Origin of the sequence: Streptococcus sp. HMSC078H03 (assembly GCF_001808655.1) — a bacterium.
GTDB lineage: Bacteria > Bacillota > Bacilli > Lactobacillales > Streptococcaceae > Streptococcus > Streptococcus salivarius_G.
In genome coordinates this window covers 255,898-300,031 of record NZ_KV794113.1, presented here as the reverse complement: position 1 = coordinate 300,031, position 44,134 = coordinate 255,898, and the positions used below count along the sequence as shown (strand labels likewise).

Genomic DNA, 44,134 nt, shown 5'->3' with positions numbered 1-44,134 from the left:
CCTCATGCGTTGGTTCGAATCCAGCTACCCCAGTAAAAGGTATCGGGTGCATTGGCACCGTCTATGTTAACCATTGTCTTTGCGGGTACCTTTAAAAATATATTGTTATCAAGGGTCAGAATTGGCTGGCTCTTGTTGGAGGATCTTTTTAGAATGAACGAATTTGAAGAATTGCTAAACAGTGTTAGCGAAGTTAACACAGGTGACGTTGTAACAGCTGAAGTTATCTCAGTAGATAATGATCAAGCAAATGTTGTTATCGAAGGAACTGGTATCGAAGGTGTTTTGACACGTCGTGAATTGACAAACGACCGTGACGCAAACGTTGCAGACCTTGTTAAAGTTGGTGAAACACTTGAAGTGCTTGTTCTTCGTCAAGTTGTTGGTAAAGATACTGATACTGTAACTTACCTTGTATCTAAAAAACGCTTGGAAGCTCGCAAAGCTTGGGATAAACTTGTTGGTCGTGAAGAAGAAGTTGTTACTGTTAAAGGAACACGCGCTGTTAAAGGCGGACTTTCTGTTGAATTTGAAGGTCTTCGTGGATTTATTCCAGCTTCAATGATCGATACTCGTTTTGTTCGTAACACTGAACAATTTGTAGGTCAAGAATTTGACGCTAAAATTAAAGAAGTTGATCCAGCTGAAAACCGTTTCATCCTTTCACGTCGTGAAGTTGTTGAAGCAGAAGCTGCAGAAGCTCGTAAAGAAGTCTTCTCTAAACTTGAAGTTGGTTCAATCGTAACTGGTAAAGTTGCTCGTTTGACAAGCTTCGGTGCTTTCATCGACCTTGGTGGTGTTGACGGACTTGTTCACGTGACTGAATTGTCTCACGAACGTAACGTTTCACCTAAATCAGTTGTATCTGTAGGTGATGAAGTTGAAGTTAAAGTTCTTGCTATCGACGAAGAAGCAGGACGTGTATCACTTTCACTTAAAGCAACAACACCTGGACCATGGGATGGCGTTGAACAAAAACTTGCTGCTGGTGATGTTATCGAAGGTAAAGTTAAACGTTTGACTGACTTCGGTGCTTTCGTTGAAGTATTGCCAGGTATCGATGGACTTGTTCACATCTCACAAATTTCACACAAACGTGTTGAAAATCCAAAAGATGTTCTTTCAGTAGGTCAAGACGTTACTGTTAAAGTTCTTGAAGTAAACGCTGATGCAGAACGTGTATCACTTTCAATCAAAGCTCTTGAAGAACGTCCAGCTAACGCTGAAGGCGAAAACAACGAAAAACGTCAATCACGTCCACGTCGTCCAAAACGTCAAGAAAAACGTGACTACGAACTTCCAGAAACTCAATCTGGATTCTCAATGGCGGATCTTTTCGGAGATATCGAATTGTAAGATAAAAAAAGAGGCATGGAAACATGTCTTTTTTTCTATTTTAGAGTATGCTATAATAGTATACTGTTAGCACCCTTAGTGTAATGGATATCACGTAAGATTCCGGTTCTTGAGATAGGGGTTCGATTCCCTTAGGGTGCAAAAAGAAAAACGTTGAAAGATTTTTTCTCTCAACGTTTTTTAGTCGGTAAGTTTTAGTGAAAGTATTTCATAAAATCTTTTAGCCTTGAAAAGGAAAAAAGCAAACATATAGAAGAAAAGCTATTAGCTTATCCTAAAACCAAAGTAAGCTACTTTATTAGCATCCCCATAGTTGATTTATTGGGGAGACAGTTTGGCTAATCTTTTGCAATTTATTAAAAAATTTGCTATAATACTCAATATCTCATATTGGGGTCGTTACGGATTCGACAGGCATTATGAGGCATATTCTGCGACTCGTGTGGCGACGTAAACGCTCAGTTAAATATAACTGCAAAAAATACTAATTCTTACGCTGTAGCAGCCTAAACACCTGCTCGCGTGACTTCTAGCAGATTGCTTATGTTTGTTTAGAGGTTTTATTGATTTATAAGCTACGTTTGACCATTGCCTAGCTGGTTGAAAAGAGATTTATAGGCTCGCAGATAGAAGGCTTGAGTTATGTGTCGTCTATCTGTTAAATGAAAGACATAACCTATGGTTGTAGACGAATATGTTGGCAGGTGTTTGGACGTGGGTTCGACTCCCACCGGCTCCATAAAAACCAGAGGCGTCAGCCTTTTATTTGTATATATAGGAATTTATTATGAAAAAACTTTTGTCTTTGACCGTTTTAGGTCTCTCACTTTTTACTCTAGCTGCTTGTGGAAAATCTTCGTCTAAGACAGAGACGAAGGGATCTTTGGATAATGAAGCCTCTAAGATTTTAACCGTTAAGCATGGGAATGTTCGCCAGAACTTTGATAAGATTACCATGGCAAATGCTTCTCAGGAATTTTCAGGAGGCTCAAATCTTGATAGCTTGAAGGGTTGGTTTGGTGAACCTTCATCAACGAGTCAGGAGCAGGCAGGAGATGCTAAGCTTGATGTTTATAATTGGCAGTATGACAATGTTGTTGTTACAGCGAAACTCTTTAACAATAGCACTGTGGTTAAGTCAATTTCAAACTTTTCTTACGTCCGTGATCCTAAAATCACACTGAAGATGTACGAAAATCTCAAAAATGGAACTAGCTATGACGATGCTGTCAAAACGCTTGGTACACCTGATGTTTATTCGATTGCAGTCTCTTCAGATGCAACAATGACACAAGCGCTTTGGTCTTCGAACCTTGTTGCTAAGAAGGGTGAAACAGGTAGCCTTACCCTTAACTTTAAAAATGGTGCCTTGGAAAACAAGTCACAAGCAAATTTGATTAATAAGTAATCGCAGTAAAAGATGCCTTTCTAAATCAATGAAGGCATTTTTTTGTTATAATAAAAGGAGCGATTAAAATTATGGAGATGTAATGACCAAAAAAAGACTATTTTTTATAGGGATAGCCGGTTTAATACTGGTATTCTTATGGCCTCTTTTAAATAACTTCATCCCCTTAATCAAGGAATGGACCAACGCTAAGCATGATCAAGCCTTTTTAAGAGAAGTTTTTAAGCAGGCTAATTTCCAAAATGCACTGATCCTTCTTAGTCTCATGATTCTGTCATCGGCTATTCCTGGAGTTTCAAGTTCTATTTTTTGTATTTTTGTTGGGCTACTCTATGGCCCTTTGCTTGCGATTCCGATGAATATTATTGGTAATACTTTTGGGAATTTGACTAGTTTTGAAATTCTGAGAAGACTTGAAAAGCCAGAGAAGTCCAAACGCATGGAGAAACTTCTAAACTATATTGAGAACTTTAAGCATCGCTTTATTGGGATTTCACTGGCCTTCTCTATTCCATTTATACCATCAGCTCTGGTCAATTATGCTTGTGTTCAAATGAATTTACCCACAAGGACGAGGATTTTGGCGACACTTATTGGAGTGACGCCAGTATCGATTGTTTATGCAGTTAGTGGAGATTTGTTGCTTAATATCCGTCCAATCCGAATGCCATTAGTGGCAGTACTTGCCATCTTGCTTTTTATCTCACTCGTCATTTACTTTATCCATTTTAGGAAGGAAAAAAATGAGCTTCATTCAAGTAACTAAAGAAGAATTTAACACACATGCTCAACAAGTGTCTGAGCGTTCTTTTATGCAAACTGAGGAAATGGCTAAGCTTCTTGAAAAACGTGGATTTAGCATTAGCTATGTCGCTTGGAAAGAAGGAGACCAGCTAGAAGTCTCAGCAATTGTCTACAGCATGCCTATGACTGGTGGGCTTCGTATGGAGGTGAATTGTGGACCGATTCACTCAAATACAGCTCATCTAAGCGACTTTTACCAAGGTTTGAAGGATTATGCTAAGGAAAATGGTGCTCTTGAACTATTAATCAAACCTTATGATACTTATCAAACTTTTGATAGTAATGGTGAACCAACTAGTGATGAGCAGAAGCAATTGATTAGTCAATTGACTGATTTAGGCTATAGCTTTGATGGTTTACAGACAGGCTATCCTGGTGGTGAACCTGACTGGCACTATGTGAAGGATTTATCAGGGATTGAAGAAAAAGATCTCATCAAATCTTTTAGTAAAAAGGGAAAACCTCTGGTTAAAAAAGCCAAAACGTTCGGGATTAAATTAAAAAAACTGAAACGTGATGAGTTATCCATTTTTAAAGAAATCACTTCAGCGACCTCTGATCGTCGTGAGTATAGTGATAAATCGTTGGATTATTATCAAGACTTTTATGATGCTTTTGGTGACAATGCTGATTTTATGGTTGCTACCCTGAATTTTCAAGATTACTATGACCATTTGGAAAGTGATCAAGCTAAATTGGGGGCTAGAATTGTTAAACTCCAGGCTGATTTAGAGGCTAATCCAAAGTCTGAGAAAAAGCAAAACCAATTGAGAGAACTATCAAGTCAGTTTGAGACTTTTGATGTTCGTAAGGGAGAGGCAACTGCCTTTATCGATAAGTATGGTCAGGAAGACATTGTTCTGGCTGGAAGTCTTTTCGTCTATACCCCTCAAGAAGCTGTTTATCTCTTTAGTGGATCTTATCCTGAGTTTAATAAGTTTTATGCGCCAGCGCTCTTGCAAGAGTATGTGATGACACAAGCTATCAAACGTGGTATTACTTTCTATAATTTCCTTGGGATTATGGGGATTTTTGATGGTTCAGATGGAGTTTTGCGATTTAAACAAAACTTTAATGGTTACATTGTTCGCAAGATGGGAACCTTCCGCTATTATCCACAACCGCTTAAATACAAAGCGATTCAAGGAGTTAAGAAACTGCTTGGACGTTCTTAAATTTTAGAGGACTTCGATTTGAGTCCTCTTTCATTATAAGTCTCTATATGGGCTTGGACCATTGTAAAGAGAGATTAGAAATTAAGGAGGTAAGTTGATGAAACTTGCACTATTGGGTACAGGAATGATTGTGACAGAGGTTCTTCCTGTGTTAACTACTATTGAAGGAATTGAGCTTAAAGCTATCATGTCGACACCACGATCACTTGACAAAGCTAAAGCTTTAGCTAAGCAATATGGTTTGGCTCAGGCGACTAGTGATTATGAGGAGATTTTGTCCAATCCAGAAGTTGATACGATTTATGTGGGAACGCCCAACCATACCCATTATAACTATGCTAAGAAAGCACTTTTGGCCGGCAAGCATGTTATCTGTGAGAAACCCTTCACCTTACATTTGGAAGAGTTTGAAGAGCTAGCTAAGCTTGCTCAAGAAAAAGAGCTTCTCTTGATGGAGGCTATTACCAATCAATATTTGGCTAATTTTACAGCGATTAAGGAAGCCTTGTCTGATATTGGGGATGTTAAGATTGTGAATATCAATTATTCCCAATATTCATCACGTTATGATGCCTTCAAGCGAGGAGAGATTGCTCCTGCCTTCAATCCTGAAATGGGTGGGGGAGCACTTAGAGATCTTAATATTTACAATATCCATCTTCTAGTTGGCCTTTTTGGAAAGCCTCATCGTGTGGAATATCTACCTAATGTGGAGCGAGGAGTAGATACGTCAGGAATTCTAGTTTTGGACTATGGTAACTTTAAGGCTGTTGCCATTGGAGCTAAAGACTGTAGTGCAGAGATTCGTTCAACTATTCAAGGGGATAAGGGAGCTATTACCATTTTTGGTGCAACCAACACTCTCCCTGAGATTGGCGTCACCCTCAATGGTCAGAAAGAGAGAGTCGTCAATCTCAATAGTCTACAACATCGTATGCATGATGAATTTGTGGCTTTTGAAAAGATGGTGGCGACCAAGGATTTTGACAGTGTTGCCAAGCAGTTGGAACATAGTCGTCAGGTTATGGAAGTTCTGGATCAAGCTTCGAAAGCTTTGTAACATACAAAAAAACAAGCAGTGGTATTAGCCATTGCTTGTTTTGTCTTATACAGTTGTTGGGAATGAGATCTCAATCAATTTGTCAGTGTGTACTGTTCTGAGTTTGTCCATCAAAACGATATCCTTGTCGATTTTTCGTTTGAGGAAGAATTCACGGATAACTTCTAATTCATTGTCTTTAACAGCACGGTGTTTATTTGAAATCAAGAGTTCATAATGCTTAGGTGCTTGTGTAAAGACAACATCAGTATTCCCAGCAGAGTAGGTCTCTACGAGAAAGGCATCCGTGTTGTCAAGTTGGTTTTGAACAAGTTCTTGGTGTGTACGGGTCGTATTAATGAGTTTCATAGTTTCCTCCTAGGATTTGCCAGTTGTTGTGTTAGTTTCTTTCCATTGTTCGATTCCCCATTTATGACTGCCACGTTTAAGTTTAGCAATGGCTTCGTCAATTGGAAACCAGGCCAGGTTATTGAAATCTTCGAGAGGTTTGCCAATTTTTGAAAAATCTACAACTTCATAAATATAGGCTGGATTGTAATAGTAAGTGTCACGGTGGCTTGAATAGAAGTATTCATCAGCCTGGCCATAGTACTGGCCTAAAGTGGCTGTAAACCCAAGTTCTTCAATTAACTCGCGTTCTAATGCGCTATAGTGATCCTCGCCTGCTTCGATTTCTCCACCTGGGAGAAACCAAGCCCCGTTAGGAGCCTGGACTAAAATAATCTTTGTCTTGTCTTGGTTAGGAATCACAGCATAAACACCGTAACGTGTTTGATAATGAGCTCCCTCAACCTTGTCACCAAATGTTGGATTCATGAGTTGCTCCTTACGTTTATTTGCCTATATTATACTAAAATTTTGCTCATTTTCCTATTGATTTAGGCAGAATTAGGGATAAATTTGAAAATAGGAAATGAAACGATAAAGAAACCAAGTCATTGCGACTTGGTTTCTTTATTTAATCAGTTTCTTTTGCTGTCTCAGCTTTCTGAGCAGTTTTTTCAGCTTTTTTAGCAGACTTAATGGTGATGTGGCCTTTTGAAGTCATGACAGCCTTGAGATCTTTTTCATTTGGATTTTCAAGGTAGAAGTCAGTAATAGCGTCTTCAATATGATCTTGGATGGTACGACGTAGTGGTCGAGCCCCCATCTTAGGATCGTAACCGAGGTCAACCAATTTTTCCTTAACTTTCTCAGTTACACTGAGGTGGATACCGTTATTAGCCAAGCGTTGGTTGACATTATCAAGCATGAGGTCAACGATAGTAAGGAGATTTTCCTTGCTAAGGGCAGAGAATTCGATAATACCATCAAATCGGTTCATGAATTCAGGGCTGAAGAAATCTCCAAGCTGGTTAAGAACAGAATTGGTACGATTTTCACGGGCAGCTCCAAAGCCAACGCTAGCTTCAACTTTACCTGTACCAGCATTTGAAGTCATGATGATGATGGTATCCTTGAAACTTACAGTTCGCCCTTGACCATCAGTCAAGCGACCGTCGTCAAGAACTTGGAGGAACATGTGAAGAACGTCTGGGTGAGCTTTTTCAACCTCATCCAGAAGAATGAGTGAATATGGATTACGGCGGACTTTTTCAGTTAACTGACCAGCTTCGTCGTAACCGACATATCCCGGAGGGGCACCGACCAATTTAGCGACAGCATGTTTTTCCATGTATTCTGACATGTCGAAACGAATCATACTGTCAGCTGAACCAAAGAGTTCAATAGCCAATTGTTTAGAGAGTTCAGTTTTACCGACTCCTGTAGGACCTACGAAGAGGAAGCTACCAATTGGGCGATTTGGTGCACCCAATCCAACACGATTACGACGGATGGCTTTGGCAATCTTATCAACTGCGGCATCTTGTCCAATAACATGTGATTTAAGATCATCAGCAAGACTAAGAAGTTGTGATTGTTCTTTTTCTTTCAAATCACCGACAGGAATATTGGTTTTTTGTTCCACAATGGCTTCGATATGTTTTTCTGTGATGACAGGCATATCTTGGTCTTTGATGGTTTGTTTCTGCATTTCCTTGTATTTGGCAATTTGATCACGGAAATAGGCAGCCTTTTCAAAGTCCTCGTCACGAGTAGCTTGAGCCTTGAGGTTTTCAGCCTCAATCAAACGTTTGTCGATATCTTTAGGATCAACAAAATTGAGGGTCAAGTTCATCTTAGAACCTGCTTCATCGAGAAGGTCGATGGCCTTGTCTGGCAAGAAGCGGTCTTGAATGTAGCGGTTGGACAATTCTGCAGCTGCAGTAATAGCTTCGTCTGTATATTTGACATGGTGGTAGTCTTGATATTTGGGTTGAATCCCACGCAAAATAGTGATGGTTTCCTCAACCGTTGGTTCGTCAACCTTAACTGGTTGCATACGACGCTCTAGGGCAGCATCTTTTTCGATGATGCGGTATTCGTTGAGTGTTGTTGCTCCGACCAGTTGAAGTTCTCCACGAGCAAGGGCAGGTTTTAGGATGTTTCCAGCATCCATATTGCCATCACCAGCATTACCAGCTCCCACAATTTCATGGATTTCATCAATAAATAGGATAACATCCTGACGTTGACGAATTTCTTCCATGAGTTTTTGCATGCGTTCTTCAAATTGGCCACGGATACCAGTTCCTTGAACCAGGCTGACCACATCAAGACGGATAACTTGTTTGCCTTGGAGTTTTTGTGGCACGCCACCGTCAACGATTTTTTGAGCTAGGCCTTCAACGACAGCAGTCTTACCGACACCGGGTTCGCCTATGAGGACGGGATTGTTCTTAGTACGGCGGTTAAGAATTTCGATGACACGAATGATTTCCTCGTCACGACCAATAACAGGATCAATGTCTCCACGACGAGCGATGTCAGTGATGTTAATGCCGAACTCTTCAAGAAGACCTTGTGGCTGTTGAGGAGCTTGTTGGCGTGGTCCTCCTGGACGGCCTGGTCCTTGTGTATTACCACCGTTTCCTCGGTTACCACCTTCTTGTGTTGGAGGTGTGTTGGGAAGATTGCCGTTAGAAGAACGGAAGTTATTTAGGTCGCTGAAGAAATCGTCGAAGAAGTTTGAACCTCCTGTTTGATTGAATTGATTGAGGGGGTTCTCTGGGTCAGATTTCATGATTTTATAACAATTTTGACAGAGGTCAACTTGTTGCTGATTACCATTTACATTGGTATATAAATGAATACTAGCTTCATTAAGGTTACAGTTTTGACAGAGCATATCAGTACCTCTTTTCTATCTGAATTGGGAAAGACCTTTATTGAAAAGAATCTTGGTCAAAAAAGGTCAAATCTATGACTCCATTATAGCATGCGGAAGGTAGATTGCAAGTAAAAAGCATCTAGATTTGGCACTCTCTTAACAAGAGTGCTAATATTGAATTTTAATTCAAAATCACTTGTCTAAAATGTATAAATATTATATAATGATTTTATATTATTCAGAACGAAAGAGAGATGCCTATGACAAAAGCTAAATCATTTTTGAAAGAAATCGACTTTACCAAGCAGGAACTTGAGGAGTTAATCGATCTATCTATAAAATTTAAACAGCTAAAGAAGGAAAGAATTCCGCATAAATATTTAGATGGCTTAAATATTGCCTTGATTTTTGAAAAAACATCCACAAGAACTCGCTCAGCTTTTACAGTGGCTGGTCAGGATCTAGGGATGAATGTGACCTACCTTGGTGCTGGAGACATTCAGTTAGGTAAAAAGGAATCTGTAGTTGATACAGCCAAGGTGCTTGGTTCTATGTTTGATGGAATCGAATACCGTGGTTTTAAGCAAGAAGATGTCGAAGATTTGGCTAAGTACTCAGGAGTTCCGGTCTGGAATGGTTTGACGGATACCTGGCATCCAACGCAAATGATTGCGGATTTCATGACTTTGAAGGAGCGTTTTGGTAGTTTGGAAGGTTTGACCATCGCCTATATTGGAGATGGTAGAAATAATATGGCCAACTCACTTTTGGTCACTTCGGCTATTTTAGGCGTTAATGTCAAGATTATTGCCCCAGAGGTGCTGCAACCCGAAGATGAGATTGTAGCCCTAGCTCAGAAACATAATAATGGTGCCGATTTAACCATTACAGATGATATTTCAGAGGTCAAGGGAGTGGATATGCTTTATACGGATGTCTGGGTATCTATGGGTGAAGAAGTAGACTTTAAATCTCGTATTGATTTACTCCTGCCTTATCAAATTAATGCAGACCTACTTGCCAAGACGGAAAATCCAGATATCATCGTTATGCACTGTCTCCCAGCTTTTCATGATCTCAATACCCAAATTGGGCAAGAAATCTATGACAAATATGGTTTGGCAGAATTAGAAATCACCGATCAAGTCTTCCAAAAATACAGCGATATCATCTTCCAAGAAGCTGAGAATCGTATGCATTCTATCAAGGCCATTATGTACAATTCCTTGAAAAATATCTAAAATTCCCCCATTTTTCCCATAAGTGTGATAAAATAAGTAAGAAATACACAATTAATAGGAGAAATAACATGGAATCACATTTGGTGAGAATCATTAACCGTCTTGAAATGATGGCGGCTGATGGTGGTAATTTGAAACGTAATTTTGAACGTGAAGGAGTGGTTGTTGCCGAAGTATCATTTAGCAACGATCCTGAAAATGGTCCAGTTTTCACATTGCGTGATGTTGAAGCACGTGAATCTTATTCATTTGATAGCATCGACTTGATTGCAATGGAAATCTACGATTTGCTTTACTAATAAATTATTTTGGAACTTTACAAGGTTCCAAAAATCAGAATGCCTGAAACTATCGAGTTTCAGGCATTTTTATCAGGATGAAAGCATGGGGTGATGCTTGTATGGCTTGTCAAAACAGGCAGTGTTTCAACTCATTGGCAAAGTTTTTGGCGTGGTGTCATCTTGGAAATACATGAGGTGTATTGCTTAAGAGTTTTGCTAGCTAGGTCTATAACTTAGTTTTTATACTGAAATATCGCATTTATAAGAAAATACTTTATTATTATACAGTCTTCTGATATAATATTGAAGAATATTAGTAAGGAGTATCTAGATGAATTTTTCATTTCTACCACAGTTTTGGTCTTACTTTAACTATGGTGTCTTAGTAACAATTATGATTTCGGTCTGCGTGGTCTTCTTCGGAACCATCCTTGGGGTTTTGGTATCCTTGGCCAAGCGTTCTGGAATCAAACCTTTGGAGTGGTTGGTAAGCCTTTATGTTTGGGTTTTCCGTGGGACTCCTATGGTTGTACAGATTATGATTGCTTTTAACCTCATCCACATGAATCTTCCAACTGTTCAGTTTGGCATTTTGAACCTTGATTTGTCACGTATCGTTCCAGGTATTATCGTCCTTTCTTTGAACAGTGGTGCTTATATTTCTGAGAGTGTGCGTGCAGGTATCGAGTCTATTCCTAAAGGTCAGGTTGAAGCTGCCTACTCACTTGGTATCCGTCCATGGAATACCATGCGTTATGTGGTCTTGCCTCAAGCTATTAAAAATATCTTGCCTGCCTTGGGTAACGAGTTTGTTACTATTATCAAGGATAGTTCGCTCTTGCAAACCATCGGAGTTATGGAATTGTGGAATGGTGCACAAACTGTTGCAACAACAACCTACTTGACCTTGACACCGCTCTTGTTCGCAGCCTTCTATTATTTGATTGTGACAACGGCTATGACGGCACTCTTGAAACAAATGGAAAAACGACTTGGGGAGGGACGTAAATAATGGCAGAAACAATTATTGAGATTAAAAATCTTCACAAGTATTTTGGTAAGAACGAAGTTCTCAAAGGGATTGATCTAGATATTAAAAAGGGTGAGGTAGTGGTTATCATCGGTCCTTCAGGATCAGGAAAATCTACCTTCCTACGCTCAATGAACTTGCTTGAGAAACCTACAAAAGGTGTTATTTCCTTTGAAGGTGTGGATATTACAGATAAAAATAACGACATTTTCAAAATGCGTGAGAAGATGGGAATGGTTTTCCAACAGTTCAACCTCTTCCCTAATATGACAGTTAAAGAAAATATCACCTTGTCGCCAATTAAGACTAAGGGTGTTTCTAAAGCTGATGCAGAAGCAAAGGCTATGGAACTTTTAGAAAAGGTTGGCTTGAAAGATAAGGCAGATGCCTACCCAACAAGTCTATCAGGTGGTCAGCAACAACGTATTGCGATTGCACGTGGTTTGGCTATGGATCCAGATGTTCTCTTGTTTGACGAACCAACATCAGCCCTTGACCCAGAAATGGTTGGTGAAGTTCTTGCAGTTATGCAGGACCTTGCTAAATCAGGGATGACAATGGCAATCGTTACCCACGAAATGGGCTTTGCTTATGAAGTGGCTGATCGTGTTATCTTTATGGATGGCGGTGTTATTGTCGAAGAAGGCACACCACAAGAGATTTTCGACAATACTAAGGAAGATCGTACCAAGGATTTCTTGAGTAAAGTTTTGTAAGATATTCATTAAGTATGTATACATTGTTTGTGAAGGCTGGAACTTTTCCGGCCTTTTCTTTTTGTGTTCTGCTTTTCTAGAATCATTCTTGTTTAGGATAATATTGCGGAAAAGATGGATAAATATGCTATAATGATGCCATATCAAAAATAATAAAGTAGGTCAAGAAATATGCTCATATATGATGCGGCCTTAAAAACGCCTTACCGGATTCTTGGCATTAACCTCCCTAAGGATAGTCTTTTGCACTTATCTAACCTAGGGTTGGCTGCCGGTGAAACGATTGAGGTGGTAACTAAGACCAAAAACAGTGCTATTATTATCGTTAAAGGGAGTCGCTTAGCCTTTGATGCTTCGATTCTAGATAAGATTGATTTGGCACCTGCGGAGGAAAATCAGGAAAAGATACCTCTTTCTGAATTACCGGTTGGACGTTCGGCTATCGTTACTGATATTTTTTCAGCAAATGAAACCAAACGACGTCTTATGGATATGGGAATTACAAAGCGTACTCGGGTGTTGTTGCGTAAGGTAGCCCCTTTGGGAGATCCTCTAGAAATTAGTTTGAGAGGGTACGAATTAACCCTACGCAAGTCGGAAGCGCAAATGATTAGTGTGGTCATGCTGGATGAGGGAGAGGAAAAATGACAGAAATTGCATTAATAGGTAATCCTAATAGTGGTAAAACCAGTTTATTCAACCTGATAACAGGGAACAATCAGCGTGTTGGTAACTGGCCGGGTGTTACTGTAGAACGAAAAAGTGGTCTGGTTAAAAAGAATAAGGATTTAGAAATCCAGGATTTACCAGGAATTTACTCAATGTCACCCTATAGTCCTGAAGAAAAGGTAGCGCGTGACTATTTGTTGAGCCAAAGGGCCGACAGCATTTTAAATGTAGTCGATGCGACAAATTTGGAGCGTAATCTTTATCTGACAACGCAGTTGATTGAGACAGGTATTCCAGTCACTTTAGCGCTTAACATGAGTGATGTTTTAGAGGCTCAGGGAAAACAGATTAATGTTGATAAATTATCTTACCATCTAGGCGTCCCAGTAGTAGCTACTAGTGCTCTCAAGCAAACTGGTATTGATCAGGTTGTGAAGAAGGCGGCACATACGACAACCTCTACAGTTGCTGACATTGCTTTTCCAATTTATGACGATAAATTAGAAGCTGCCATCTCACAAATTTTGGAAGTCTTGGGAAATTCGGTGCCGCAAAGGTCTGCGCGTTTTTACGCCATTAAACTCTTTGAACACGATGCTTTAGTTGAGGCTGAGCTAGACTTGTCCCCATTCCAACGAAAAGAAATCAAAGACATCATTCGAATCACTGAGGAAGTTTTCACCGAAGATGCGGAGTCAATTGTCATTAATGAGCGTTATGCCTTTATCGAACGAGTTTGTCAGATGGCTCAAAGTCATACAGAAGATTTTGCCCTGACCTTGTCGGATAAGATTGATAGGATTGTCACCAACCGTATTTTGGCCTTGCCAATTTTCGCAGTGGTTATGTATTTGGTTTATTTCTTATCTATTCAGACTGTTGGAACCATGTGGACAGACTGGGCTAACGATGTGCTTTTTGGTAAGTATGTTCCAGATTTGGTAACGTCTGGTCTTGACTATCTTCAAGTTCAGGACTGGCTTAAGTCTTTGATTGTTGATGGGATTGTCGCTGGGATTGGGACAGTACTAGGATTCCTACCTCAAATATTTGTGCTCTTTATCTGTTTGGGTGTGCTTGAGGACATTGGATATATGAGTCGTATTGCCTTTGTTATGGACCGTATTTTCCGACGTTTTGGTCTTTCTGGGAAATCCTTTATTCCTATGTTGATTTCTACAGGTTGTGGGGTTCCAGCGGTTATGTCTAGTCGAACCATTGAAAATGAAAGGGACCGTCGCATTACCATTATGACGGCAACCTTCATGCCTTGTTCGGCCAAGTTGGAAATTATTGCCTTGATTGCTGGAGCTTTCTTCCCTAGTAATTCTTTAGTAGCACCAAGTACCTATTTTATTGGGATGGCTGCTATTATCCTATCGGGTATTGCCCTCAAAAAGACGAGTTTTTTAGGTGGTTTAACCAGTCCGTTTATTATGGAATTGCCTGCCTATCACTGGCCTAAAGCCATGTCGGTCTTGCGTTATGCTTTTGGTAAGGCTTTGAGTTTTGTCAAACGTGCGGGAACCATCATTTTCAGTTTGACGGTTCTTATCTGGTTTATGTCTCACTACAACTTTACCCTACATACTGTAGATACAGAAGTTAGCATTTTGGCGACTTTAGGGAAGGGCTTGTCTTGGATTTTTGATCCACTTGGATTTGGGAATTGGAAGGCAACAGTTGCGGCTCTTACAGGTTTAGCTGCCAAGGAAACCGTTGTTGCCACCTTTGGTATTCTCTATCATAATAGCAGTGAGGCGGGTCTGGCTGAGGCTCTACGAGGAGATTATTCTTCCTTAGCTGCCTATTCCTTCTTGATTTTTAACTTGCTTTGTGCGCCATGTTTTGCGGCTATTGGAGCTATTAAGCGTGAAATGGCCAATCTTAAATGGACGGTTGGGGCTATCGGTTTCCAAACAGGTCTAGCTTATTGTGTGAGTTTAATCCTTTACCAGTTTGGTCAAGTCATCCTGTACGGTAAGTCAATGACAATTTGGACTTTTGTTGCTTTCTTACTTTTAGTAACGATGATTTACTTTGTTGTTCGTAAACCACGTCAGATTAAGGATCAAATCATTAGCTTGGATAATCTTCAAGAAGCTCATATTTAGGTTTAGGAGGAATTGTTATGTCTACCTTTATCATTGCTTTTATTATTTTTGCTTCAGCTGGTCTTGGCATCCGTCACTATATCAAAGGCAAAGGATCTTGTGGCGATTGCGAGTGTTCTTGTCCGGTTAAGGAAGAAATGCATAAGGCTAATCGCTAATAGAATAATATATAGAAAAATGGTCTCTTATTCATTTAAGAGACCATTTTCTTACGATTGTAAGAAATGTATAAAGGTATCTAGGTTGGAAGTGTGATATTATAAGATAGATAAATAATCTAAATTTTTAACAAAAAAGGGAGATGTATAAGGAATGGTTTTGAACAAAGAGATTGTCCTAATTCATGGGACCTGGTGTGATGGCAATGTTTGGGGAGAATTTGCGACAGGTCTACGTCAAATGGGATATAAGGTTCATACACCTAGCTTTCGTTACCATGACCTACCTTATCAAGAGTGTCTAGCTAAGGTTGGGACTGTTACCCTGCAGGACTATCGAGATGATTTAGTGGCCTTGATTGAAAGTCTTGACCAACCACCACTTATTTTGGGACACTCTTTAGGTTGTCTGGTGGCTCAAATGGTTGCTGAAAAGACAGAAGTAGCTGGTATGATTCTCATGGGACCAGCTCCGACAGCAGATATTTTTGCCTTTTATCCAACCATGTTAGCTTGTTTTGGCAAACACTTTTTACGCTGGGGATTTTGGAAAAAAGCCATGCCTCCGTATAAAAAGGAGTTTTTCAAGTATTGCATGAATGAACAAGAGGAATCTTTGAAAGAGGAAGTTTTTGCTGATCTGGTTCCTGAATCAGGAAAAGTTTATACTCAGATGGCTCTTCATTGGTTTGATAAGACAAAAGCAGCTTACGTTGACTTTAGTCGGATTTCATGTCCTGTTCTCGTTATTTCAGGAACCAAGGATAAGATGACTCATCCTATTATTGCCAGAAGAACGGCTAAGAACTATCGTGATTCCGTTCTCGTTTCCTTAACGGGTGCAGATCACATGTATGAAAGTGGCAAATTCCAGCAGAAGACCTTGAAGGTTATTAAGGGCTGGAGTCAGCAAAATGGTTTTGTGGACTAGTCACGAAAGCATAATCAGAAAAAAGTTGGAAGGTGCTTCCGGCTTTTTTAGTTTCGTATTTAAGATGTCTTTTTGAAAATTTAGAAAATTTAGTCACAAAGAGCTCTCACTATGGTATAATTGAAAAAAAGTATGTATTGGAGAACACCCATGGCGATAATAATGGATGGTAAGGCCCTAGCTGCTAAAATGCAGGATCAATTGCAAGAAAAGGTAGCACGTCTTAAAGAAAATGAATGGATTGTGCCTGGACTAGTGGTAATCATGGTTGGTGATAACCCTGCCAGTCAGGTTTATGTGCGTAATAAGGAACGTGCTGCTAAAAAAGCTGGCTTCCATAGCCAGACGATCAATCTTTCTGAGAGTATTAGTGAGGAAGAATTGATTGAAGTTATTGAACAATATAATCAGGATCCCCTCTTCCATGGTATTTTGGTTCAATTACCATTGCCAAATCATATTAATGAAATGCGTATTCTTTTGGCTATTGATCCTAAAAAAGATGTTGATGGTTTCCATCCTATGAATACTGGTAATCTTTGGAATGGTCGCCGTCAAATGGTACCTTGTACACCTGCTGGGATTATGGAAATCCTTCGTGAGTACAATGTTGAATTGGAAGGTAAGACAGCAGTTATTATCGGACGTAGTAACATTGTTGGTAAACCTATGGCTCAGCTTCTTCTGGAAAAAAATGCTACGGTTACTTTGACTCACTCACGAACACCACATCTGGCTAAGGTTTGTAGCAAGGCTGATGTCTTGATTGTGGCTATTGGACGTGCAAAATTTGTAACAGAAGACTATGTCAAAGAGGGTGCTGTTGTCATTGATGTGGGAATCAACCGTGATGAAGAAGGCAAACTTTGTGGTGACGTTGATTTTGATCAAGTGAAAGATAAGGTTGGCATGATCACGCCTGTTCCAGGTGGTGTAGGCCCTATGACCATTACCATGCTTATGGAACAGACCTATCAAGCTGCTCTTCGTAGTGCGAAAGGATAGTTTATGAAAGTTGATGATGATTTAGCTAGGCAAGTGATAAAACCTCGCTTGAGAGAGTCCCATAAGGGTTCTTACGGTCGAGTGCTTTTAGTTGGTGGGCTTTACCCTTATGGTGGTGCCATCATTATGGCTGCCATAGCTTGTGTCAATAGTGGGGCAGGCCTGGTCACAGTGGCTACGGATCGTGACAATATCACAGCCCTTCATGCCCATCTCCCTGAAGCCATGGCTTTTGACCTTAGAGAGACTGAAAGATTTCTTGATAATCTTAGGGCAGCTGATGTGGTATTAATCGGTTCTGGCCTAGGTGAGGATGGTGTAGCTAGACAAGCTATGGATTTGGTTCTAGCAAATATTAGGGCAGATCAGAACTTGGTTGTTGATGGCTCAGCTCTCAATCTTTTGGCTAAGAAAAATAAGAAGGACTTACCAGATTGTCACCTTACTCTCACCCCGCATCAAAAAGAATGGGAACGCTTGTCTGGTTTAAGGATTCCGGAGCAGACAGTTTCAAACACTCAGAAAGCCCTGAGAGAGTTCCAAGCTGGGACAATCCTAGTTGCCAAGAGTCACAAGACCGCTGTCTATCAAGGTGAAAAAGTAGCTCATTTAGAAGTTGGTGGACCCTATCAAGCTACAGGAGGCATGGGAGATACCCTGGCTGGTATGATTACTGGTTTTCTGGCCCAATTCGCTTCAATTGACTCCTATAAAGTAGTTACAGTTGCTGTCTGGCTTCACTCAGCTATCGCAGATGATCTGGCTAAAAATGCCTATGTGGTTTTACCGACTCATATCAGTAAAGCCATTCCTAGTTGGATGAAAAAGTTGTCATTATAATCTAAAAAAACATGTCTTATATTGAGGCAAGTTTTTTTAGATTTCGACATTTTTTTAAGTTTGCTAAAGCTTATTTGTGATAAAATAAAAGAGAATTTTTATGAGAACATAGAGGAAAAAAAGTGACATCATTTTCGAAAAAAATCAGTCAAAAATGGGTAAAACGGCGCCAAAAACGAAAAGAAAAACGAGCGAATAAACCTAGAAAGCCAGTAAACATCTCCCGTCGTGTTTACTTGCTTTTTGGTGTAGTCTTTGTCCTTTTTTTGTTGCTTTTTGCACGTTTGACCTATATGCAGGTTTATAACAAATCGTTTTATACGAAGAAATTAGAGGATAATTCTAAGTATACAGTTAGGATTGCAAGCGAACGTGGGCAAATCTTTGATGCTAAAGGGGTTGCCCTCACGACCAACCAGAGTAAGGATGTTATCACCTTCACACGTAGCAATTTGGTGTCATCAGATACGATGAAGAAGGTCGCTGAAAAGTTGGCGACCATGGTGACTCTGACGGAAACGAAGGTAACAGCACGTCAAAAACGCGATTTCTATCTTGCGGATTCTGCCACTTATAAGCGTGTTGTTAATGATCTTCCAAACGACAAGAAAACAGATAAATTTGGTAATAAATTAGCTGAAGCTACTATTTACAACAATGCTGTTGATGCAGTTCCTGATGAAGCAGTGGATTACTCAGAGGATGAGCTTAAGATTGTCTACATTTACTCACAGATGAATGCTGTGTCTAATTTCTCAACAGTCACATTGAAAACAGGAGACTTGACACCTGAACAAATTGCGATTGTAGCAGCTAAACAGAAGGAACTCAATGGTATTACGGTTGCTAAGGATTGGGAACGTCATACGGTTGATTCAGCCTTGTCACCTCTCATCGGGAAAGTATCAAGCTCAGAAGCAGGTTTGCCACAAGAAGATGCCAAGGAATACCTCAAAAAAGGGTATGCACTTAATGACCGGGTAGGAACGTCCTATCTAGAAAAAGAATATGAAGAGAAACTACAAGGAAAACATACTGTTCGTGAGATTACAGTAGACAAGGAAGGCGAAGTTGCTAGTGATAAAATCACTCAAAAGGGCAGCAAGGGGAACAATCTGCAGTTGACCATCGACCTTGATTTCCAAAAAGGAGTTGAAGACATCCTAGGTCAACAGCTTTCTTCAGAGATTTCAGAGAATAAAGCAACCTATTCTGAAGGAATGTATGCAGTGGTTATGAATGCTGACACTGGTGCTGTACTTGCTATGGCAGGGCAAAAACACGAGCAAGGAGCACAAGATTTTAAGGCCAATGCCTTAGGCACAATCACTGATGTCTTCATTCCGGGATCTGTTGTTAAGGGGGCAACCTTAACTGCTGGTTGGCGTTCAGGTGCTATCTATGGGAACCAGGTCTTGACTGACCAACCAATCAACATTGCCGGTTCAGCCCCTATCACATCTTGGTTTACAGACCAAGGTAGCCGTGCTATTACCGCGACACAGGCTCTAGAATACTCATCAAATACCTATATGGTACAGATTGCAATTAAACTACTTGGCCAACAGTATGTTCCAGGTATGGCCTTGTCGACTGATAATATGGATAAGGCCATGACGACGCTTCGTGACACCTATGCTGATTTTGGTATGGGAGTGTCTACAGGACTTGATTTACCTGGAGAATCAGAAGGTTACATTTCTAAGAATTACAATGTAGCCAACGTTCTGACAGAGGCTTTTGGTCAGTACGACTCTTATACAACCATTCAGCTGGCTCAGTATGTTGCTTCAATTGCCAATGGTGGTAAACGTGTAGCCCCTCATATCGTTGGAGGTATCTACGATGCAGGATCTAATGGTAGTCTAGGAACTCTAGCCTCAACGGTAGATACACGTGTATTAAATACCTTACCTCTTGATTCTGAGCAGATGGGTATTGTCCAACAAGGTTTTAATGATGTCGTTAATTCAGGATCTAGCCTTGCTACTGGTAAAGCTATGGCAAGTTCTATCATTCCAATCAGTGGTAAAACAGGGACAGCCGAAACCTATGCGACAGATGCTTCTGGTAACTCTGTAACAACGGTTAACCTTAATGCCGTGGCCTATGCGACCGCCAAAGATGGTACGAAGTTGGCAGTTGGGATTATGTACCCACACGCTTTAGATTGGAAGAGTAAGGCCCATCAAAATGCGGTCAAAGCTATTATGGAGCTTTATCAAAATACTCACTAAACATCTAAAATCTCTTGTGCCTTGCACGAGAGATTTTTCTGTGATATAGTGTTTGAGTATTTGTTCTTGGGTAAAGACATATCCATGAAAGTGACAAAAGATAAGAGATGAATAAAAAAATATAAAGAACAGGAGACCTTCATGCTTTATCCTACTCCAATTGCGAAGCTGATTGATAGTTTTTCAAAACTCCCTGGAATCGGGGCTAAAACAGCGACCCGCTTAGCTTTTTATACCATTAGCATGTCTGATGAAGATGTCAATGATTTCGCAAAAAACCTCTTGGCAGCAAAACGTGAATTGACTTATTGTTCGGTATGTGGTCGTTTGACAGATGACGATCCATGTAACATTTGTACCGATGAAACCAGAGACCGTACTAAGATTTTGGTTGTTGAAGACTCCAAAGATGTTTCAGCTATGGAAAAGATTCAGGAATACCGTGGTCTCTACCATGTGCTTCAAGGGCTTATCTCCCCTATGAATGGTGTTGGACCAGACGATATTAACCTGAAAAGTTTGATTACCCGCCTTATGGACAGCGAGGTTGACGAGATTATTATTGCCACTAATGCAACAGCAGATGGTGAGGCGACGTCTATGTATATTTCGCGTGTCCTTAAACCTGCAGGAATCAAAGTGACTCGTTTAGCGCGTGGTTTGGCAGTCGGTTCTGACATTGAGTATGCTGATGAAGTGACCTTGTTAAGAGCGATTGAAAATCGAACAGAACTATAAGTAAAAAGTGTTGGTCAGGCCAGCGCTTTTTGTTTGTAGTAAGTAGGTTTCTCATTAAAAATTTGGTAAAATAAAGTAAGCGCTTTTATAACGAGAAATCATGATGCAGATTGAAAAGGTTTTAAACAACAATGTTGTCCAAGCTTTGGATAATAATGTGGAATACATTGTCATGGGTAAGGGACTAGGCTTTCAAAAGAAGGTCGGAGACCTTGTTGATAAGGAAAAGGTTGAAAAGACTTTTGTTTTGGAAAATACAGAGGCAGTAGAGGAATGGTCTCGTGTTTATGTCAATTTACCTGATGGTGAAATGCAAGTCTTTTTGAATATTCTTACTTTTGCTGAGGCTGTCTTGCAAACCAAGTTTGAACCCTCTTTTTTCATCGCTCTTGCAGACCACCTACATTACGCTATTGAAAGAAGTAGAGAGGGTATTTCTTTGCAGAATCCTTTGGCTTGGGAGGTTCGAAAATTTTATCCTCGGGAGTATGAAATTGGGAAACAAGCCCTTCGTTTGATTGCCAAGGATTTAGAAGTCCAGTTGGCAGATGATGAGGCTGCCTCTGTCGCCTTACATTTTGTCAATGCACAAAAAGATGCGGGTCTCCATGAAAAAGACCGACAGATGACTCAAATTGTGGTTGGGATTAGTGAGATTGTCCGTCTTCATTTTAGTTATGATTTGGATGAGGAAAGTTTCTCGTATAACCGCTTTATGACACATCTCCAATACCTAGCACAACGTATTGTGAGTGGGGTTAGTGGTGGCAAGAATGATGCTTTTCTATATGAACAAGTTAAGATAAATTATCCAGAGTCCTTTATCTGTACCCAAAAGATTGCTACCTATATCAAGACAAGTTATGCTTTTGAGCTAAGTTTAGACGAACAAGTCTTTTTAACCATTCACATTCAACGTCTTAAGGATAATTTAGATAAGTAAGCGATTCCCAGAGATGTCCTACAAAAAGCAGACAATTAGCCTTAAGTCTGCTTTTTCTGTGTCCTTATGATATAATGAGGTGATTAATATTAGACCAAAAATACTCTGGGCTAGTATTCTATGTATTTGTATAAAAAAGCTAATGAGTTAGTGAAAGGAAGCGAGCGGTTCTATGTTTGAAGTGAGCATTGCCGTTCCTAAAGTATCTTATGTATATTGAAATGATTGATGAGACTGGACAAGTCTCTGAGAAATTAAAAGAACAAACCTTGGAGTTGCTAGATTTTGCAGCACAAAGACTTGGCAAGGAAGACAAGGAAATGGCGGTTACATTTGTAACCAACGAACGTAGCCACGAGCTAAACCTGGAATATCGTGATACGGACCGTCCAACTGATGTTATTAGTTTGGAGTATAAGCCTGAATTAGACATTAGCTTTGATGAGGAAGAGTTGGCTGAAAATCCTGAATTAGCTGAAATGATGGGAGAATTTGATAGTTATATCGGTGAACTCTTTATTTCTGTTGATAAGGCTCACGAGCAAGCTGAGGATTATGGTCATAGTTTCGAGCGTGAGATGGGCTTCTTGGCTGTTCACGGTTTTCTTCACATCAATGGCTACGACCATTATACTCCAGAAGAAGAAGCGGAAATGTTTGGATTACAGGAAGAAATTTTGACTGCTTATGGACTTACGCGACAATAACCCACAAAAAAAGTGGAAAAACAGAGAATTTACAGCTAGTTTTGAGTTTGCTCTAACAGGAATTATCACAGCTTTTAAAGAAGAACGCAACATGCGCAAGCATTTGGTTTCAGCTATCTTGGTGGTATTGGCTGGCTTGATTTTTCGTGTGTCTGCGACAGAATGGCTCTTTCTTTTGATGGCAGTTTTTCTCGTAATTGCCCTAGAGATCGTTAATTCTGCCATTGAAAATGTTGTCGATTTGGCCAGTAATTATCACTTTTCGATGCTAGCCAAAAATGCCAAGGATATGGCTGCAGGGGCTGTTTTAGTGGTTTCTTGTTATGCACTCATTACGGGTATGATTGTTTTTATACCTAAAATTTGGCACTTAATTTTCAATTAAAAAGAAATAGGAAAGAAGTTATATGACATTTAAATCAGGATTTGTGGCTATTCTTGGCCGTCCTAATGTAGGAAAATCAACGTTTTTGAACCATGTTATGGGGCAAAAAATTGCTATTATGAGTGATAAGGCTCAAACAACCCGTAATAAAATTATGGGGATTTACACAACTGATAAGGAACAGATTGTCTTTATTGATACACCAGGGATTCACAAACCTAAAACGGCTCTTGGGGATTTCATGGTGGAATCTGCTTATTCAACCCTTCGTGAAGTAGATACCGTCCTCTTTATGGTACCAGCGGATGAACCCCGTGGTAAGGGTGATAATATGATTATCGAACGTCTTAAACAAGCTAAGGTTCCAGTTATCTTGGTAATCAATAAGATTGACAAGGTTCATCCAGATCAGCTCCTAGAGCAGATTGAGGATTTCCGTACACAAATGGATTTCAAGGAGATTATTCCGATATCTGCTCTCCAAGGGAACAATGTTTCTCATCTTGTGGATGTCTTGAGTGATAACCTTGAGGAAGGGTTCCAATATTTCCCAGCGGACCAAATCACCGACCACCCAGAGCGTTTCTTGGTATCGGAGATGATTCGTGAAAAAGTCCTTCAGTTGACACGTGAAGAAATTCCACACTCTGTTGCGGTTGTCATTGATGAGATGAAGCGTGATGAAGACACGGATAAGATTCATATTCGTGCGACGATCATGGTTGAGCGTGACAGCCAAAAAGGCATTGTCATTGGTAAACAAGGTTCCATGCTCAAGAAAATTGGTACCCTTGCCCGTAAAGATATTGAAGTTATGCTAGGGGACAAGGTCTTCCTTGAAACCTGGGTTAAGGTTAAGAAAAATTGGCGTGATAAGAAATTAGATCTTGCCGATTTCGGATACAACGAAAAAGAATATTAAAAAGCTGGGCATTTGCTCGGCTTTCTTGTTAGAAGGAGGAGCAAATGCCTGAGTTACCTGAGGTAGAAACTGTTAGACGAGGGTTAGAAAGATTGGTAGTAAGTCGGACCATTTCGTCTGTTGAAGTTAAGGTCCCGAAAATGATTAAGACCTCCTACGATAGTTTTTTGAATGACTTACCTGGCCAAACTATTCAAGCCATGCGACGTAGAGGCAAGTACTTGATTTTTGATTTTGGACAGTTGATTATGATTTCCCACTTGCGCATGGAAGGGAAATACCTCTTGTTTACGGATCAGGTCCCTGCTAATAAGCATTTCCATCTTTTCTTTATCTTAGATGATGGCTCGACTCTTGTTTATCAGGACGTCCGCAAGTTTGGGACCTTTGATTTATTGGCTAAAAATCAAGAGGAGGCTTATTTTACAAAGAAAAAGCTTGGTCCTGAGCCTACTAAGAAGGCTTTTAAATACGCCCCGTTTGAGAGAGCCTTGATGACCTCTGCAAAGCCCATTAAAAGTCTCCTTTTGGAGCAGAAATTGGTGGCTGGTCTAGGCAATATCTATGTTGATGAGGTGCTTTGGGCAGCCAAGGTTCATCCTGAGACGCCAGCAAAGAAACTCAGCAAGGCAGCCATGAAGCGAGTCCATGATCAAACGATTGTTATTTTACAGCTAGGAATTGAAAAAGGTGGCTCAACTATAAGGACTTATCGTAATGCCCTTGGTGAGGATGGGACCATGCAGAACTATTTGCAGGTTTACGGAAAGACGGGACAGCCTTGTCCACGCTGCGCAAGCACAATTGAGAAAATCAAGTTAGGAGGGAGAGGAACACATTTGTGTCCTCATTGTCAGAAACGATGATTATTGGGTTAACAGGTGGTATTGCTTCAGGAAAATCTACTGTTGTTGAAATGATTAAAGAGGCAGGTTACAAGGTCATTGACGCTGATCAGCTTGTACACGACATGCAGGCTCAAGGGGGCCGTTTGTACCGTGCCTTACTCGATTGGTTGGGAGAGGAAATTCTTCTTTCTAATGGGGAATTGAACCGTCCTAAACTAGGGCAACTGATCTTTTCCAATGAGGAGATGAGACAGCGGTCTGCTGAGATTCAAGGGACGATTATTCGAGAGGAACTAGCAGCGCAAAAGGATTATTTAGCTAAGAAAGAAGATGTTTTTTTCATGGATATTCCCTTGCTTATTGAGAATGGGTATCAGGACTGGTTTGATCAGATTTGGTTGGTGGCAGTGTTACCGGAGATCCAGTGCCAACGCTTGATGAAACGTAATCACTTAAGTGTTGAGGAAGCTAAGCTGCGTATTGATAGCCAGATGTCTTTAGCTGAGAAAATGCCTTATGCCAGCTTGGTTCTTGATAATAACGGTAGTCTCGATGATTTGAAGGAGAAGGTTAAGAGTGCAATAAATGATTTAACGAGCTCCTCATAGCTAGCCATTGTGATATAATGGATAGTGAATTTTAGAAAGAAGATGATTATTTGCGCCAAAAAGAACTTAAAAGTACTGATTGGCAACGTAACCTTAAAATTGCATGGATAGGAACCTTTTTTACTGGAGCTAGTTTCTCCATTGTTATGCCTTTCATGGCCCTATACATTGAGGAACTTGGTGTTAAAGGAGATATGGTCGAATGGTATGCTGGCTTGTCTGTTGCCATCTCTGCCTTAGCCTCTGCCTTGGTTTCTCCTATTTGGGGACGCCTGGCTGACCGTTATGGTCGAAAGCCTATGATGATTAGGGCCAGCATGGTGATGACTTTTACAATGGGAGGGCTTGCCTTAGTCCCAAATGTTTTCTGGCTGCTTTTCTTAAGAACGCTGAATGGTTTGTTTGCAGGCTATGTCCCAAATGCCACAGCTTTAATTGCTAGTCAGGTTCCTCAGAATCGTTCTGGCTATGCCTTGGGGACCTTGTCTACGGGTCTAACGGCAGGTGTTCTGATTGGCCCTTTGTTAGGTGGTACCTTATCTGAGGCGTTTGGTATGAGGGGTACCTTTTTATTGGTTGGACTCATTCTATTTATCTGCTGCCTCTTAACTATTTTTGGCTTGCGAGAGGATTTCCAGCCTGTCGAAAAGGGAGAGATGATGACCCTTTCTCAGGTTTTTGCAAGAATTCCCAGCAAATCTATGTTGATTGGCCTTTTTGTGACCAGTATGATTATTCAGATTTCTGCCCAATCGATTGCACCTATGTTGGCCCTTTACATTCGTTATTTAGGTCAGAGGGAAAATATCCTTTTTTACTCAGGGTTAATTGTTTCTGCTATGGGCTTTTCTAGTCTCTTAAGTACCCCTTATCTGGGAAAATTGGGAGACCGTATTGGGAATCATCGCTTGCTTTTAATGGGGCTATTTTATAGCTTTCTCTTGTATTTCCTCTGTGGTTTTGCCGGTTCAGCCTTGCAACTGGGTATCTTACGCTTTGCCTATGGCTTCGGTGTAGGTGCTCTTATGCCTAGTGTCAATTCTTTATTGACCAAGATGACACCCAAGGAAGGAATCTCAAGAATATTTAGCTTTAATCAAAGCTTTTCATATATTGGACAGGTTTTAGGTCCCTTTGTTGGGTCAGCAGTTGCGACAGGTCTAGGTTATCGCTGGGTCTTCTTTGTGACTGCAATGATTGTCTTTGGAAATTTTGTCTGGTCCTTAATCATCTTTAGAAAATTGCTAGGAGTCAAGAATATAGGTGAGAGTTAAAATCAATTTAAAGTGTAGTGAATGTGGGAGCATCAACTATCTCACAAGTAAAAATAAACAGAATCATCCTGAGAAAATTCAGGTACCCAAATTCTGCCCTAAGGATAGAAAAGTAACCTTACATGTTGAATCTTAAAGGGTTCTATGGTAGAATAAAAAGGACTTTTTCGGAGGAATAACTATGTACGACTTATTATTAACGCTGCTCTTGGTGATGTCAGCTATTATTGTGATTGCGGTATTTATGCAGCCACAAAAAAATCCAAGTAGCAATGTCTTTGATGGTGGTGGGTCAGAAGCACTATTTGAACGTAGTAAACCACGTGGTTTTGAAGCCTTTATGCAACGCTTTACAGGAATCATGGTTTTTCTATGGATTGTAGATGCAATCGTCCTTTCCATTCTCTCAAGTAAGTAATGAGCTGACTGAGGTTGGCTCATTTTTTGCGTTATAGTCAATAAATAAAAGAAAAGGAAATCATGAAAGAATCTATTATAAATTATTTGAAGGAGCATGGGAAATCCAGTGTAAACGACATTGCCCAGGCTCTTAATCATGCTGGGGGAGAAAAGTTCCCTCAGCTCATCAAGGTCATATCAGCCATGGAAAGTAAGGGACAGTTGCGTTTTAACCGAGATGGCTCTGTATCCTTGCGTCCTAAGAAAGAAAATCCTAATCAGGTGACTGTTGAAGGTGTCTTCCGTGCCAATAAGAACGGTTTTGGTTTCTTGCATGTCGATGACAGTGAAGATGATATGTTCATTGGTCGTAATGATGTTGGCCATGCCATTGACGGTGATACTGTTGCCGTTGTCATCAAGAAACCAGCAGATCGTTTGCGTGGGACAGCAGCAGAAGCACGAGTTGTTGAAATTGTAGAACGTTCACTTAAGACTGTTGTAGGGAAATTTATCCTTAGCGACGAGAAAGAACCCTATGCGGGTTACATTAAGTCTAAAAACCAAAAAATTCAGCAGCCAATTTATATCAAGAAAGAACCAGTTGCCCTAGATGGTACTGAAATTATCAAGGTTGATATTGAAAAATACCCTAACCGTCACTATGATTATTTCGTAGGAAGTGTTCGTGACATTATTGGTCATCAGGGGGATGCTGGTATTGATGTCTTGGAAGTCTTGGAATCAATGGATATTGTTTCAGAATTCCCAGAGGATGTCATGGCGGAAGCAGAAGCTGTCCCAGATGCACCGAGTCAGGAAGACCTCGTTGGTCGTGTTGACCTTCGTCAAGAAGTAACCTTTACTATTGACGGAGCCGATGCTAAGGACTTGGATGATGCGGTTCATATCAAACGTTTGCCAAATGGTAACTTTGAGCTTGGTGTTCATATTGCCGACGTGTCCTACTATGTCACAGAAGGTTCTGCTCTTAACCGTGAGGCCGTAGCACGTGGGACCTCTGTCTATGTAACAGACCGCGTAGTGCCAATGTTGCCTGAGCGTCTTTCAAATGGTATTTGTTCACTAAATCCCAATGTTGATCGCTTGACGCAATCAGCCATTATGGAGATTACTCCAAAAGGTAAGGTGGTTAATCATAAGATTTGTCAATCTGTGATTAATACAACCTTCCGTATGACCTACAGTGATGTCAATGAGATGTTGGCTGCAAATCCAGAAAAGATTGAGCAGTTTAAGCCAATCATGGATTCTGTATCAGCTATGGCAGAATTGCATAAGATTTTAGAAGACATGCGTGAGCGTCGTGGTGCCCTTAACTTTGATACATCTGAAGCTCGTATCTTGGTTAATGAGAAGGGAATGCCAGTGGATATCGTGGTGCGTGAACGTGGAACAGCCGAGCGAATGATTGAATCCTTCATGTTGGCTGCCAATGAATGTGTGGCAGAGCACTTTGCTAAGGCTAAGTTGCCATTTATCTACCGTATCCACGAAGAGCCAAAGGCCGAGAAATTGCAACGCTTCATGGATTATGCCTCTATCTTTGGTGTTCAAATCAAAGGAACTGCCAATAAGATGGATCAGTTAGACTTGCAAGAGTTTATGGCGCGTGTACAAGGGAAACCCGGAGCGGAAGTCATGAACATGATGTTGCTTCGTTCAATGCAACAAGCCCGCTATTCAGAACACAACCACGGTCACTATGGACTTGCTGCTCAGTATTATACCCACTTTACTAGTCCAATCCGTCGTTACCCAGACCTCTTGGTTCACCGAATGATTCGTGAGTACACTAACAATATGTCTCAAGAAACACGTGAACATTTTGAAGAGGTTATTCCTGAGTTAGCAACATCATCTTCAACTCTTGAACGTCGTGCCATTGATGCCGAACGTGTCGTTGAAGCTATGAAAAAAGCGGAATACATGGAAGAGTTTGTTGGCCAAGAATTCGATGGTATTGTCGGAAGTGTGGTTAAATTTGGTATGTTTGTGGAATTGCCAAACACTATCGAAGGTTTGGTTCACATCACGACCCTTCCAGAATTTTACAATTACAATGAACGTACCATGACACTTCAGGGTGAGAAAACTGGTAAGACTTTCCGAGTTGGTCAGCCTATCCGTGTCAAATTAACACGTGCGGATAAGGAAACAGGAGACATTGACTTCCAGTATCTTCCAAGCGAGTATGATGTCACTGAAAAAGTAGACCACAAGGCTCGTCAGGAACGTGAAGAGAAAGCGAAAGCCTTCCGCAATAGAGGTGTACGTCGTGACCGTCAAAATGGAGATTTCGAACGTCGTGGTAAACGTGGGGATAACCGTAACCGTCAAGATGGTAATGGTCGTAAAGGTTCTTATGACGAAAAACGTAAGTCATCTAAGAAACCCGATAAGCGTAAGAATCAAAACCGTCCTCATAATGATAACAAGGGACGTGAGAGTGGCCGTCGTAAGAAGAAAGGGAACAAACCTTTCTACAAGGACGTTGCTAAAAAACGAAAATAGGATGAGAATGGAGGGACTGCTATGCCAAAGGGTGAAGGCAATGTTGTTGCTCAGAATAAAAAGGCTAGACATGACTATAGTATCGTTGATACTATCGAAGCAGGTATCGTACTGACAGGAACAGAGATCAAATCCGTTCGTGCGGCACGCATCCAACTAAAAGATGGCTATGCCCAAATCAAGAATGGTGAGGCCTGGTTAATCAATGTTCATATTGCTCCTTTTGAGCAAGGAAATATTTGGAATCAAGATCCAGACCGTACGAGAAAGTTGTTGCTTAAGAAGAAGCAAATCACCAAACTTCAAAATGATCTTAAGGGAACAGGTGTGACCTTGGTTCCTTTGAAGGTATACCTAAAAAACGGTTTTGCCAAGGTATTGCTTGGTATTGCCAAAGGGAAACATGATTATGATAAACGTGAATCTATTAAACGTCGTGAACAAGAACGTGATATCAAACGTATTATCAAGAGTGTTAACCGTTAAAACGCCTATCATCTAAGACTGCTATAGTCCTAGATGATTTTTTGTTTTTGGCTTTAAGACATGATATAATGGGAGTACCATACGGTCTTTAGTTAGGATAGCAGGTATACCTAACTCTGGTCGTGATACTGTAAAGGAGATTAGCGATGCCAGTAGATGCTAAAACAAAATACAAGGCCAAGAAGACAAAGATTGTTTTCTTCGACATTGACGACACCCTTCGTGTCAAAAAGACAGGCTACATTCCTGAGTCTATTAAGGCTGTTTTCAAAGGGCTTAAAGAAAAAGGAATTTTGACGGGGATTGCCACAGGACGTGGCTACTATGGTGTCGTTGAGGACATTCGAGACCTAGAGCCCGATTATTTTGTAACCATCAATGGAACTTATGTGATTAATCGAAAAGGGGAAGAAATTTATAACCAGCCCCTAGCTCGTGAAGTTACAGAAGCCTTTGTTGCTTGGTGCAAGGAGATTGGGATTGCTTGGGGCTTTGCCGGTAAGGATAAGCCAGTTGTCTCAGAGCGTTCAGATTTGATTGATGATGCTATGAAACCAGTCTATGGTCTTTGTGATGTGGAGCCAGACTTCCATTTGTCGAACGATGTTTACCATATGTGGACTTTTGCGGAAAATGATGGTGAGCTTGAGTTACCAGAAGAACTTGCGACACATGTTCGTATGGTACCTTGGCACGAACACTCATCTGACGTCGTAGCAAATGGTATCTCAAAAGCATCTGGTGTCGAGCATGTCTTGGAGCATGAAAACCTTAAACCGGTCAATGCTATGATGTTTGGGGATGGTCCAAACGATATGGAGATTTTTGACTATGTTGGACTTAAGGTTGCCATGGGTAATGCCACACCAGAACTGAAAGAAAAAGCAGATTACGTTACAGGAACAGTAGAAGAAGATGGCATTTTCAATGCCTTGGAGGAACTCGGATTGGTAGAAAAAGAACTTCATTTCCCACAACTTGACTTGGATGCAGTAGAAGGTCCAGTCGCAACAATTAAAACAAACCATGGTGATTTGGTCATCAAGCTTTTCCCTGACCATGCACCGTTAACAGTTACTAACTTTGTCAATTTGGCCAAGAGTGGCTACTATGACGGTGTGATTTTCCACCGTATTATCAAGGACTTTATGATTCAAGGTGGTGACCCAACTGGTACTGGAATGGGTGGTGAGTCAAGCTTTGGTGGTAGCTTCCAGGATGAATTTTCTGAAGAGCTCTATAACCTCCGTGGTGCGCTTTCTATGGCCAATGCTGGACCAGATACTAATGGTAGTCAGTTCTTCATCGTTCAAACGCCTGAAATTCCTTATGCTAAAAAGGAACTCGAACGTGGTGGTTGGCCAGCACCAATCGCGGAAGCTTATGCTGAAAATGGTGGAACACCTCACCTAGACCGTCGCCACACAGTCTTTGGTCAATTGGTGGATGAAGACTCTTACAAGGTGCTTGATGAGATTGCCAATGTTGAGGTTGGGGCTCAAGATAAGCCACTTGAGGATGTTGTGATTGAAACAGTTGAGGTAGCAGACTAAGATGAAAATTGGAGACAAGCTTAGGGGTGTTATCACAGGCATCAAGCCTTACGGTGCCTTTGTTTCATTGGAAAATGGTACCACAGGCTTGATTCACATCTCGGAGATTAAGACAGGTTATATCGACAACATCTACAATACCCTCAAGGTAGACCAGGAGGTCTTGGTTCAAGTTGTTGATTTTGATGAATTTACACAAAAGGCTAGTCTTTCTTTGAGAACCCTTGAGGAAGAAAAAAATAAAATCCCTCATCGTCATCGTTTCTCTGATAGTCGTTTGAACTATGGCTTTAAACCCTTGGCAGAAGCAATGCCAGGATGGATTGAAGAAGGACTTGACTATCTTAGACAAGAGCATGAGGAAAAATAGTAAAAGCTGACTCTCGATGAGTCAGCTTTTTTGGTGTTTTCGATTTGGCTACAAACAAAAAGATCTTCAATTTAATTGAAGACCCATGTTTATTAATTAGACATCAAAATAGAGCAATTCTTTTGGTGTGTGTGTGAAGACTTCAAAGCCATCTTTTGTCACATAACCACAGTCCTCGATACGAACACCAACTTTTTCAGGAATGTAAATACCTGGTTCAACAGAGAAGCACATTCCTTCTTCGATTACCAAGTCATTTCCTTCCATGATTGAAGGGAATTCATGCACATCCATTCCGATACCGTGTCCGAGGCGGTGGTTGAAGTATTCACCATAACCAGCTTTTTCAATAACATTACGTGCTGCAGCATCGACTTCGCTGGCAGTTACACCTGGTTTAATCATATCTAGGGCAGCCTGTTGAGCTTCTAAAGTCAAGTGGTAGATTTCTTTTTTGAAATCATCGGGTTTTCCAACAGCGACTGTTCGCGTCATATCTGAAGCATAGCCATTCACCATACAGCCCAAGTCGAAGAGAAGAAGAGCATCTTTTTCAATTTTGTTGCTTCCAGGAATGCCGTGTGGGTTGGCTGCATTGTTACCAGTCAAGACCATAGTTTCAAAGCTCATTTCATAGCCCAAGCGTTTGATGCCAAATTCGATTTGAGCAATGATGTCTGTTTCAGTAACGTCAAGAGAGATATTGTCGAAACCGATATTAACAGCTTTATCAGCATAATCACCGGCAACAATCATTTTTTGAATTTCATCAGCTGACTTGATAACGCGCATTTTTTGAATGAATGGTGTCAAGTTTTCAAAGCGACCTTCAAAGACTGTTTGCAATCCTTGGAACTTAGTCACATTGAGATTGTCAAACTCTGCATAAATAATAGAGCTGTCTGTACTTGCTAGACCAGCTTTGATTTTTTGCCATGGATTTTCAGAATCCACATAACCAAAGACTGGGAAGTCGAGTACAGCAGAGGCACGTGCAACCTCAAGAGCAGGAACAAAGAGGGCAGGTTCACGATTTTCGTAGACGAAGAGGAACATTTGGCGTTCATGTGGGTCACAATCAAAACCAGTAAGATAATTGACAGTTACAGGATCTGAAACAATAGCTAGCCCTGCTTTATTTTCATTCAAAAAATGACGAATGCGATCAAGTTTAGACATAGAAAAAACTCCTTTGTATTTCTTACACTCATTCTGTCACTTTTATAGGGAAAATGCAAGTTGTTTTTTGGCTTTTCATTAAATCATTTACTTTCATTGAGACTTTTTTAGGCTAGTTTTGTAAGCGATGGATAGTCTTGGAAACACGAAATGAGAGGCCTTTTTCTGAAATGGCTTTCTTCCTCGTAACCATAAAGAAGGAATCCCTTTCATTTTTTTGTAAAAAATCAGTCAAAATAATTGAAAGTGTTTTCAGAATCTGATACAATTAGCATGAATAAGTGAGCGTAAAATGAGAAAGGAAGTGTTTTTATGAATACTGATGAAACAATTACTATATACGACGTTGCGCGTGAAGCAGGTGTTTCGATGGCGACTGTGTCTCGTGTGGTAAATGGAAATAAAAATGTAAAAGAAAACACCCGAAAAAAAGTGCTTGAGGTCATTGATCGTTTGGATTACCGTCCAAATGCGGTTGCGCGTGGCTTGGCGAGTAAGAAAACCACTACTGTAGGAGTTGTTATTCCAAATATTGCTAATAGTTATTTTGCTACTTTAGCAAGGGGGATTGATGATATTGCTACGATGTACAAGTACAATATTGTTCTTGCATCTAGTGATGAAAATGACGATCATGAAGTTACCGTGATTAACTCTCTATTTGCCAAACAAGTAGACGGTATCATCTTCATGGGTTACCACTTGACGGAAAAAATTCGTGCAGAATTTTCTCGTACCCGTACGCCGATTGTTCTAGCAGGAACAGTAGACCTCGAACACCAATTACCGAGTGTTAACATCGACTATAAAGCTGCCGTTGAGGATTCTGTAACGCAGCTTGCCAAGAATAATGAAAAGGTTGCCTTTGTATCAGGACCACTAATTGATGATATTAATGGCAAGCTCCGTCTAGCTGGTTATAAGGCTGGACTTGAAAAGAATAATTTGCGCTACAATGAAGGACTTGTCTTTGAAGCTAAATATAGCTATAAAGACGGCTTTGATTTAGCACAACGTGTCTTGAACTCTGGTGCCACTGCTGCCTATGTTGGGGAAGATGAATTGGCTGCGGGTCTCTTGAATGGCCTCTTTGCTGCAGGTAAATCAGTTCCAGAAGACTTCGAAATCATCACAAGCAATGACTCACCAATTACAAGCTACACACGTCCAAACCTTTCTAGTATTAATCATCCTCTCTATGATTTAGGGGCAGTTAGCATGCGTATGTTGACTAAAATCATGAATAAGGAAGAGCTTGAAGAAAAAGATGTTATTCTTAATCACGGTATTACCTTACGTCAGTCAACAAAATAAAAAAGGAGTTGGGACATAAGTTTGTCTCAACTTCTCTTTTTTAGAAAAAGGGAGAACCAATGACTTTTGAGGATGCTTATTTTAAAAAGAAAGTCCTAAAACCTGATAGCCTAGAGCCTTTTGGTTTTACAGCTACCGAGCAAGGCTATGAGTTCAGAAAAACACTGATAGCTGAAGAACTTGAAGCTCGATTGTTTATTGATTTAGAAGGTAAGCTGACGGGACAGGTTGTCGATAGTGATTTTGATGAGCCTTATGATATCTTCAGGAGTCCTCAGGCTACTGGAACTTACGTTGGTCAAGTCAGAGAAGCTTATGGAGAACTTCTGTCACAGGTAGCTGATTCTTGTTATGAAGATCAATTATTCTCATTTCCACAAGCTAATCGCCTGGCTAAATTTTTAGCTCAAGAATTTTCAGACCAAGCAGACCAACCTTTCGAGAAGGAACCAAGCTATCTATCTTTTAGAGTTGATGGTAAATGGTATGCCTTGTTTTTTCCTCTTAAGGGAGAAAAACTAGGGCTTGATGGAGAAAAGGCAGAATTAACATATGATGTGGTTAACCTCAAGGTTAATCCGACGCAAATGGATAAGCTCTTGAAAATGGATGGGGTTTTTCCTAGCTACCATATGTCCAAGAAGACCTGGGTTAGTCTTGTTTTAGATGAGACCTTGCCGGACCAGACCATTTTTGAGCTTCTTAGTGAAAGTCGCTCCCTAGTGGCCCCAAAACATCTTAGAAAGGCTTCGGAGCCTCATTATTGGATTATCCCAGTAAATTTGAAATACTACGATATTGGGGAGGAGTTTTCCGCAAATGAGGAGATTCTTTGGACACAGAAAGCTAGTATGCAAAAGGGAGATTTTGTGGCTATCTATATTACGGCACCTACCAAGGCCATCCGTTACCTCTGTCAAGTTTTAGAGGCAAATATCCCTAATCAAGGTTATCGTGAAGAGGAGAGTATTAAGGAGTTGATGCGGATTAAACCCTTATACACTTTTAATGATACTGACTTTGATAGTGATAGACTAAAGAGTTTAGGTATTAAAACTGTTCGAGGTCCCCGACATATGACAGAAGAGTTAGTTCAGGCCTTATCCCCTTACCTAAAAGAAAAATAGAAGGAGGACATCATGCGAATTTTGATTGCACCTGATTCATTTAAGGAAAGTTTATCTGCAAAAGAGGTCGCCTTAGCTCTTAAATCAGGTTTTGAAAATGCCTTATCCGACGCTGATTTTGACCTCATGCCAATAGGTGATGGTGGCGAGGGCACCTTAGATGCTCTTGCTGAAAATCTAAATCTTGAGAAGAAAAGTATCAAGATTCCTCATGCCTATACAAGTGACGGAAGTGTTTCTTTTGCCAGCAATGGCCAGACTGCCATTTTTGAAATGGCTGCGATTTGTGGCTTGGAGCATATTCCTAAGGAGAAACGAAATCCTCTAGCTCTAACGACACAAGGCGTAGGTGAACTAATTGTTCATTTGGTTCAGTCTGGCATCCGAGAGTTTATTATAGGCGTAGGTGGATCTGCTACCAATGATGGTGGTATTGGTATGGCATATGGATTGGGGTATCGTTTTTATGATTCTGAGGGACAGGAGCTTGAGCCAATAGGTGCTAATCTTGGTCTCATTAAGAAGGTATCCTCTAAAAATAAGGTTGATTTGTCTAGTGTCACCATTCGTCTGATTACTGACGTAGATAACCCCTTGTGTGGCCAAGATGGAGCGACCTATATTTTTGGTGGACAAAAAGGCTTGTCTCCTTCACAATTTAAAAAAGTTGATCAAGATATGTCACAATTCTACACTGACTTTGCTCCAGAAGTTTTAAAATTGGCTGGTTCAGGGGCGGGAGGAGGCATGGCTGCAGGCCTGGTGGCCTTTGCAGGTGCAGAAATTAAATCAGGGATTGACTTTGTACTTGATTGTGTTGATTTTGACCAACGTGTGAAGTCTGCTGATTTGGTTATAGTAGGAGAAGGACGTATGGATAGCCAGTCCTTATCTGGTAAGGCACCGGTCGGAGTGGCTAGGCGGACACCATCAGCTATTCCCGTCATTGCTATCTGTGGTAGTTTGAAGGATGACTTGCCTGATTTTCCAGTAGCAGGTATCTCAGCTGCTTTCCCTATCATTGGACAAGTATTAGAGTTAGACCAAGTTTTAGCTACCGCTAAGGAGAATCTCTATCGCACAGGACTCAATATTGGGAATCTCATCAAGCTCAGTAAAACATTGTGATATAAGAAAAAGCTGACTTTGCATCAGCTTTTATTTTCCGAATAGTTTAGCAAAAAATCCCTTTTTTTCAAGGATAGGTTCAGTTTCACTAGGAGCAAGGATATCAGGATAGAGTTCTGAAAATAATACTTTATCAAGATTCTCTGCTTGATTACTATGTACGATAAGACCGTATGGTGAATGGGCCTTGGCCTCGTCAACAATAGTTGCAGAAATATTTAGTGCTTGAGCGGTCTTGATATAGGTAAATTGTGTCTGGTCGGCTAATTTTGGCGAAAGTTTGAGACTAAGATTAGGGTAAACGGCTAATAAGTCTTTTAATATTTGCGGAAAATTGTCAATTACAGTTTTCTTTTCGGTGTTTTCCAATAGAACAGCTAGGACTACACGTTCCGCATAGGTTCCAAAATACTGACGAAGTTCATCGGGATTTAGGCGTTTTTCGCCACTAGCGCATTGGAGCACTTTGTTTTCAAGTGAAGTCATAGGAATCTCCTCTTAGTTTTCTACTTGTATTATACAATATTTTGAATTCCTTTTCATTTGAGTTGCTTTCTGAGATTTTCAAAAACAATTGAAAATATTAAAAAATAGAAAATCGCTAGAAAATTCTGGTTTTAATTTGCTTAAGCCTTGATATTATGGTAATATATAGGTGTAAAAAATTTTAACTCATAAGGAGAGTATTGTAATGTCAATTATTACTGATGTTTACGCACGCGAAGTCCTTGACTCACGCGGTAACCCAACACTTGAAGTAGAAGTTTACACTGAATCTGGTGCATTCGGTCGCGGTATGGTTCCTTCAGGAGCTTCAACTGGTGAACACGAAGCAGTAGAACTTCGTGATGGTGACAAAGCTCGTTACGGTGGTCTTGGTACTCAAAAAGCAGTTGATAATGTAAACAACGTTATTGCTGAACACATCATCGGATTCGACGTACGTGATCAACAAGGTATTGACCGCGCAATGATCGCTCTTGACGGTACTCCAAACAAAGGTAAACTTGGTGCCAACGCTATTCTTGGTGTGTCTATCGCTGTAGCACGCGCAGCTGCTGACTACCTTGAAGTTCCACTTTACAGCTACCTTGGCGGATTCAACACTAAAGTTCTTCCAACTCCAATGATGAACATCATCAACGGTGGTTCTCACTCAGACGCTCCAATCGCTTTCCAAGAATTCATGATTGTACCTGCTGGTGCACCAACATTCAAAGAAGCTCTTCGTTGGGGTGCTGAAATCTTCCACGCACTTAAGAAAATCCTTAAAGAACGTGGACTTGAAACAGCCGTAGGTGACGAAGGTGGTTTCGCACCTCGTTTCGACGGAACTGAAGATGGTGTTGAAACTATCATCAAAGCTATCGAAGCTGCTGGATATGTACCAGGTAAAGACGTATTTATCGGATTTGACTGTGCATCATCTGAATTCTACGATGCAGAACGTAAAGTTTACGACTACACTAAATTTGAAGGTGAAGGCGCTGCTGTTCGTACTGCTGCAGAACAAATCGACTACCTTGAAGAATTGGTTAACAAATACCCAATCATCACTATCGAAGATGGTATGGACGAAAACGACTGGGACGGTTGGAAAGCTCTTACTGAACGTCTTGGTGGTAAAGTTCAATTGGTTGGTGACGACTTCTTCGTAACTAACACAGCTTACCTTGAAAAAGGTATTGCAGAACACGCTGCTAACTCAATCCTTATCAAAGTTAACCAAATCGGTACTTTGACTGAAACTTTCGACGCTATCGAAATGGCGAAAGAAGCTGGATACACAGCAGTAGTATCACACCGTTCAGGTGAAACTGAAGATTCAACAATCGCTGATATCGCAGTTGCAACTAACGCTGGTCAAATCAAGACAGGTTCATTGTCACGTACTGACCGTATCGCTAAATACAACCAATTGCTTCGTATCGAAGACCAACTTGGTGAAGTTGCAGAATACCGTGGTTTGAAATCATTCTACAACTTGAAAAAATAATTCTATAGTCATATAGAATAAAAAGAGGTTCCTTAGGAATCTCTTTTTTGTGTTTCTAAAGAATCTTAGATTGTGTTATGCATTGTCTCTAAATAGAAACTCTAAACAAAAAAAGTCCCCTCAATCCTATTGATTGAGAGGACTTCGTCTTAGAATAGACCTTTAATCTTGTCTAAAGCTCCACTAACCATTTCGTTACCTGAAACAAGTGACTTAGCTTGGTCAAAGTATTCGCCCAAATCATCTTTATTGTCATCGACAAACTTTTTAGCAGCTTCGAAATCTTTCTTTTCAATCATTTCTTTTACTTGGTTAAATAGGTCCATTGGATTCATATCTGTTCTCCTTTATAAGTTTTCTTACAAACTCTATTTAATCACGCTTATAGTAAACTAGCAAGAAATATGTTTGAGGCGAGTGCTATGAGGATTATGATTTTCCAGTTAAGTACGATTGATAATTGTTTAATCTAAAAAGGCAGTCCAAACAGGACTGCTTTTAAGGTTTATTGCTGTTCCGTTGAAGAGCTACTTGGCTCTGATTCACTTGAACTTGAGCTTGATTCAGATTCTGCAGGATGTAGTTCCTTGTAAGATGGGGTCTTGAATAGATTAGCTGTTGATTTATTGCCTTTTTGTTTGTAGAGGCTGGTTGATTTATCTTTCAGCTTTTTATTGATTTCTTTTAGTTGATCCATCTGTTTAGTGTAGGAAATCTTGCTAGAATCAACATGCTTCAAACCGTTTGGCGTATAGAAACGAAGAAGGTCACCTGTTTGAACAGCGTCACTCATCGAAAGCTGAGTTGCTACTGCCTTACGAATAGCTTCGTTATCTTTTTTAGTTGTCTCATCAGGGTTGGTAATTTCTTCCCCTGTTTGAGTGTTATAAAGTCGACCAGAGTAGCTGGTGTATTGAGGAGTAACATATTGACCTGAGGTTCTAAATGCGACGGTTTGCTTATTATCAGGAGATAGGAGGTCTTGTCCCATCTGGATATAAGAGCTAGTATCAACGCCAAGAACGTGAAGGAGTGTTGGAAGGGCATCAACCTCACCACCAAAGGTGTTAGAGATACCACCACCAGTATAGCCTGGAATATGAATCATGTAAGGAACACGTTGAAGCATGGCTTTATCATAGTTTGACCAAGTTTCAGGGTTCTTACCGAGAAGTTCAGCAAGATTGCTGCTTCGTGTATCAGAGATACCATAGTGGTCACCGTACATGACAATAATCGAGTTATCGTAAAGACCGGTTTCCTTGAGGTAATCAAAGAAGTCTTTGATTGCTGAGTCAAGATAGTTAGCTGTTGCAAAATATCCGTTGACTGTTTCGTCTTTTGTTTCGGCAAGTGGGAAACCTTGTTCCTTTTCATCGCCTGAGAGTGAAGTGTATGGGTAGTGGTTAGATACTGTAAGGTATTTAACGTAGAAAGGTTGTTGCATTTGTTCCAGATATTTGATGGAATCTGGGAACATGTACTTGTCATTTAGACCATACTGGAAGGAGTTTTCATCAGTTTTTTCAGTGAAGGCTGATGAGTCAAAGAAGTAATTATAACCCCATTGTTTATAGGTATTATTACGATTCCAGAAGGATCCAGTGTTTCCGTGGAAAACAGCTGACGTATAGTCGCCTGTTTGAGCTAGGATAGATGGCGCCGCATAGGCTGTATTGGTACCCCCATAGTTTACCATGTATGACCCTGTACTTAGTCCAAAGAGAGATGTTTCCATCAAGGTTTCAGCATCAGAAGTTTTCCCTGATTTAACTTGGTGGAAGAAGTTTGAAAAGGCTAGAGTTTCATTTGAGTGATAAATGGAATTGATGAATGGTGTAACCTCATAGTCTTGACCGTCTACTTTGAGCTTGTAATCAATGAGGAACTGTTGGAAGCTTTCCAGGTGAATAACGATGACGTTTCTTCCTTTAGCAATTCCGTAGTACTTAGGATCAGGTGCCGCATAGTGCTCTTTAACGTAAGCCTCAACCTTTTTCATATCCTCAGCTGTTGCAGATGACCGAGCCTGTGAAGCTTGATAAGTTAAGTTACCAGAATAGGCTGTGAAGAAGGGAAGCCCCATAGCACGAACAATATAGTTATTTGAGAAACCACGTGTCAACAACTCGCCACGGTTAACTTCTGCTAAGAAGAGGTTAACTGAGAGAAGGAGTGTCGACAGTGCAGTGACGGCAAAACTAGCTCGTTTGTTAAATGGCTTGCTGTCCATTTTAAGCTTTTTCCTGAAACCAGCATAGATGAAGAAAGGTACATCAATCAGGTAGAAGAGATAGCTTGGCTCAAGAAGGTTCTTGGCGGAGTCTCCTAGTCCTGCTGCCGAACTAGAACTTGCTAGGATGGTATTTACAGTGATGAAGTCTGTAAACTCCCCAAAGTAAATCACATTAGCGATAAGTAAGAGGTTAAGGATGACATAGATAGCAATGGTAATGCTATAAAAGAAACGTCGTTTCTTGAAGTATAGTCCTAAACCTAGAAGCATTAATCCTAGTGGAATAGGGTTAATCAGCGAAAGCATAACCTGATATCTGCTTTCCAACTCAAGATTAATGTTGACGTAATAAGCGAATATGGTTTTTAGCCAGTAAAAGAAGAGTAACAAGAGGATAAATCCAAGTCTTGATGAAACTCCTTTCCAAAAGGCTTCAGTAATTTTTTTCAAAGTAATACTTCCTTTGATTCTATATTATCTTAATCATTATACCAAATAAGATAATGACTCTCAAAAATTTACTGCCATTGAGTGTGATATTCCTTGACATATAATTGATAAAATCTAGTTACGAAACAGAAATAATAGCATTTTTTTGGTATAATAGTAACATGAGTATATTGACGGTAAGTCCCTTTGCGGAGAAAAAAATCAAACAAGGAAAACAGCTTCTTTTAGCCGAAGATTTTCCAAATATAACTGAAAATAATCAGTTGGTTTACCTTTATAGCCAGTCCAAAGATTTTTTAGGAACGGGCTATTTGTCAAGTCAAAATAAGGGGATAGGATGGTTTCTGTCCCCTAAAAAACAACAATTGACAGTGACTTATTTTCAAGGACTTTTTGAAAGGGCTAAGGCCAAACGTCAATCCTATTATGATAATGAATTGACGACAGCTTTTCGTCTTTTCAACCAAGATGGTGACGATTTTGGTGGTCTCACAATTGATTTATATGGGGATTATGCCCTCTTTTCATGGTACAATGCCTTTGTTTATTCCTTGAAAAATGATATTGTAGAGGCTTTCCAAATGGTCTTTCCTGAGGTCTTGGGAGGCTATGAGAAAATCCGCTTCAAGGGTCTTGATTTCGAATCAGACCATCTTTTTGGGCAAGAGGCGGCTGATACCTTCACCATTTTAGAAAATGGGGTAACTTATGAAGTTTTCCTCAATGATGGGCTAATGACGGGGATTTTCCTTGATCAGCATGAAGTGCGTGATGGTTTAGTTAATGGCCTAGCTTTGGGTAAATCAGTTTTGAATATGTTCTCCTATACGGCAGCTTTTTCAGTTGCTGCGGCTATGGGTGGAGCGATTGAAACGACATCAGTTGATTTGGCTAAGCGTTCACGTGAATTATCGACGGCTCATTTTGAAGCTAATGGTTTCAGTATGGACAATCATCGCTTGGTCGTGATGGATGTCTTTGATTATTTCAAATATGCAAAGAAAAAAGGCTTATCTTATGACCTTATCGTCATCGATCCGCCAAGCTTTGCCAGAAATAAGAAACGCACTTTCTCAGCAAATAAGGATTACCACAAGTTAATTGCACAGAGTCTTGATATTTTATCAGAGCATGGGACAATCATTGCAAGTACCAATGCTGCTAATATGACCGTGCAACAGTTTAAAAAACAACTGCGTAAGGGTTTGGGAGATGTTACAGCGGACTTCGTTAACCTGCAACAATTACCAGCGGATTTTACCGTCAATCCTAATGATCCAACATCAAATTATTTGAAAGTATACACAATAAGGGTAAATAAATGAAAATTGTAGTTCCGATTATGCCAACTAGTTTAGAGGAGGCACAAGAGCTTGAACTGTCTCGTTTTGAGGGGGCAGACATTATAGAATGGCGTGCAGATTTTTTAGATAAGGATAGTATCTTAACGGTTGCTCCAGCTATTTTCGAGAAATTCGCAGGCTTTGAGATTGTCTTTACCATCCGTACGACGCGTGAGGGTGGCAAGCTTGAGTTAACGGATGCGGAATACATCGCACTAATTAAGGATGTAGCTGCTATCTATTCGCCAGATTATATTGATTTTGAGTATTTCACACGTAAGGCTGTCTTTGACCAAATGCTCGAATTTTCAAACTTGGTTTTGTCCTATCATAACTTTGAGGAGACCCCTGAAAACCTTATGGAGCTTTTGTCTGAGATGACAAACTTAACGCCGAGAGTGGTTAAGGTGGCGGTTATGCCTAAGCATGAGCAGGATGTTCTTGACCTTATGAACTTCACACGTGGTTTCAAGGCCTATAATCCTGAACAAGAGTTTGTAACTATGTCAATGGGTAAACTAGGTCGTTTGTCACGTTTTGCGGGAGATTTGGTGGGGTCATCATGGACCTTTGCTAGTCTTGATAATGCTAGTGCTCCGGGACAAGTTGGTCTTGCAGATATGCGTAGAATCAGGGAGGTTTTGGATGCAGATTGATGGACACACACGCCTAGCGGCTGTTGTTGCCAATCCTATCAAGCATTCTATTTCACCATTCATTCATAATTCGGCCTTCGAAAAGACACAAGTTAATGGTGTTTATGTGGCCTGGGAGATTCCAGAGTCAGACCTAGCCGAGACAGTTGAAAATATTAGACGTTACAACATGTTCGGTATCAACTTGTCGATGCCATATAAGGAAGCAGTCATTCCTTTTTTGGATGAGATTAGTCCTGCAGCTCAACTGATTGGTGCCGTCAATACAGTTGTTAATCGTGATGGTCATTTGATTGGTCATAATACGGACGGTTTTGGCTTCTTTGCTAGTCTAAAGGACTTTAGCCCTAGAGACGCTCATCTGATGATTTTGGGTGCTGGTGGTGCTGCTAAAGCTATTGTGACGCAGGCAGTTCTTGATGGTGTAAAAAAAGTCAGTGTCTATGTTCGCCCTCAGTCATTAGATAAGGCAAAAGAGAGCTTTAAGTCCTTACTTGAACAGGCAACTTGCCACTTGGAGTTTCATGCTTTAAATGATCTTGAGTATTTTCAAGAGGAACTAGGCCAGGCTGATTTATTGGTGAATGCGACGAGTGTTGGGATGGATGGCGAATCCTTGCCTATTCCCACAGATACAAAATTTCCTGAGGGACTCTTGGTTGCTGATATCATTTATCAGCCTTTTGAAACACCTTTCTTGG

At 40.5% G+C, this 44,134-nt stretch carries 44 protein-coding genes, 1 tRNA gene and 1 other RNA gene (1 of these 46 cut by a window edge); 39 read left to right on the top strand and 7 right to left on the bottom strand.

The genetic code is table 11. The annotated features are described in order from the left end of the window. Positions 1 to 153 precede the first annotated feature (153 nt). The 7 genes from rpsA to HMPREF2607_RS07290 all read left to right on the top strand — a co-directional run bounded on the left by rpsA (position 154) and on the right by HMPREF2607_RS07290 (position 5,803). On the top strand, positions 154 to 1,356 hold the full coding sequence (rpsA, locus tag HMPREF2607_RS07320; protein WP_003094841.1) for a 30S ribosomal protein S1: 1,203 nt from the start codon (positions 154 to 156) through the stop codon (positions 1,354 to 1,356). A 69-nt stretch (positions 1,357 to 1,425) separates the two neighbouring features. Then, a tRNA-Arg gene (locus HMPREF2607_RS07315) sits at positions 1,426 to 1,497 on the top strand. Between the two features lie 251 nt (positions 1,498 to 1,748). Then, positions 1,749 to 2,098, top strand: a transfer-messenger RNA (tmRNA) gene (ssrA, locus tag HMPREF2607_RS07310). Positions 2,099 to 2,143: 45 nt separating this feature from the next. After that, entirely contained in the window at positions 2,144 to 2,764 is a 621-nt protein-coding gene (locus HMPREF2607_RS07305; protein WP_002885892.1) for a DUF3862 domain-containing protein, read from the top strand. Between the two features lie 82 nt (positions 2,765 to 2,846). Then, the gene (locus HMPREF2607_RS07300; protein ID WP_014633415.1) at positions 2,847 to 3,530 is read left to right on the top strand and encodes a TVP38/TMEM64 family protein; all 684 of its coding nucleotides are present in this window, start codon (positions 2,847 to 2,849) and stop codon (positions 3,528 to 3,530) included. Then, positions 3,508 to 4,743, top strand: coding sequence for an aminoacyltransferase (locus tag HMPREF2607_RS07295; RefSeq protein ID WP_002885926.1), 1,236 nt, complete (start codon positions 3,508 to 3,510; stop codon positions 4,741 to 4,743). Before HMPREF2607_RS07300 ends, HMPREF2607_RS07295 begins: the two co-directional genes overlap by 23 nt. A gap of 97 nt (positions 4,744 to 4,840) precedes the next feature. Next, on the top strand, positions 4,841 to 5,803 hold the full coding sequence (locus HMPREF2607_RS07290; protein ID WP_070476507.1) for a Gfo/Idh/MocA family protein: 963 nt from the start codon (positions 4,841 to 4,843) through the stop codon (positions 5,801 to 5,803). 45 nt (positions 5,804 to 5,848) lie between these two features. Here HMPREF2607_RS07290 and HMPREF2607_RS07285 read toward each other — a convergent pair whose 3' ends face one another. The 3 genes from HMPREF2607_RS07285 to HMPREF2607_RS07275 all read right to left on the bottom strand — a co-directional run bounded on the left by HMPREF2607_RS07285 (position 5,849) and on the right by HMPREF2607_RS07275 (position 9,032). Continuing rightward, the gene (locus HMPREF2607_RS07285; RefSeq protein ID WP_002885967.1) at positions 5,849 to 6,151 is read right to left on the bottom strand and encodes a DUF1827 family protein; all 303 of its coding nucleotides are present in this window, start codon (positions 6,149 to 6,151) and stop codon (positions 5,849 to 5,851) included. A gap of 9 nt (positions 6,152 to 6,160) precedes the next feature. After that, on the bottom strand, positions 6,161 to 6,619 hold the full coding sequence (locus tag HMPREF2607_RS07280) for an NUDIX hydrolase (protein WP_070476505.1): 459 nt from the start codon (positions 6,617 to 6,619) through the stop codon (positions 6,161 to 6,163). 142 nt (positions 6,620 to 6,761) lie between these two features. Then, the gene (locus HMPREF2607_RS07275; RefSeq protein WP_070476502.1) at positions 6,762 to 9,032 is read right to left on the bottom strand and encodes an ATP-dependent Clp protease ATP-binding subunit; all 2,271 of its coding nucleotides are present in this window, start codon (positions 9,030 to 9,032) and stop codon (positions 6,762 to 6,764) included. Positions 9,033 to 9,274: 242 nt separating this feature from the next. On the opposite strand from HMPREF2607_RS07275, the gene argF reads away from it, so the two are divergent. From argF to HMPREF2607_RS07160, 25 genes are all read left to right on the top strand, one after another. After that, on the top strand, positions 9,275 to 10,255 hold the full coding sequence (gene argF / locus HMPREF2607_RS07270) for an ornithine carbamoyltransferase (RefSeq protein WP_070476500.1): 981 nt from the start codon (positions 9,275 to 9,277) through the stop codon (positions 10,253 to 10,255). Between the two features lie 68 nt (positions 10,256 to 10,323). Next, entirely contained in the window at positions 10,324 to 10,554 is a 231-nt protein-coding gene (locus tag HMPREF2607_RS07265) for a DUF1797 family protein (RefSeq protein WP_002885970.1), read from the top strand. A 313-nt stretch (positions 10,555 to 10,867) separates the two neighbouring features. After that, positions 10,868 to 11,548 (top strand): amino acid ABC transporter permease, encoded by a 681-nt coding sequence (locus HMPREF2607_RS07260; RefSeq protein WP_002886081.1) that lies wholly within the window; start codon positions 10,868 to 10,870, stop codon positions 11,546 to 11,548. Then, positions 11,548 to 12,282 (top strand): amino acid ABC transporter ATP-binding protein, encoded by a 735-nt coding sequence (locus HMPREF2607_RS07255; RefSeq protein ID WP_002886191.1) that lies wholly within the window; start codon positions 11,548 to 11,550, stop codon positions 12,280 to 12,282. The genes HMPREF2607_RS07260 and HMPREF2607_RS07255 overlap by 1 nt, the downstream gene beginning before the upstream one ends. 171 nt (positions 12,283 to 12,453) lie before the next feature. Further along, on the top strand, positions 12,454 to 12,930 hold the full coding sequence (locus tag HMPREF2607_RS07250; RefSeq protein ID WP_037620398.1) for a ferrous iron transport protein A: 477 nt from the start codon (positions 12,454 to 12,456) through the stop codon (positions 12,928 to 12,930). Further along, positions 12,927 to 15,065: a ferrous iron transport protein B gene (gene feoB, locus HMPREF2607_RS07245; protein ID WP_070476498.1), complete on the top strand. Its 2,139-nt coding sequence runs from the start codon at positions 12,927 to 12,929 to the stop codon at positions 15,063 to 15,065. Before HMPREF2607_RS07250 ends, feoB begins: the two co-directional genes overlap by 4 nt. A 17-nt stretch (positions 15,066 to 15,082) precedes the next feature. Next, the gene (locus HMPREF2607_RS10220; RefSeq protein ID WP_002885917.1) at positions 15,083 to 15,223 is read left to right on the top strand and encodes a FeoB-associated Cys-rich membrane protein; all 141 of its coding nucleotides are present in this window, start codon (positions 15,083 to 15,085) and stop codon (positions 15,221 to 15,223) included. Between the two features lie 154 nt (positions 15,224 to 15,377). Next, a complete protein-coding gene (locus HMPREF2607_RS07240; RefSeq protein ID WP_038675583.1) occupies positions 15,378 to 16,154 on the top strand; it encodes an alpha/beta fold hydrolase in 777 nt (258 codons plus the stop codon). A gap of 150 nt (positions 16,155 to 16,304) precedes the next feature. Continuing rightward, entirely contained in the window at positions 16,305 to 17,159 is an 855-nt protein-coding gene (locus tag HMPREF2607_RS07235) for a bifunctional methylenetetrahydrofolate dehydrogenase/methenyltetrahydrofolate cyclohydrolase (protein WP_070476496.1), read from the top strand. A gap of 3 nt (positions 17,160 to 17,162) precedes the next feature. After that, a complete protein-coding gene (locus HMPREF2607_RS07230; protein ID WP_070476494.1) occupies positions 17,163 to 17,999 on the top strand; it encodes an NAD(P)H-hydrate dehydratase in 837 nt (278 codons plus the stop codon). 122 nt (positions 18,000 to 18,121) lie between these two features. Then, on the top strand, positions 18,122 to 20,236 hold the full coding sequence (pbp2b, locus tag HMPREF2607_RS07225) for a penicillin-binding protein PBP2B (protein ID WP_070476492.1): 2,115 nt from the start codon (positions 18,122 to 18,124) through the stop codon (positions 20,234 to 20,236). A 141-nt stretch (positions 20,237 to 20,377) separates the two neighbouring features. After that, positions 20,378 to 20,974, top strand: a complete 597-nt coding sequence (recR, locus tag HMPREF2607_RS07220; RefSeq protein ID WP_002886148.1) for a recombination mediator RecR — start codon at positions 20,378 to 20,380, stop codon at positions 20,972 to 20,974. A gap of 103 nt (positions 20,975 to 21,077) precedes the next feature. Beyond that, on the top strand, positions 21,078 to 21,917 hold the full coding sequence (gene licT / locus HMPREF2607_RS07215) for a BglG family transcription antiterminator LicT (protein ID WP_037620560.1): 840 nt from the start codon (positions 21,078 to 21,080) through the stop codon (positions 21,915 to 21,917). 209 nt (positions 21,918 to 22,126) lie between these two features. Then, on the top strand, positions 22,127 to 22,624 hold the full coding sequence (gene ybeY, locus HMPREF2607_RS07210; RefSeq protein WP_002886021.1) for an rRNA maturation RNase YbeY: 498 nt from the start codon (positions 22,127 to 22,129) through the stop codon (positions 22,622 to 22,624). Further along, positions 22,605 to 23,009 carry a diacylglycerol kinase family protein gene (locus tag HMPREF2607_RS07205; protein WP_004182934.1) on the top strand — a complete coding sequence of 135 codons (405 nt, stop codon included), beginning with the start codon at positions 22,605 to 22,607 and terminating at the stop codon, positions 23,007 to 23,009. The genes ybeY and HMPREF2607_RS07205 overlap by 20 nt, the downstream gene beginning before the upstream one ends. A 22-nt stretch (positions 23,010 to 23,031) precedes the next feature. After that, positions 23,032 to 23,931 carry a GTPase Era gene (gene era, locus HMPREF2607_RS07200; RefSeq protein ID WP_014634128.1) on the top strand — a complete coding sequence of 300 codons (900 nt, stop codon included), beginning with the start codon at positions 23,032 to 23,034 and terminating at the stop codon, positions 23,929 to 23,931. A gap of 44 nt (positions 23,932 to 23,975) precedes the next feature. Continuing rightward, the gene (mutM, locus tag HMPREF2607_RS07195) at positions 23,976 to 24,797 is read left to right on the top strand and encodes a DNA-formamidopyrimidine glycosylase (RefSeq protein WP_021144488.1); all 822 of its coding nucleotides are present in this window, start codon (positions 23,976 to 23,978) and stop codon (positions 24,795 to 24,797) included. Further along, positions 24,794 to 25,387 (top strand): dephospho-CoA kinase, encoded by a 594-nt coding sequence (gene coaE, locus HMPREF2607_RS07190; RefSeq protein ID WP_014634130.1) that lies wholly within the window; start codon positions 24,794 to 24,796, stop codon positions 25,385 to 25,387. Before mutM ends, coaE begins: the two co-directional genes overlap by 4 nt. Positions 25,388 to 25,437: 50 nt before the next feature. Further along, positions 25,438 to 26,661, top strand: coding sequence for a multidrug efflux MFS transporter (locus HMPREF2607_RS07185; RefSeq protein WP_002886097.1), 1,224 nt, complete (start codon positions 25,438 to 25,440; stop codon positions 26,659 to 26,661). Further along, a complete protein-coding gene (gene rpmG, locus HMPREF2607_RS10215; protein ID WP_002890443.1) occupies positions 26,651 to 26,797 on the top strand; it encodes a 50S ribosomal protein L33 in 147 nt (48 codons plus the stop codon). The genes HMPREF2607_RS07185 and rpmG overlap by 11 nt, the downstream gene beginning before the upstream one ends. Positions 26,798 to 26,842: 45 nt before the next feature. After that, positions 26,843 to 27,079, top strand: a complete 237-nt coding sequence (secG, locus tag HMPREF2607_RS07180) for a preprotein translocase subunit SecG (protein ID WP_002886135.1) — start codon at positions 26,843 to 26,845, stop codon at positions 27,077 to 27,079. A 62-nt stretch (positions 27,080 to 27,141) separates the two neighbouring features. Further along, on the top strand, positions 27,142 to 29,595 hold the full coding sequence (gene rnr / locus HMPREF2607_RS07175; protein WP_070476490.1) for a ribonuclease R: 2,454 nt from the start codon (positions 27,142 to 27,144) through the stop codon (positions 29,593 to 29,595). 21 nt (positions 29,596 to 29,616) lie between these two features. Continuing rightward, positions 29,617 to 30,081, top strand: a complete 465-nt coding sequence (smpB, locus tag HMPREF2607_RS07170; protein WP_070476488.1) for an SsrA-binding protein SmpB — start codon at positions 29,617 to 29,619, stop codon at positions 30,079 to 30,081. 146 nt (positions 30,082 to 30,227) lie between these two features. Beyond that, positions 30,228 to 31,634 carry a Cof-type HAD-IIB family hydrolase gene (locus HMPREF2607_RS07165; RefSeq protein ID WP_014634134.1) on the top strand — a complete coding sequence of 469 codons (1,407 nt, stop codon included), beginning with the start codon at positions 30,228 to 30,230 and terminating at the stop codon, positions 31,632 to 31,634. 1 nt (position 31,635) lies between these two features. Further along, the gene (locus tag HMPREF2607_RS07160; RefSeq protein ID WP_002886108.1) at positions 31,636 to 32,004 is read left to right on the top strand and encodes a S1 RNA-binding domain-containing protein; all 369 of its coding nucleotides are present in this window, start codon (positions 31,636 to 31,638) and stop codon (positions 32,002 to 32,004) included. Between the two features lie 96 nt (positions 32,005 to 32,100). On the opposite strand, the gene HMPREF2607_RS07155 is transcribed toward HMPREF2607_RS07160, so the two are convergent. After that, on the bottom strand, positions 32,101 to 33,183 hold the full coding sequence (locus tag HMPREF2607_RS07155) for a M24 family metallopeptidase (RefSeq protein ID WP_014634135.1): 1,083 nt from the start codon (positions 33,181 to 33,183) through the stop codon (positions 32,101 to 32,103). 312 nt (positions 33,184 to 33,495) lie between these two features. Here HMPREF2607_RS07155 and ccpA point away from each other — a divergent pair, with 312 nt between their 5' ends. The 3 genes from ccpA to HMPREF2607_RS07140 are packed head-to-tail and all read left to right on the top strand — an operon-like array spanning position 33,496 to position 36,752. Continuing rightward, positions 33,496 to 34,497, top strand: coding sequence for a catabolite control protein A (gene ccpA / locus HMPREF2607_RS07150; RefSeq protein WP_014634136.1), 1,002 nt, complete (start codon positions 33,496 to 33,498; stop codon positions 34,495 to 34,497). Positions 34,498 to 34,556: 59 nt separating this feature from the next. Further along, complete coding sequence (locus HMPREF2607_RS07145; RefSeq protein WP_014634137.1) at positions 34,557 to 35,624, top strand: MmcQ/YjbR family DNA-binding protein; 1,068 nt, start codon at positions 34,557 to 34,559, stop codon at positions 35,622 to 35,624. 12 nt (positions 35,625 to 35,636) lie between these two features. Beyond that, a complete protein-coding gene (locus tag HMPREF2607_RS07140) occupies positions 35,637 to 36,752 on the top strand; it encodes a glycerate kinase (protein ID WP_070476487.1) in 1,116 nt (371 codons plus the stop codon). Positions 36,753 to 36,782: 30 nt separating this feature from the next. Here the strand turns inward: HMPREF2607_RS07140 and HMPREF2607_RS07135 are convergent, their stop codons facing one another. Then, entirely contained in the window at positions 36,783 to 37,238 is a 456-nt protein-coding gene (locus HMPREF2607_RS07135; RefSeq protein WP_021144479.1) for a YueI family protein, read from the bottom strand. Positions 37,239 to 37,443: 205 nt separating this feature from the next. On the opposite strand from HMPREF2607_RS07135, the gene eno reads away from it, so the two are divergent. Further along, on the top strand, positions 37,444 to 38,748 hold the full coding sequence (gene eno / locus HMPREF2607_RS07130) for a surface-displayed alpha-enolase (protein WP_002886048.1): 1,305 nt from the start codon (positions 37,444 to 37,446) through the stop codon (positions 38,746 to 38,748). 149 nt (positions 38,749 to 38,897) lie between these two features. On the opposite strand, the gene HMPREF2607_RS07125 is transcribed toward eno, so the two are convergent. Beyond that, positions 38,898 to 39,083: a hypothetical protein gene (locus tag HMPREF2607_RS07125; RefSeq protein ID WP_002890454.1), complete on the bottom strand. Its 186-nt coding sequence runs from the start codon at positions 39,081 to 39,083 to the stop codon at positions 38,898 to 38,900. Positions 39,084 to 39,253: 170 nt separating this feature from the next. Continuing rightward, positions 39,254 to 41,434: an LTA synthase family protein gene (locus HMPREF2607_RS07120; RefSeq protein WP_070476485.1), complete on the bottom strand. Its 2,181-nt coding sequence runs from the start codon at positions 41,432 to 41,434 to the stop codon at positions 39,254 to 39,256. Between the two features lie 161 nt (positions 41,435 to 41,595). On the opposite strand from HMPREF2607_RS07120, the gene HMPREF2607_RS07115 reads away from it, so the two are divergent. The 3 genes in view from HMPREF2607_RS07115 to HMPREF2607_RS07105 are tightly spaced (each overlapping or abutting the next) and all read left to right on the top strand, a layout consistent with a single transcriptional unit that may run on beyond the window. Beyond that, positions 41,596 to 42,759 carry a class I SAM-dependent rRNA methyltransferase gene (locus HMPREF2607_RS07115; RefSeq protein ID WP_070476484.1) on the top strand — a complete coding sequence of 388 codons (1,164 nt, stop codon included), beginning with the start codon at positions 41,596 to 41,598 and terminating at the stop codon, positions 42,757 to 42,759. Further along, positions 42,756 to 43,433, top strand: a complete 678-nt coding sequence (gene aroD, locus HMPREF2607_RS07110) for a type I 3-dehydroquinate dehydratase (protein ID WP_049528987.1) — start codon at positions 42,756 to 42,758, stop codon at positions 43,431 to 43,433. Before HMPREF2607_RS07115 ends, aroD begins: the two co-directional genes overlap by 4 nt. After that, positions 43,423 to 44,134: the 5' portion of a shikimate dehydrogenase gene (locus tag HMPREF2607_RS07105; RefSeq protein WP_070476482.1), read on the top strand. 146 nt of this gene lie beyond the right edge of the window; the window shows 712 of its 858 coding nt (coding positions 1–712); it begins with the start codon at positions 43,423 to 43,425; its stop codon lies off the right edge, out of view. Before aroD ends, HMPREF2607_RS07105 begins: the two co-directional genes overlap by 11 nt.

Excerpts from the sequence above, each read along its gene's own strand:
- HMPREF2607_RS10220 (WP_002885917.1), top strand. The coding sequence starts at position 15,083 with ATGTCTACCTTTATCATTGCTTTTATTATTTTTGCTTCAGCTGGTCTT.
- HMPREF2607_RS07275 (WP_070476502.1), bottom strand. The coding sequence starts at position 9,032 with ATGCTCTGTCAAAACTGTAACCTTAATGAAGCTAGTATTCATTTATAT.
- HMPREF2607_RS07280 (WP_070476505.1), bottom strand. The coding sequence starts at position 6,619 with ATGAATCCAACATTTGGTGACAAGGTTGAGGGAGCTCATTATCAAACA.
- era (WP_014634128.1), top strand. The coding sequence starts at position 23,032 with ATGACATTTAAATCAGGATTTGTGGCTATTCTTGGCCGTCCTAATGTA.
- HMPREF2607_RS07300 (WP_014633415.1), top strand. The coding sequence starts at position 2,847 with ATGACCAAAAAAAGACTATTTTTTATAGGGATAGCCGGTTTAATACTG.
- aroD (WP_049528987.1), top strand. The coding sequence starts at position 42,756 with ATGAAAATTGTAGTTCCGATTATGCCAACTAGTTTAGAGGAGGCACAA.
- HMPREF2607_RS07165 (WP_014634134.1), top strand. The coding sequence starts at position 30,228 with ATGCCAGTAGATGCTAAAACAAAATACAAGGCCAAGAAGACAAAGATT.
- HMPREF2607_RS07255 (WP_002886191.1), top strand. The coding sequence starts at position 11,548 with ATGGCAGAAACAATTATTGAGATTAAAAATCTTCACAAGTATTTTGGT.
- ybeY (WP_002886021.1), top strand. The coding sequence starts at position 22,127 with ATGTATATTGAAATGATTGATGAGACTGGACAAGTCTCTGAGAAATTA.
- rnr (WP_070476490.1), top strand. The coding sequence starts at position 27,142 with ATGAAAGAATCTATTATAAATTATTTGAAGGAGCATGGGAAATCCAGT.
- HMPREF2607_RS07230 (WP_070476494.1), top strand. The coding sequence starts at position 17,163 with ATGAAAGTTGATGATGATTTAGCTAGGCAAGTGATAAAACCTCGCTTG.
- argF (WP_070476500.1), top strand. The coding sequence starts at position 9,275 with ATGACAAAAGCTAAATCATTTTTGAAAGAAATCGACTTTACCAAGCAG.
- HMPREF2607_RS07265 (WP_002885970.1), top strand. The coding sequence starts at position 10,324 with ATGGAATCACATTTGGTGAGAATCATTAACCGTCTTGAAATGATGGCG.
- HMPREF2607_RS07285 (WP_002885967.1), bottom strand. The coding sequence starts at position 6,151 with ATGAAACTCATTAATACGACCCGTACACACCAAGAACTTGTTCAAAAC.
- licT (WP_037620560.1), top strand. The coding sequence starts at position 21,078 with ATGCAGATTGAAAAGGTTTTAAACAACAATGTTGTCCAAGCTTTGGAT.
- HMPREF2607_RS07115 (WP_070476484.1), top strand. The coding sequence starts at position 41,596 with ATGAGTATATTGACGGTAAGTCCCTTTGCGGAGAAAAAAATCAAACAA.
- HMPREF2607_RS07205 (WP_004182934.1), top strand. The coding sequence starts at position 22,605 with ATGGACTTACGCGACAATAACCCACAAAAAAAGTGGAAAAACAGAGAA.
- mutM (WP_021144488.1), top strand. The coding sequence starts at position 23,976 with ATGCCTGAGTTACCTGAGGTAGAAACTGTTAGACGAGGGTTAGAAAGA.
- HMPREF2607_RS07295 (WP_002885926.1), top strand. The coding sequence starts at position 3,508 with ATGAGCTTCATTCAAGTAACTAAAGAAGAATTTAACACACATGCTCAA.
- HMPREF2607_RS07160 (WP_002886108.1), top strand. The coding sequence starts at position 31,636 with ATGAAAATTGGAGACAAGCTTAGGGGTGTTATCACAGGCATCAAGCCT.
- HMPREF2607_RS07290 (WP_070476507.1), top strand. The coding sequence starts at position 4,841 with ATGAAACTTGCACTATTGGGTACAGGAATGATTGTGACAGAGGTTCTT.
- HMPREF2607_RS07240 (WP_038675583.1), top strand. The coding sequence starts at position 15,378 with ATGGTTTTGAACAAAGAGATTGTCCTAATTCATGGGACCTGGTGTGAT.
- HMPREF2607_RS07140 (WP_070476487.1), top strand. The coding sequence starts at position 35,637 with ATGCGAATTTTGATTGCACCTGATTCATTTAAGGAAAGTTTATCTGCA.
- HMPREF2607_RS07155 (WP_014634135.1), bottom strand. The coding sequence starts at position 33,183 with ATGTCTAAACTTGATCGCATTCGTCATTTTTTGAATGAAAATAAAGCA.
- HMPREF2607_RS07125 (WP_002890454.1), bottom strand. The coding sequence starts at position 39,083 with ATGAATCCAATGGACCTATTTAACCAAGTAAAAGAAATGATTGAAAAG.
- feoB (WP_070476498.1), top strand. The coding sequence starts at position 12,927 with ATGACAGAAATTGCATTAATAGGTAATCCTAATAGTGGTAAAACCAGT.
- eno (WP_002886048.1), top strand. The coding sequence starts at position 37,444 with ATGTCAATTATTACTGATGTTTACGCACGCGAAGTCCTTGACTCACGC.
- ccpA (WP_014634136.1), top strand. The coding sequence starts at position 33,496 with ATGAATACTGATGAAACAATTACTATATACGACGTTGCGCGTGAAGCA.
- HMPREF2607_RS07260 (WP_002886081.1), top strand. The coding sequence starts at position 10,868 with ATGAATTTTTCATTTCTACCACAGTTTTGGTCTTACTTTAACTATGGT.
- HMPREF2607_RS07235 (WP_070476496.1), top strand. The coding sequence starts at position 16,305 with ATGGCGATAATAATGGATGGTAAGGCCCTAGCTGCTAAAATGCAGGAT.
- smpB (WP_070476488.1), top strand. The coding sequence starts at position 29,617 with ATGCCAAAGGGTGAAGGCAATGTTGTTGCTCAGAATAAAAAGGCTAGA.
- recR (WP_002886148.1), top strand. The coding sequence starts at position 20,378 with ATGCTTTATCCTACTCCAATTGCGAAGCTGATTGATAGTTTTTCAAAA.
- HMPREF2607_RS07145 (WP_014634137.1), top strand. The coding sequence starts at position 34,557 with ATGACTTTTGAGGATGCTTATTTTAAAAAGAAAGTCCTAAAACCTGAT.
- secG (WP_002886135.1), top strand. The coding sequence starts at position 26,843 with ATGTACGACTTATTATTAACGCTGCTCTTGGTGATGTCAGCTATTATT.
- rpsA (WP_003094841.1), top strand. The coding sequence starts at position 154 with ATGAACGAATTTGAAGAATTGCTAAACAGTGTTAGCGAAGTTAACACA.
- coaE (WP_014634130.1), top strand. The coding sequence starts at position 24,794 with ATGATTATTGGGTTAACAGGTGGTATTGCTTCAGGAAAATCTACTGTT.
- HMPREF2607_RS07135 (WP_021144479.1), bottom strand. The coding sequence starts at position 37,238 with ATGACTTCACTTGAAAACAAAGTGCTCCAATGCGCTAGTGGCGAAAAA.
- HMPREF2607_RS07305 (WP_002885892.1), top strand. The coding sequence starts at position 2,144 with ATGAAAAAACTTTTGTCTTTGACCGTTTTAGGTCTCTCACTTTTTACT.
- HMPREF2607_RS07250 (WP_037620398.1), top strand. The coding sequence starts at position 12,454 with ATGCTCATATATGATGCGGCCTTAAAAACGCCTTACCGGATTCTTGGC.